Source organism: Mesorhizobium sp. M2D.F.Ca.ET.226.01.1.1 (assembly GCF_004022705.2).
Lineage (GTDB): Bacteria > Pseudomonadota > Alphaproteobacteria > Rhizobiales > Rhizobiaceae > Mesorhizobium.
The window spans coordinates 161896-212551 of the sequence record NZ_RZOY02000010.1 but is presented as its reverse complement, the minus strand read 5'-3'; the positions used below and the strand labels follow the sequence as shown (position 1 = coordinate 212551).

Here is a 50656-nt window from a genome sequence, read left to right as displayed (position 1 = left end):
TGAAGCGCTTTACCGGCGAGGGCGACGCGCCTTCGAACACCGCCGCCATCCTTTATCGAGCCTTGCCCGCCCTGAAGCAGGCGCGCGAGGCCGAGGACATGAGGATCGTCGACTGGGTGGGCGGCATGGGCGACAAGGCGATTGCCGGCCGCTTCTCCTACATGACCGTCGACATGCGCACCGTCTCGCAGCGGCTTTCGCCCGCCCTCAGCCATTTCTTCAACCACCAGACCCATCATCGCGGCCAGGCGCATATGGTGCTGACGGTGCTTGGCCGGCCTTCGGTGCCGCTCGACCTGATGCTGTTCCAGCGCTCCGAGGAAGGCCGCGCCTACGCCTGAGGCGTGTTGGGCGGAAGAAGCCCTCGGCGCCATTTTTAATCCGGTGGTACCCGGTCAAGTAATATATCGAACGACCCTGTTCATAAGGCGATCGAATCGTAGCCAAGGGTGTATTTAAGCACACTTACAAATTTAGGAAAAGTCTAATACATTTTAGCAGACAGAAAAAAGCAATCGAAAACTACAACTTTATTCATTCGCAAGCGCAGAGGAAACCACGCGAAACTTCGCGCGTAACTCATCCGTGTATTCCGCGCTGGCACGCAGGCAATGCTTGCATGCAGAAGTGCTTAATATGCTGTCTTTGAAAAGGAGAGTGTCATGCGCAATATCGCTAAGAAAGTCGCCGCGACCCTTACCTTTGGCACGATTGTCGCCATCTTGGCCGTGCCTGCGAGCGCAGCGGGTTTGGGCGTCGGAGCAGGTGCATCCGTCGGCGGGTCCGGCGGCGCTAACGCCGGCGTCGGTGCATCTGTCGGCGGGTCTGGTGGCGTCAACGCTGGCGTCGGCGCGTCTGCAGGCGGTGATAGTGGCATCAATGCCGGTCTCGACGCCTCGGTTGGCGGGACGAACGGCGTGAACACCGGCGCGGCCGCGTCGGTCGGCGGCTCGAATGGGGTCGACGCAAACGCCACCGTGTCGATCGGCGGCTCCAGTGGCGTCAACGCGAATCTCGGCGCCAATGTCGGCGACGGCGTCAGCGCCAGCGCGGATGCGAATGTCGGCGACAGCGCCAAAGCGACCCTTGGCCTGGGGATCGACGACGAAGCCGGGGTCGGCGTGGGAAGGTTCTCTACACTGAGCACGCCGAACACAGTAGGAATCCCGGGGACTCCCGCCGTGAAGAATGCGGTGGCTCAGATGTCCGGCACCAAATTGACCCGGATGAAGAAGCGCTGTGCCGACGTGCTCTCCAGCGAAGCAACCTATGATGCCGATCTGAGGGCGCTCTGCCTGATGATTTCGCGTCGCTGATGCATGCCGCAAGGCAACGTCTCGGCGGTCGGACCAGCTGTGAGGTTCCGCGGCATTCTCCTACGATGTCGCCGGCTGGGCCGGCGGCACGCCGACGAGAGCCCCCGGCCAGTCGGGAAGCCCATCGCAGCCGTGGTGGGCCTTCTGGTTGGCTGCCCCGGGAGGCAGCGATGAAGGAGAATTAACCAAGTTCTCTGACTGGTATGTATATTAGCAGTTCGTTTGCCTTCCCGACGGCAAGATGTCCCTGACGTCACGGGAGCAATGGCATGCGCATCGATTTGTCCCCGACAAGTTGGGGCAGGGTCGTGGTGGTTACCGCCGCGGGCACCGCCTTTTTCATTGCCGCCGCTTTCTTCGTCGATTCCTTCAATTTCCCCTCGCTGTCGCCGCAGGCGCTGCTTTGGGCGCAGCTCACGGATCTTTTCCTGCCACTGATCCTTGGTGGCTCCTTCCTGTTCTTCCTGATGTGGAAGATGCGTCAGCTGGCGATCGCGCAGAAGGAACTCAGCGTCATCGCCGCGACCGACAGCCTGACGGCGGTTTTCAATCGTGGCGCCTTCTCGATGCTGGTCGAGGCCTATCTCGAGCAGGCACGCGGCCAGGCCGTCGCCGATGCCGGCGCGCTGCTGATCGTCGACGCCGATCACTTCAAGTCGATCAACGACCGTCTCGGCCACGACTGCGGCGACCAGGCGCTCCGTTTGATCGCAGCCACGATCAAGGGACAACTGCACGGCGCCGACATAGTGGGGCGCATCGGCGGCGAGGAATTCGCGGTCTTCCTGCCCGGCGCCGATGCCGCGCGCTCCTTCCTGGTCGCCGAATCCATCCGGCGCCGCATCCGCGAGGCCGAATTCGCACCTGGTGGCCGGCCATGCCCGCTTTCGGTGAGCATCGGCGGCATCGCCTTCAGCGGGCCGACGACCTACCACGACATGTTCCAGGTCGCCGACCGCCATCTTTACAAGGCCAAGTCCAACGGCCGCGATCAGGTGAGCTTCGAAAGCCCGCGCAGCGTGCTTGCCGGCGACGCCGCCGGCACCATGCATTAACCGCGCCTCGCAGCGCGGCTTGAACACACGCCGCCGCGCGGTCAACGATGGCTGCGGTTGAGCAGCGGCCGGTGCTGGCGGATGAGTTGGCGCTCGACGTCGAGACAGCGCCGGATCAGGCCCGCCGCCGTCGGCGTCGGTTCCGGCTGATGCACCACCGCCGTCAGCGTGCCATGCTCGGGGAGCAGGTTGAGCCACTTCAACGCTTCCCATTTAGGCGTCGCGCCGCCGCGGCCGGCAAGGCTGCGGTTGATATAGCCGGGATAGGAAAGCAGGCGCTTGCCGGCCGAGGCGCCGCAGGTGCCGATCCTGACCGGCTTGCCCCCGGCGGTGATCCAGGCATAGACGGCTTCGCCGAGTTCGCACACTTTCGGGTCGGTTATCGTCACCCGGATTGACGATTTGTCCCGGCTGAGCCGCATTTCGGCCGCCGGCTTGAAACGCTCGCGATCGAGAAACATCCGCCCTCCTTGCCGCGGGTCCGCAACTGGCATGGTGAACGCGGATGTTCCGTGCGCTGTTTCACGCAGCAGTCAAAAAGTTTCACGGCATTTCGGGGCAAGCAGCCGCGATGCATGCCAGGGGCATCAACGGTCCGTTCATCCTTTGGCGGCTAGTGTCAGCGGCTGACCTCAGCCGATCCGCGAGCGACCGTGTTCGATCTTATCGACTTCAAGGCGGTGCTGGTCATCGCGCTCATCTTCATTCCGCTGGAGCAGCTCCTGCCGCTGCATGCCGAACAGCCGGCGACGCGCCGGCATTGGCTGAACGACGTTTTCTACCTGCTTTTCAACGGCATCGTCATCAAGATCGGCATGTTGCTGGTGATCGGCGCGGCTATGTTCGTGGTGCGGCGCTTCGTTCCCGAGGCGCTCACCGCCTCTGTGCAGTCGCAGCCCTTGTGGCTGCAGGCGATCGCGGCTCTGCTCGTCGCCGACATCGGCTTTTACCTTGCCCATCGCGCTTTCCACGCGGTGCCGTTCCTGTGGCGCTTTCACGCCATCCACCATTCGATCGAGGAGATGGACTGGCTGGCTGCCCATCGCGTTCATCCGGTGGACCAGATCCTGACCAAGTCGGCTTCGTTCCTGCCGCTGTTCGCGCTGGGTTTTTCCGGCGAGGCGGTTCTCATCTACGTGCTGATCTATCACTGGCAGTCGGTGTTCATCCACTCGAACACGCGCATCAGGTTCGGACCGCTGAGATGGCTGATTGCCTCGCCGCAGTTCCATCACTGGCACCACGCCAACGAACGCCAGGCCTTTGACAAGAACTTCGCCGCCCAGCTGCCCATTCTCGACCTGATCGGCGGCACCTTGTTCATGCCGCAGCGCATGCCGGAAAAATACGGTGTCGACGAGCCGGTGCCCCAGCTCTACCACCAGCAGCTCGTCTATCCGTTCGTTGCAGCGGCCGAGCCGTCCGCGCCGATCGCTGAAGCCGCGCCGGCAGCCGCCAAGCCGGAATGACGGCACGAAAGGGCCCGCCCTCGAAGGCGGACTTTGCAGGCAGGGTATTCTTTGCCGTAAGCTCAGGCGGCAAAGCCGCCATAGCCGCGCGCCACGGGCTTGACCGAGATGACCGGCTGGTCCGAAGGCCAAAGCACGCCCGCCGTCACCGCGAAGGTGATCAGCGCATCGCGCGCGGCTTCGGCCGAAATCTCTCCACTCCGCGCTGCCTCGCAGGCCTTCACCGCGGCGCCATAGCTGACACGGCGCCGCGACGGCGGGAATTCGGTCAGATAATCATGCATCTCGAACAACGAATTGATCATGCGCTTGTGGCCGGCGCCGACACTGAGGGCGACCGGCGTGAAGAACATCCTGTCGTACATTCGGACCTCGTCGATTGGCTGCGGAGCGGCGGGGCTGCCACCTCCGGATGCGGGGTAGGACGCGACACAACGCGGCTTGCGGCGAGAGGTTCCGCTCACGTCGATTTTTCTCCGGCCGGGGCGAGATGCTACCGGCCGCGGATACAAATCGGCTCTCCGCCTGACAGTCGATCGGAACGGACAGGCTGCCTATTTCCACATGCCGCGCATGCGGGCGCCGAGATCGACCTTGACGCCCGGCCGCTGGCGCGGGTCGTCCTTGAGCGCCGCGCTCGCCCATGACGACTGCTCGAAAGCCGAAAGCATCGAGGCCGGAATGAAGCGGGTGCGCGAGGCATAGACGTGGCGATCGCCGCGCGCCGGCTGGTTGTGCGGATAAAAGCGCTGCGGCACGACGAGATGCAGGCTGTCCTTGGCCCTGGTCATCGCCACATAGAGCAGCCGGCGCTCCTCCTCGATGTCCTCCTTGGTGCCGACGCCGAGATCGGCAGGGATGCAGCCATCGACGGTGTTGAGCACGAAGACGTTCTTCCACTCCTGGCCCTTGGCCGAATGGATGGTCGACAGGATGAGGTAATCCTCGTCGCGATGCGGCGGCCCGGCCTGGTCGCTGGTGGCGTCGGGCGGATCGAGCGTCAGCTCGGTCAGGAAACGCTCGCGCGAGGGATAGGTCGAGGCGATCTGTTCGAGCTGGATAAGATCGGCCCGGCGCGTGATCGCATCCTCGTGGATGCGCTCCAGATGCGGCTCGTACCAGAGCCTGATGCGTTCGAGGTCCGCTGGCCATTTGGCGCCGGCGCGTAAGCCGCTATAGATGTCGAGGAACACAGGCCAGTCCTGCGCCGCGCGCTGCGGCGGCCGGAAGCGGGCGAGACCCAACGTCTCATCCAGCGATGTCGCCATGGCGTCGACGATCTGCGAGGCGGCGGACGGTCCGATGCCCGGCATCAGCTGCAGCACGCGGAAACCGGCGACGCGATCGCGCGGGTTCTCGGCAAAGCGCAGCATCGCCAGCATGTCCTTCACATGCGCGGCGTCGAGGAATTTCAACCCACCGAATTTGACGAAGGGGATGTTGCGGCGCGTCAGCTCCACCTCCAGCGGCCCGCTGTGGCTCGAGGTGCGAAACAGCACCGCCTGCGCCTTCAGCGCCGTGCCAGCCTCGCGCTCGGCGAGGATCGTCTGGCAGACATAATTGGCCTGCTCGGCCTCGTCGCGCACGCTGACCAGTTGCGGCCTGTGCAAGGACCGGCGCTCGGTCCAAAGGTTCTTGGTGAAGCGCTCGCTGGCCTCGCCGATCACCTTGTTGGCGGCGGCCAGGATCGTCTCGGTCGAGCGGTAGTTGCGCTCCAGCATGACGATCTCGGCGCCTTGCGCGAACTGCTTTGGGAAGTCGAGGATGTTGCGCACTTCCGCGGCGCGGAAGGAATAGATCGACTGCGCGTCGTCGCCCACCACAGTCAGCCCGGCGCCGTCCGGCTTCAGCGCCGTCAGGATCGAGGCCTGCAGCCGGTTGGTGTCCTGGTATTCGTCGACCAGCACGTGGTCGAAGCGGCTGCCGAGATGCGCCGCGATCTCAGGCTCCGCCGCCATCTGCGCCCAGTAGAGCAACAGGTCGTCGTAATCGAGCACGTTCTGCGCCTGCTTGGCATCCACGTAAGCCGCGAACAGCTCCTTAAGCTGGTCCGCCCATGCCGCGCACCAGGGAAAGGCCGAGCCCAGCACTTCGCCGAGCGGCGCCTGGGCGTTCACCGCGCGCGAATAGATCTGCAGACAGGTGCCCTTGGTCGGGAAGCGGCTTTCGGTTTTTGAGAATCCCAGCTCATGCCGGGCAAGATTCATCAGGTCGGCCGAATCCTCGCGGTCATGGATGGTGAAGGCCGGGTCGAGGCCGATCTGCTCGGCATAGTCGCGCAACAGCCTTGCGCCGATGCCGTGAAACGTGCCGGCCCAGGCGAGCGCATCGGCGATGATTGCCGCGTCGCGTCCCAGCACTTCGCCGGCGATGCGCTCGACGCGCTTCGCCATTTCGGCGGCCGCGCGGCGCGAGAAGGTCATCAGCAGGATGCGGCGCGGATCGGCGCCCTTGACGATGAGATGGGCAACGCGATGCGCCAGCGTGTTGGTCTTGCCGGAACCGGCGCCGGCGATCACCAGCAGGGGGGTGGCTACCTTGCCGTCGCCATGCACCACCGCCAGCCGCTGCTCGTCATTCAGCCGGGCAAGATAGGCGGGCGTCTCGAAGGACGAATCACGGGCGGCGATGTTCATCGCCCATCAAGCATCGTTTCCGCTTTGTTCGCAATAATTTCCTCGCCCCGCGAAAGCGGGGAGATGTGGCCGCGAAGCGACCGGAGAGGGGACTGCACCGGCGCACCAGATACCTGGTCTGGCAACGCGGTTGGTGCCTTGCCTAAGTCGCTTCAGTTTCGGGTCGGCCGCGCCGGCGGGCTGATGCCGGCATTGGCGAGGCGGCGCATGAGTACGTCGATCCATTCGCCCTGCTGAAACTGCAAAGCTTCCCAGTGCGGCCACCCTGGCGCGGCTTCGATCAGGTGCAAAATGGTCCAGTTCAGGCCATATGCGGTATCGCCGTCGGCCGGCAGCAAAGATACAAGCTCGCGCACGTCGTCCTCCGATAGCGGCAACACCACGGAAGACAGGAGCCTTTCGATTGCTTCGAACTGCCGCGGATCGAGTTGTTCCACCAAACTCGGCGCGATGGCGCGTATCGCCCTGATTGCATCTTGCGTCATACCGGCAGTTAGGCACGGAGCAGCGAACCGAGGCAACTACCGCTTCGGCTCCACTCCCATCGCGGCCGACTGCCGCCGCAGCGCGCGCCTTTCGTCGCCCGGCATATCCACCGGCGACACATCGCCAGGCACCTCGTCGATGATCCTCATGGCGACGCGATAGGCCGTGTAGGCGAACAAAACTGTAAGCAGCAGGCGTATCATGATCGTTTCCTCGTACTGTTCGGTGGTTTCAACCGAACGCAGGCCCGTTGGTTCCCAGTGCATGCAACCGACACGCCACGCAACCAAACCGCCTGCGCCTCGTTGCCCTTCAAGAGGAAGGGGCGAACGAGAGGAGGTCGTCATGATGAAGCTTCCTGTACTGCTGGCTCTTGCGGCAGGGCTCTCGCTCGCCGCCTGCGACAACAACATACCGCCGACCAAGGCGCCCGGCGATGAAGTCAATAAGAACCCGCAGGTCGACAAGAACCCGGTGCCGAAATCGAGCACCGGCGGCGATCAGCAAGGAATGGCACCGAAGCAGTAAGACAAGGTAAGTTCGGTCAGCGGGCATGTTGGGCTGAAACGAAGAAGGCCGGCGCTGCTTGGGAGGAAGCTCGGTAGCGCCGGCCAAGCGGGAAAATCAGGCCCGCCGCAAGAAGAAACATAGCTGAGTCTTGCCGTTGGGTCAGCGGGATGGCTCGTGAAGTCTCTGGATTTCTGCCAAATGGCACCCAGAATTGCTGCTATTGTGTGAAATCTACAACAATGATCCTGGGGCGAGACAGGGTATCGTCATGGCCGGCTCACTTGTTAACGGCCGTCCATGACCCTGCGTATTACGCCATTGCCGCGCGCCTCACCGGCACGTTCTCGATCTCGATGTCGAGCTGGCGCTGCGTCAGCGCCGCCTCGGCCATGATCCACTGCTTGAACAGCTCCACCTTGCGCGCGCCGAGTGCATTGACGGGGCTGACGAAATACCATCCGGCGGTGTTGGGGTGGTGGACAGCAAAGGGGGCCACCAGCCGTTCGGCGCGGATGTCGCTGGCCATATAGGCGCGGTTGGCGACGGCAAAGCCCATGCCGGCATTGGCGGCTTCGTAGGCCATCATGCAACTATCGAAATAGACGCTCCTCGTCTCGCCAAGCACGAAGCTCGCCCCGGCAAAGCCCAGCCAGGACTGCCAGTTCTGGGTGCAGGTGTCGGAGTGCAGCAGCGTGAAGTAGCGCAGGTCGTCCGGCGTCACCCTCGACAGCGGCTTGTCGCCCAGCACGTCGTAAAACAGCTTGCGGCTGCACACCGGCGTCAGGTCTTCCTTAAACAGCAGTTCCGAGGTGAGGCCGGGGAAATTGCCGTCGCCATATCGGATCTCGAGATCGTATTCCGAGGTCGAGAATTCATGCGTGGCGTAGGAGGTCGATACCCGCATCTCGATATCGGGATATTGCCGCTGGAAGGACGACATCCTGGGAAACAGCCAGCGCGCCGCGAAGGTCGGCAAAACGCAGATCCGAAGCACATGCGCCTGCGACTGGCCGGTTGCTTCCATACTGGCAGCCACGATCCGCTCCAACGCCTCGCGCACGCGCGCCACGTAGGTCTCGCCCTCCGGCGTCAGCGACACCGCATTGCCGCCGCGCTCGAAGATCTTGAAGCGCAACTGATCCTCCAGGCTCTTCACCCGCTGGCTGACGGCGGAAGCGGTGATAAACTGCTCTTCGCCGGCACGTGTGAAATTCCTGTGCCTCGCGGCGCTCTCCACGATTTTCAGCGAGTTGAGGTTGACCTGACTGAGCAGACGCACGGGGTTTCGACCTTAAGCTGGGCTTAGGCTACCACCAGCATTCCTAAATTTACAGGGGTAAGCGTTTAAATGACTGTTAACCAAGTGTTGCCCCCACCTTGGAGAAGATAGAATGAACGCCCATACAATTCCCGAACTGCGTTGCGCAATGAGTCGCGAGGCCATCATTGGTCATGAGACCGCCTGGAAAGTGTCGACCTTCGGCGTCGCCCAGTATCGCCACGGTTACGACCCAGCTCTGCTTGCCGCCATCGAGGAAGCTGCTCTGAAACTGAAGGCCAGCCATGCCGTGCACAAGCATCTCGACCTCACCTTCATTACCGGCGCCGACCGCTATATTCCGGAGATCAAGGAGCTTTTGCACGACAAGCTGCGCCTGGAAGCGCTGTCGGACATGATGGGAACCAAGCTTGAGCCCTATCCGCTGTCGATCGTCGGCTCGACCGTCACCTTCATGAACCCCAGGGACGGCGCGGTCGAATGGCATTGCGATGGCGTTCCGGTGACCGAGCTCATCCCGCTGTCGATCAGCGACCCGCTCATCGGCGGCCATCTGGAAATCTATTGCGACGATTCCGAGACCGGCCGCTCGATCCTGGAATCCGGCCGCGACCTGCCGCGCAACAAGATCATGCGCATCGACCACAAGATGAACTACGCCACGCTCGGCCAGTTCCTCGGCGTGCTCCACCGCACCGCGCCGATCCAGCTCGGCGAGCGCGTCACGCTGGTGCTCAACCAGCGCTCGGCGACCAAGCCGTATGTCGACGACAACCGCATGTTCTACCTCGCCGCCGACAATGATCATGACCGCGCCTGGGTGAATGAGCTGGCCGAGGATGTGTGGACCAACCAGCTGCCCGCCTATCGTCGCCATGCCGAGGAGCATCCTGTGCCGCAACCGGCGACTGAGGCGGTTTCCGGCGGGGCGAGGGAGTCGTGGTAATGAGCCACGATCCGGCCGAGCAGCCTTCAGCGCCGCTGAGCCTCGCGCCGGAAAGTCGAAGCCGTTCCAGCGCCGCCCTTGGGGCGGCGCTGACCTTCGCCCTCGGCGCCGTGGCGCTGTGGGCGACCAACGCCCTGGTCGGCAAGACGCTGCTGGCCAGTTATCCGGTGTCGCAAGTGCAGTTCCTGCAATTTTGCGGCGCCGCCCTGGTTTTCGCGCTGATCCGGCTGACGAGCACTTCTCCTTACCCCCTTGCGGGGGAACGTGGATCGGCGCGCAGCGCCGGGAATGCCACGCTCGCCGCCTTTGCCGTGGGCTTCCTCGGCCTGGTCGGCACCATGGTGCTGCAATATATCGGCTTCGCCTCGATGCCGGTCATCGAAGCAAACCTCGTCGCCTATACTTGGCCGCTGATGACCGCCGCCGCGGTTATCCTGCTTGGCCGGCCGCGCCGGCCGCTGCTGCTCGGGCTGGTCGCGGCTGTCGGCTTCGTCGGCGTGGCGCTGGTCATCTCCGGCGGCCGCGCGCAGCCCTGGTTGGAAGGCGGCAGCCTCGTCGGCTACCTTGCCGCGTTCGGCTCGGCGCTCTGCATGGCCTTCTACTCGTTCGCCGTCGGCCGCCTTGCCATATCGCCGGATCGCCTGCTTTTGCCCTCGGCGCTGATCGGCGTGGCGCTCACCTTTGCCTGGTGCCTGCATGATGGCGTCGTGCGCCCGACCGGCGCGCACCTTCTACTCGGGCTCTATCTTGGCGCCGGCCCGATGGGGCTCGGCTACTATTTCTGGTCGCGCGCGGCAAAGCTCGATCACGGCGGCCGGATAGCGGTCGTCGCCTATCTGACGCCGATCGCTTCCACATTTCTGCTGACTCTGTCCGGCGAAAGCCTGTCGATGACGGCGGTTGCCGGCGCCGTTCTCGTCATTGGCAGCTGTCTTGCGGTCGGCATCGAAGGTATGGAGACCAGGGACGATGTACAAAATGGTCGTTGACGAAGACGAACGCCGCGCCAGGCAGGAGGCGCACTGGCTGGTCAGGGAGTTTGGCGCGGAGGCGCCGCTCTATGCGGCCATGAAGGCGGAAAAGGCCATCGAGCAGAAGGATTTCGGCCGCTGCGCGCGCTGGAAGCGCGTGCTGGAAATCCTGGCCGACAAGCCGCCGGCGGATATCAGGCGCGGCGTCGCCGCCAAATGAGCGATTTGCCATAGGGCCGCCGAATCGCGCATGGTCGATTATCGGTCGACGGATCATTGTTGCCGCACCGGAACTTGGCCTGAACTTCGATTTTTCAGCAACTTCCGCGATAACTCGAAGTGCTATACCGCCTTTTACGCGTCCAGGCGCACCGACTGTGCTATAAAGTGTTTGTTATAGCTATTAGAATTCCTAACTTGCGCGTTTCCACGCTGCGTAGAAACATCCCCCTGTATTGAGTCTGGTAGCTTTACTGACTATGGACGGTCCGTTGGGGGACAGGTCCAATTCGATACACCGACCAAAGTCTTAAAAAACAGCTGGCGATTTGAGGGCCAGCAGAAGGTGAAAAAAAATTGTCCAACATCGACGACAAGACTGCAATCGAGCTGACCGCCGACATTGTCTCGGCCTATGTCGGCAACAATCCGCTCCCGGCCTCCGGCCTGCCTGATCTGATCGCCAGCGTCAGCGCATCGGTGCGCAAGCTCGCCGGCGGCAGCGCGGTCAAGGAGGCGGTGGCGCTGACGCCGGCCGTCAATCCAAAGCGTTCGGTCTTCCCGGATCACATCATCTGCCTGGAGGACGGAAAGAAGTTCAAGTCGTTGAAACGCCACCTTGCGACAGACCATGGTCTGACGCCGGACGAATACCGCGCCAAATGGGGCCTGGCCCCCGACTATCCGATGGTTGCGCCGAGCTATTCGGCAACCCGCTCGGCGCTGGCAAAATCGTCCGGCCTCGGCCGCAAGCCGGCCGCCGGCGACGCAGGCAAGGGCAAGCGCAAGGCCAAGGCCTGAGGCATGCTGCCAACGACGGATGACGTCGCGCCAACACCATGGCGCGACCATCAGGCTGCCCTCGGCGCGTTGCGCCGGGGAGTGGCCGCCCAGTCCTCGGTGGACGCGGCTGGCGGCGTCAGGGCGCGGCGTATCCTGTTTTCGCGGGGCAAGCCGTCCGGCGATCTGCTTGCCGCGCTCAACGCGCTCGACCGGTTCGAGCGCGCTATCGTCGAATGCGATGCTCCACGGGCCATAGAGACGCACAGGCTGAACTGCCTGGTCATGCTGGACCGCCTTACGGCAAACGGTCAGTCGCGCGGCTGAGGCTGCTTGGTCGGCGGGGCGCGCCTTGGATCCTGTGCATCCGCCAGGCTCTCCGCCTCGACCGCTGTCATTTCAAGAAGATAGACAAGCATCTGGTAGTGCGTTCGCGAGAGCATTTTCGCGAGCTTGCGCGTGATCTCCGCGACATATCTCAGCGTGCGTGGATGGTTGGCCGCTCCGCCCATCGTGAGCTCCTGACATGCCATGGGCCAAGTTGCTTGGACCAAATTATCGTTGGCGCCTACTCACGACTCACGGCGCACTGCAAGCTCGCAGGTTTATGACAAAAACTGAAATCAATTTTTGATAAGCATCATGCTTGCCACAGAAGATTTTGCTGTCCTTTTTTGGTGGTATCGTCACTGGCCGCATCAATATTGAGCACAAGGCAAACTTGCGGTTGTCTTGCGGCACCGGGTTGATCTTCGACGCGGAAATGTTGATCGCTGAAGGTCTACGACGGGCGATCCGCGCGCTCAATCCTTGTAGGCGGAGCAGAAGGCCGGCGGATTGTCGTTGCCGATCATGTTGCAGCCGCGCTTGATCTCCTCGACCATCATGCTGCATGCATTCTGCCCGTTGCAGGGCGGATTGGTCGCCGGCGACACCTGGACGCATTGCGAGACATACTGGTCCGACTTTGCCTTGCCGGCGGATTGCACGCATGGCCTCGTGTCGTTCTGCTTTGCCTGAGCCGGGGCAGAGACCGCGGGCGCGGTCTTGGCCGTCGCAGGCGCGGACCCAGCGGTCGCGGCGCCGCCGGTTTGCGGTACGCAGGAGAGGTCGCCTTCCGGACATTGCAGCTGGTGCTGCAACTGCGCCAGCCGTGCCTTGGTCAACTCCGCCTTGCAGGCCTCTACCAGGCTCGAATGCACCGAGCCGTCGGCATAGGGCTGGGCGCGGAACGCGCATTCCTTGTCGCGGAACGGAATCCAGGCGCGCTGCGCTTCGCGCAGGCGCCCGAGGTCGGCGGCAGCGAGCCGTCCCGCCAGCGCCTTGTAGACGGCGTTGAGCGCCGCGTCGGCCGCGGCAGCGTCCGTGGGCGTGCAGGTGGCAAGGTCGGTTTGCGTCTTGGCCGTCGCGCAGTCGACGGCTGCCGCATGGGCGGCGGGCGTGGCCAAAAGCAGGGCGAGGCCGGCAGCGCAGAGCAATCGTTTCATCGAAAGCACCTCATGATGTCTGCAAGCCCGCCGCTCATGCCAGCATAGGTTGAGACGATAGCCGCGATCAACGTCAAACCGGTGAGGTGGCAAACACAGCGTTCCCGGGCGACGATTGGCGAAGGCGCAAAGGGGGTAGATGCTCGGTCCGCAATTGCGGAAGACGGGCAGGGCAGGGTGGCTACCCGCGAGACCGTTCCGCCGGAAGTTTTGCAGTATCGATTTGGATCAGCAGGTGTTCCGGCGCGCGCGTCTCCATCCTGCTGGCCGCACGTGGAGAAGTTGGCTGCGCCTGCTCCCCAGTTGCGAGCGGTTCGGCAAGAGCGACAGCATCGCCCTCGAACAGAACCACCTGCGTTGCCAGCGCGGTTGTCGTGGCGACCTGGAAGAAGATGAAAGCGAGGGCGAGATAGCGGATCACGGGCTCCAAAACGCTCCGGTGGTCAACTGGTTCCAGTCCGTCGGGCCTTTTTTGCCGTATAGTCCTGTCGCGCATCAAGCCCATCCAGGGCTGGCTCTTGCGAAGCGCCGATGTCCCGTGCAAAAGCCCGCTCATGCTTATCATCAACGACCTTACGCTGCGCATGGCGGGGCGGCTGCTTCTCGATCATGCCTCGCTGACCCTGCCGGCCGGCACGAAGGCGGGTCTCGTCGGCCGCAACGGCACCGGCAAGACCACGCTGTTCAAGGCGATCACCGGCGATTTCCCGTCGGAGACCGGCTCGATCAGCCTGCCGAAGAACACCCGCATCGGCCAGGTGGCGCAGGAAGCGCCGGGCACCGAGGAGCCGTTGATCGAGATCGTGCTGAAGGCCGATATCGAGCGGCAGGCGCTGCTCGAGGAGGAAAAGACCGCCACCGACGCGCACCGCATCGCCGAGATCCACACGCGGCTGGCCGACATCGACGCGCATTCGGCCGAATCCCGCGCCGCTACCATCCTGGCCGGCCTTGGCTTCGATGATGCCGCGCAGCGGCGGCCGGCCTCGTCCTTTTCCGGCGGCTGGCGCATGCGCGTGGCTTTGGCCGCCGTGCTGTTCTCCGAGCCGGACCTTCTGCTGCTCGACGAGCCGACCAACTATCTCGACCTCGAAGGCACGCTCTGGCTGGAGAACTACGTCTCCAAATATCCGCACACCGTTCTCTTGATCTCGCACGACCGCGACCTGCTCAACCGTGCTGTCAACTCGATCGTCCATCTCGACCAGAAGAAGCTCACCTTCTGGCGCGGCGGCTACGACCAGTTCGAACGCCAGCTCACCGAACAGCGCGAGCTGCAGGAAAAGAGCCGCGTCAAGCAGGAAGCGCAGCGCAAGCATATGGAATCCTTCGTCGAGCGTTTTCGCGCCAAGGCTTCCAAGGCCAGGCAAGCGCAGTCGCGCCTGAAGGCGCTGGAGAAGCTGAAGCCGATCGCCGCGGTGGTCAACGACACGGTGCGGCCGTTCTCCTTCCCCGAGCCGGTGAAGACGGTGGCCTCGCCGATCGTGGCGCTGAACGGCGTCAATGTCGGCTACACCGAGGGCAGCCCGATCCTGAAGAAGATGACGCTGCGCATCGATGCCGACGACCGCATCGCGCTGCTCGGCGCCAATGGCAACGGCAAGTCGACCTTCGCCAAATTGCTCGCCGGCAGGCTGAAGGCCGAAACCGGGTCGGTGACGGTTGCGCCCGGTCTGAAGGTGGCGATCTTCGCTCAGCACCAGCTCGACGATCTGCGCCCCGAGGAAAGCGCCTATGAGCATGTGCGCCGGCTGATGCCGGATGCGCCGGAAGCCAAGGTGCGCGCCCGCGTCGCCCAGTTCGGCCTGTCGACCGAGAAGATGAACACCGCCGCCAAGGATCTGTCGGGCGGCGAAAAGGCGCGGCTGCTGATGGGCCTGTCCGCCTTCGAGGGCCCGAACCTCTTCATTCTCGACGAACCGACCAACCACCTCGACATCGACAGCCGTGAATCGCTGATCCATGCGCTGAACGATTTTCCCGGCGCGGTGATCCTGATCTCGCACGACCGGCATCTTTTGGAGGCGACGGCCGACCGGCTGTGGCTGGTCAAGGACGGCGCGGTCAATCCCTATGACGGCGATCTCGAGGATTACAAAACCCTGGTCACCGGCGTCTCGTCCAACCGGCGCGAGCAGAAGGAAGCCGACAAGTCGTCGAAGGCCGACCGCCGCCGCGAGGCCGCCCAGCGCCGCGCCGCACTGGAACCGCTGGCGAAGGAAATCCGCGCCACGGAGGCGTTGATGGACCGCATCCGCAAGCGCATCGACTTGATCGAGGACGAGCTCGCCAACCCGGCGATCTACGAGAAGGATCCCTCCACCGCGACACGTCTGGCCAAGGAGCGTTCGCAGCTTGCCCACACGCTGGCGCAAAACGAGGACAAGTGGCTGACGATGTCGGCGGAGTATGAAGAAGGGATCGCGGAGTAGCGCGGCTTTCCCTTCTCCCACAAGGGAAGAAGGGGAAGCACTATCTGGCCCTACACCTCTCCCGCAAAACCCGCTACACAGCCCGCATGAACCAGCACGCCAAGCTTCGGATCGGTCATTCGGCCTGTCCTCACGATTGCCCTTCCACCTGCGCGCTCGAGGTCGAGCTGCTCGACAACAACCGCATCGGCCGGGTGCACGGCGCCAAGGCGAACAGCTACACGTCGGGCGTCGTCTGCGCCAAAGTCGCTCGCTATGCCGACCGGGTGCATCATCCCGACCGGTTGCTGAAGCCGCTGGTGCGCGCGGGCGCCAAGGGCGAGGGCGCGTGGAAGGAAGCGAGCTGGGAAGCGGCGCTCGACCTCGTGGCGGAAAAATTCATCGCGGCGGAAGAGAAATACGGCTCGGAGACGGTCTGGCCCTATTTCTATGCCGGCACGATGGGGTTGGTGCAGCGCGACGGCATCGAGCGGCTGCGGCATGCGAAAAAATACTCGGGCTTCTTCGGTTCGATCTGCACCAATCTTGCCTGGACCGGCTGGATGATGGGGGCCGGCGCGCTGCGTGGCCCCGATCCGCGCGAGATGGCGAAGGCCGACTGCGTGGTGATCTGGGGCACCAATGCGGTGGTCACGCAGGTCAACGTCATGACCCATGCGATGCGGGCGAGGAAAGAGCGCGGCGCGAAAATCGTCGTGATCGACATCTACGACAACGCGACGATGAAACAGGCCGATCTCGGTCTGGTCTTGAAGCCCGGCACCGACGGCGCGCTCGCCTGCGCGGTCATGCATGTCCTGTTCCGCGACGGGCTCGCCGATCGCGTCTATCTCGAGAAATACACCGACGATCCGCGCGGGCTGGAAGAGCATTTGCGGACGCGCACGCCCGAATGGGCCGCGGTCATCACGGGGCTCTCCGTCGCCGAGATCGAGGCTTTCGCGCAGATCGTCGGCACGACCAAGAAAACCTACTTCCGCCTCGGTTATGGTTTTGCGCGCCAGCGCAACGGCTCGATCAACATGCATGCCGCCTCCTGCATCGCCGCCGTCACAGGCGCCTGGCAGTATGAGGGCGGCGGCGCCTTCCATTCCAATTCCGGCATCTTCAAGCTGAACCAGGATGTGCTGGAAGGCACTGCGATGCGCGACCCGAACATCCGCTATCTCGACCATTCGCGCATCGGCCCAGTGCTGACCGGTGCTGCGGACGCGCTCTATGGCGGCCCGCCGGTGACGGCGATGCTTATCCAGAACACCAATCCGGCCAATGTCGCGCCGGAGCAGCGCCTGGTGAAGCAGGGCTTTCTGCGAGAGGACCTGTTCACCTGCGTGCACGAGCAGTTCATGACCGATACGGCCAGGCTCGCCGATGTCGTGCTGCCGGCGACGATGTTCCTGGAGCATGACGACATCTACAAGGGCGGCGGCAACCAGCACATCACGCTCGGCCCCAAGCTGATCGAGCCGCCTGAAGGGCCGCGCACCAACCACTATGTCAATGAGGAACTCGGCAAGCGGTTGGGAGTCGGCGACCGTCCGGGCTTCGGCCTGACCGAGCGCGAGCATATCGACATCATCCTCGGCAAACGCGGCCTCGGCAGCTTCGACAGTTTGAAGGCTGAGAAGTGGGTCGACCTGCAGCCCGACTTCGACGACGCGCATTTCATCAGCGGCTTCGGCCATGCCGACAAGAAGTTCCACTTCCGGCCCAATTGGACAGGGCAGTCGGCGCCCAACCGGCCGCCGAAAAGCATGGGCCTGTTCGGCCCGGTCGAGCGGCTGCCGGAATTCCCCGACCATGTCGAGCTGATCGAGGTCGCGGATGACGAGCATCCGTTCCGGCTGGCGACCTCGCCGGCGCGCAATTTCCTCAATTCGAGTTTTGCCGAAACGCCGGTGTCGAAGGCGAAGGAGGGCAGGCCCGAGCTGCTCATCCACCGCGAAGATGCCGAAGCGCTCGGCATCGAGGATGGCGGCCGTGTCGAAGTCGGCAACCGCCGCGGGGACCTGGTGCTGCATGCCAGGTTTTTCGACGGCGTGAAGCGGGGCGTGGTGATCGCCGAAGGCATCTGGCCGAACAGCGCGCATGAACGCGGCGAGGGCATCAACGTGCTGACCGGCGCCGATGCGCCGGCGCCCTATGGCGGCGCCGCCGTCCACGACAACAAGGTGTGGCTCAGGGCGCTTTGACTCGGGTCTTGCGCGGAACCACTCGATGAGGACTTGCAGGTCACCAAGTGGGATCCCGGCCTTCGAGATCATCGTCTGGGGCGACCTGCGGTTGACGACCAAGACCAGCGTAGGGGTCCACGTAAGCCATCTTGAGTGCATCGCACGCCAAACCGGATATGGCTTTGAGCGATGCGCCGATTGCGAGCCTCGGAAAGCTTAGCCGTGGCAGCTTGAGGCGTCGGCTCCTGGTCGTGGCTGTGGTGAGGATGTCGGCCATGATGTCCTCCTGTGACGGCGACAAATGGCACCACGTCCCACCCAGGTCCTTGGCTTAAACCTGAAGAGTCCTGAACGGCTCTGAAATTGCTTGAAGCGAAGAAACCCGAACGGCCCTGAAGTTCGCCTTCAGGGTGATCTTGGATTATCTTGCCGGCGAGGGATGAGTTCTTGGCCGATGGACCTGCAGTTTGGGAACTATCGTTTGAGGCGAGCCGAACGGCAGCTGCTCGGGCCGCAAGGGCCGGCGGAACTTTCAGCGCGTTCCTTCGACATCCTCGCGATGTTGCTCGACAGGCCCGACGAGGTGGTCGGCAAGGCCGAACTTTTAGATGCGATCTGGGCCGGCGTGGTGGTGGAGGAGAACACGCTGCAGGTCCACGTTTCGGCGCTGCGAAAGCTGCTGCCTGACGAGATGATCGCAACTGTGCATGGTCGTGGCTACAAATATGCGGGCCCAAGGCCCTTCGCGGTTACGGCGGATGCTGCGGCATCGTCCAGACCATCCATCGCCATACTTCCCTTCGACAACATGAGCGGGGACCCGGAGCAAGACTATTTCAGCGACGGGATCACCGAAGACATCATCGCCGAGCTCGGCAAGTATAAGGAGTTTCTGGTCATCGCGCGGAACTCTTCCTTCCAGTTCCGCGGCAAGACGCATGACCCGGCGGACGTGGCAAGCAAGCTTGGCATCCAATATGTCGTCGAAGGCAGCGTGCGCAAGATCGGCAACCGGGTGCGGGTCACCGTGCAACTGACCGATGCATTGTCGACGGCTCATATCTGGGGCGAACACTACGACCGGGAACTCGACGACATTTTCGCCATCCAGGACGAAATCACCCGGATGATCGCGGCGCGTCTGGCGCGGCAGGCCAGAACCGCGATTGCGTCGCGCGCCAGGGCCCGCCCGACCAACAACATGTCGGCCTATGAGTCTTACCTGCGGGCGCTGCAACTGGCGGCCGTCTATGACACGGTGCTTGAAGCGGAACCCTTTCTGCGCCAGGCGGTAAAGCTCGATCCGCAGTTTGCCGCCGCCCACGCCATGCTGAGCTTCGTGGAGTCCATCAAGTATTATTGGGACTACAACAATCCCGGTCATTTGCATTCAGGGCTGGAGATCGCAAAAACGGCATTGGGCCTTGATCCCGACGAAGCCTATGGGCATCTCGCCACCGGCTTCGCTCATTTGTACTTGCGCCAATTCAGGCAAGCTGAAGTCAGCCTTGACCGGGCGCTCGCGCTCAATCCGAACGATCCGTTCATTCTCAGCATCCGCGCTATTTTCCTCAATCACACGGACAGGCCGGAGCAAGGGCTCGATGAAATAGCTGAAGCCCAGCGCCGCGACCCATACGCCGTGGGATGGTACGATGATTTCCGTGGCGTGCTGCTGACGACGGCCGGGCGATATCGCGAGGCGGCTGCCTGCTACGCGAAAATGGCAACCGTGACACCGTGGTCGCTCATTCGTCTTATCATCTGCCATTCCGAGCTCGGCGAGATCAGGCAGGCGCAAGACGCCCTGGCAAAGGTCAAGGCGCATTATCGCGGAATGAGCCTCGACCAGATCATCGATACGGAAGTGGACTTCTACCAGGACGCCGCCGTATGTAGCCGCTACCGCGCGATCCTCGATCGTGTCGACAAGGCGCAATAGGTCCGTCACGCCCGCATCCCGCTGCCCTAGCTATTTCGCGGCCTGTGCGTCGAGTGCTTTGATCTCGTCGGCGGCGGCCTTGCGCGTCGCGGCGTCGGCGCCGGAAGCGCCCTTGTCCTTGGCGAAGGCGATCAGCGCCGTGCGCGTGGCCTCGTCGCATCCATCTTCCCCCACGCCGCCGATGCCGGCTTTCTTGGCCGCGGCGAGCACGGAATCGCAGGCGTCCGGCGCGAAGGCGAACTGGCCCATGATGGCGCCGAGCGTCAGCGGGTCCTGCAGGCGCGGATCGTCGCGGATCGCCTGGATGGTGGCGCTGCCCACCGCCTTGGATTTCCGGTCCTGCGCAATCTGCGTCAGGTCGAAGATGAACTCGAATTCCGGCTTGTCGACGCCGGCCGGTTTCGACACCAGGATGTCCAGCGCATAGCGCGTGACCTCCTCCGGGGTGACGACCGTGCGCACGACCTTTGCCTGATGGTAGTTGCTCACTACCGCCCAGCGCGAGGGAAGGTCGCCGTAGCGTGCGAGCATGTCGTACTGTTTGACGACGGCAAGCCTTTGTTTATCGGTCTTGGCGGCCTGCGCCTGAGTCGAAACCCGGCCGCGGACCCGGTCGAGGATTTCGCTCGTCAGCAGCCCCGCGGCCGGCGCGGCCTGCTGCGTCGCCGTGGTTTGGGCGGGAGCATCGTCGAGCGGGCCTTTCGCGTCGACCCAGGCGGCCAGCGCCTTGCGCACGTCCGGGCCGAAATAGCCCTTCGGCTCGCCGGCATAAAAACCTTCGCGCTTCAGCGTCGTCTCGATCGCGGCGCGGATTTCGTCGGGCAGCGCCTTGCCGATCCCGACCAGGTTCCCGTCGTCGAGCCCGGCCGGCGCCTCGCGAAAAGCATCCATTACCGCGGCCGCGATCGCCGCTGCGCCTGCGCTGTTGGCAGGTCCTGAAAAGAGGCCGCTAAGCTCGATGCTGGCATCGTTGCCGAACACGCCGACGCCCATCCTGCCGATGCCATCATTGTAAAGCGCGATGCGGTCGGTGATGCCTTCGCGCAGCGTCATCAGATGGTCGAAACTGTCAAAGGTGAAGGCGTTCGCAAGCTTGTCCTTGGCCTTGAGCGAACCGAGCCGCGCCGCCTCGCGCCAGGCATGCAGCCGCTCGCGCGGGTTCTTGTCGATGCCGACACCGTCGGCATAGGCATCGCCGAGCAGCACCATGGCCTCGACGCTGCCGAGATTGGCGGCGTTGATCAGCATCGCCGTCGCCTTCTGGTCGTCCTGCGGATAGACCACGCCTTTGCGCAGAAGCTTGGCGTGCAGCAGATAGGCCTGCTGCTCCTTCTTGGCTTCGCCCTCGTCGATCAGCGCTTTCAGTTGATCGTCGCTCAGCCCGTCGTCGCGGCGCGACGGGCGATAGCTGGTCGAATCGAGATTGGCATATTGCGTCGAGGCGTAGAGCCAGAGCGCGTCGCGGTCGCCCGCATCCGCTAGCGGCTTCAGCATGGCGCGCGCCAAATCCTCGTTCTTGAACTGCTGATCGTCCGACAGCTGCAGCCGCGCCAGCGCCAGCGCAGCACCGGGTTCGCCGGCCTCGGCGGCGTCGCTCAGGCGCTCGACCAGTTGGTCCGGATTGTCGATTTGAAAGCCGTCATAATCGGGAAGCAGCTTGGCCAGCCTGATGCTGGCGTCGAGGTTCCACGGGGCGTTGAGCAGCTGGATAGCCTCACGCGGCTGGCGACCGACAACCTTGCCGTCGAGCAGCAGGCCGGCGAGCATCGGTGCGGCGCCGGCAACATTCTTGGTGGCGGCGCGCAGCATGGCAATCGCGCGCTTGCCGTCCGCAGCGCCGCCTTCGCCCTTGGCCAGCATGTCGGCCAGCATCGGCACGGCATACTGATCGTTGGCGACGCGCGCCTCCAGCAATTGCCTGGCCTTTGCCGCGTTCTGCTGCGTGCCGCGTCCTAGCCGCAGCGCCTTGATATAGGCGAGCACCGATGGTTCGGGCCCCGTGGTCCCGGCCTTGGAATCCGCATCCACGGCTTGAAATGCCTTTTGCTGCTCCTTGGCGGCGAAACCGTCATTCTCCAGCACTGTCCGCGCGATCAGCAGCGGCATGGCGGCGCGGAACTGGCTGTCCCATTCGCCCGGCGATTGGCCTTGGGCCGGCGCGTCGATGACGCGTTGCGCGGTCTCGACCACCTTGTGCGCGTCGCGGCGCAGCAGCGGCCCATCGATATACTGACGGAGCAGCGTCTCGAGCGCCGCGAGATGACCGGCAGCGCCTGCCTTCTGCAAGGCATTGAGCGCGATATCGCGCGAGACCGGCGGCGGACCGGTATCCGCGCTGTCGTGGCGATGGACCGAATAGACCTCGTAGAGCAGATAGTTCGCCTCGGGACTGCCGCCATCGGCGATGAGCTTGATCTGCGGGATGAGAAAGGCCAGCCCCGCCTGGTTGAGCGCGACCTGGACCCGCAGCCACTCAAGCGCCAGCCGCTTTTCCTGCGGCGCGCCGAGCATCGCCGCCTGGCATTTGTCGGCCAGGACTTTGAGCTTGCTCAGGTCGAAGTCCTGCGGAAAGAGCGCGCTATACTGGACCGGCGGCGCCTTGGCTTCGGGATCGAGCGGCACCGAGGCGCCCTTGTCGCAAACGCTGATCGCCTCACCGAGCGCCGCCTTCTTCGCCGCGTCGAGCTCGGCCTTCTTGGCCGCATCGTTGGGTTTGTCGGAAGAAGCCTGTGCAGCGAGGGCTGCGCCGGCAAGCGGCGCCAAAGGAATGCAGGAAAGGACAGCGAGGAAGAAAGGAACCAGGACATGCACTGGCCGCGGCATGGGCGCCCCCCTCGGACGTGGGTCCGGGTGCAGCCGGACGCTCACGCTAAACTAGCACGTCACGTCAACGATGATGAGTGTGGCGTTTCACATTCGCCTGCAGTTCGCCTTCGTCTGGACGCTGATGTCGTGGCGCCGTAGCCGCTGAATCAATTTGGCAGGGCGGCGTGCTAGAGGTTTGTTCCGACTCGCCTTTCGACAGGAAACGCCATGACGCAACCGCTCAAGATAGCCATCGCCGGCGCGCTCGGCCGCATGGGTCGGCAAATGGCCGAAACCGTCGCGGCCGACCAGCGGCTGGAACTCGTTGCCCGCTTCCATCGGCCGGGCAGCACGGGGGAGGGGCTGGTCGAGCGCGACGATGCGCTGGCGCTTGCCGACGTGGTCATCGATTTCACCACGCCCGCGGCGTCCGCAGAACTGGCGACGGCCTGCGCCGCACGCGGCGGCCCGGCGCTGGTCATCGGCTCGACCGGTTTCAGCGCATCGGAGCTGGCCGCAATCGCCGAGGCGGCAAAGACAGTCGCCGTCGTGCGCTCCGGCAGCTATTCGCTCGGGCTCAACATGCTGACCGGACTGGTCGAGCAGGCAGCGAGGGCGCTTGGGTCCGATAACTGCGACATCGAGATTCTTGAAGCGCATCATCGCTTCAAGGTCGACGCGCCGTCGGGCACGGCGCTGATGCTGGGCGAGGCGGCCGCGCTCGGACGTGGCGTTGAGCTGGACGACGTTGCGAAGCGCGCCCGCGATGGTCTGATCGGTCCGCGCCCTGCCGGCGAGATCGGCTTCGGGGTGCTGCGCGGCGGCAGCATCGTCGGCGAGCACAGCGTCAGCTTCCTTGGCGAGGGCGAGGGGCTCACGCTCACGCATACGGCCGGCGACCGCTCGATGTTCGCGCGCGGCGCCATTGCGGCGGCACTCTGGGTCGCCGGCCGGCCGCCGGGTGAATACGACATGCGTGACGTGCTGGGCCTTTTACGGTCGCTAAAAAGGCTGAAAGCCAGCTGAAAGCTTGGCCATGCGATGACGGTATTCGCGGCATTCGCCGTGACCGGCCCGGGAGGGGTCGGCAAGGAGGAGATGCGGCGCAGCCCGGATGGCGCGCCGCCCAGGTGGAGGAAGTTACGTGACCGGTTTTATCTCTAAGCACGCTCTTCGTTCGGCGACGCTGACGCTTGCCATGCTTGCCGCGGGCGCGACGACGGCGTCTGCGGCCGACAAGATTTCGATCATGGTGGGCGGCTACGAAAAGCAGATCTACCTGCCGGCCAAGCTCGCCGAGGCGCTCGGCTACTTCAAGGATGAAGGCCTCGACGTCGAGTTGCTCAACGAGCCGGCCGGCGTCGACGCGGAGAATGAGATGCTGGCGGGCGCGGTGCAGGGCGTGGTCGGTTTCTACGACCACTGCATCGACCTGCAGGCCAAGGGCAAATTCGTCGAATCCGTCGTCCAGTTCAGCCAGGCGCCCGGCGAGGTCGAGCTGGTCTCGTCCAAGCATCCCGAAATCAAGTCGCCGGCCGACTTCAAGGGCATGAGCCTCGGCGTCACCGGCCTCGGCTCCTCGACCAACTTCCTGACGGAATATCTCGCGGTCAAGAACGGCTTGAAGCTCGGCGATTTCACCTCGGTTCCGGTCGGTGCCGGCAACACCTTCATCGCCGCCATGCAGCAGGACAAGATCCAGGCCGGCATGACGACCGAACCGACGATCACCCGCCTGCTCAAGACCGGCGAAGCCAAGGTCTTGATCGACATGCGCACAATGGACGGCACCAAGGCGGCGCTCGGCGGCACCTATCCGGCCGCCTCGCTCTACATGCAGACCGAATGGGTCGACGCCCACAAGGAAACCGTTCAGAAGCTCGCCAATGCCTTTGTAAAGACGCTGAAATTCATCAACACGCACAGCGGCGCCGAGATCGCCGAAAAGATGCCGAAGGACTATTATGTCGGCGACAAGGAAGGCTACGTGAAGGCGCTCGATGCCGGCAAGGGCATGTTCACGGCCGATGGTGTGATGCCCCAAGGCGGCCCGGAAACGGTGCTGACCGTGCTCTCCGCCTTCAAGAAGGAACTGCAGGGCAAGCAGATCGACCTGTCGAAAACCTACACCACGGAATTCGTCAAGAACGTGAAGTAGCCGTCAGGACGGCGCGAGGTTCCAACCTCGCGCCATCATGCCCGCCTTGTTTCCACGTCCGGCGATCTCCCGCGCGGGGATCGCCCGCTATTGGAGTCTAATCAACCATGGCTGTCGAAAAGACCGCTCCGGCGATCGAGCTGATCAATGTCAGCCGCCGCTTCCTTTCCCCCACCGGCAAATCGCTGACGGCTATCCGCGATTTCACCATGACGGTCGAACGCGGCGAATTCGTCGCTGTCGTCGGCCCGACCGGCTGCGGCAAGTCGACGACGCTCAACCTCGTCACCGGGCTCGCCAGTCCGAGCGCCGGCGAGGTCCGTGTCATGGGCGCGCCCGTCAAGGGAATCGACCCACGCATCGGCTTCGTGTTCCAGACCGACGCGCTGTTTCCGTGGCGCACGGTGATCGAGAATGTCATGGCCGGGCCGCTGTTTCGCGGCAAGCCCAAGGCGCAGGCCCAGGCTTCCGCCCGCGACTGGCTGGCGCGCGTCGGCCTGGCCCGCTTCGAACAGCACTATCCGCACCAGCTTTCCGGCGGCATGCGCAAGCGCGTGGCGCTGGCCCAGACCTTCATCAACGGCCCTGAAATCCTCTTGATGGACGAACCGTTCTCGGCGCTCGACGTGCAGACGCGTGTGCTTATGCATGAGGAGCTGTTGCGCCTCTGGTCCGAGGCCAAGGCTTCCGTCGTCTTCGTCACCCACGACCTCGAGGAAGCCATCGCGCTGGCCGACAAGGTCTATGTGCTCACCGCCGGGCCGGCGACGGTGAAATCCGTCTACACGATCGACCTGCCGCGCCCGCGCGTCGTCGCCGACATCCGCTACGAGCAGCGCTTCATCGACTATTCCCGCACCATCTGGGCCAATCTCAAGGAAGAGGTCGAGACCAGCTACGCCCGCGCGGCTGCGTGAGGAGAACCGACATGACAGATGCCACCGTCAACATCCCGACCGCCGCCTTCAGGCCCGGAACTTCGGACGCCGAGATCGAGGCGGCAGCCGCCAAAGCCGCCGCGCATCGCCGCCACACCGTCACGTTCTGGCGGTTGGGCATCCTCGTCGTCTTCCTCGCCCTGTGGGAAATTGCCGGCCGCATGGCCTGGATCGATCCCTTCTTCTACGCCATGCCGAGCACGATCGCCGGCCGGCTTTATGAGTGGATCACGGAGGGCACCTCGGAAGGCCCGCTCTGGTACCACCTCTATGTCACCATGGAGGAATCGGTGCTGGGCTTCGTCACCGGCTCGGTCGCCGGCATCATCATCGGCGTCGCGCTCGGCCGCAACCGCATGGCCGCCGATATCTTCTCGATCTACATCAAGGTGATCAACTCGATCCCGCGCGTGGTGCTCGCGCCGATCTTCATCATGATCCTCGGCCTCGGCCTCGCCTCCAAGGTGGCGCTGGCCTTCGTCATGGTGTTCTTCGTCGTCTTCCACAACGCCTTCCAGGGCGTGCGCGAGGCCGACCGTGCTATGATCGCCAATGCCCGTATCCTCGGCGCCTCTGACTGGCAGCTGACCCGCTCAGTAATCGTGCCCTCGGCGATGAGCTGGATCTTCGCCAGCCTGCATGTCAGCTTCGGCTTTGCCATCATCGGCGCCATCGTTGGCGAGTTCGTTGGTTCCCGCTACGGCATCGGGCTCTTGATCAACATCGCCAAGGGTTCGTTCGACGCGGCCGGCATGTATGCCGCGATCGTCATCGTCATGGTGGTGGCGCTGGGCGCCGAGTACCTGATGACGATGGTCGAGAGCCGGCTAGCAAAGTGGCGTCCTCAGCCGCTGCATGAGACGCAATGAACCGCCTTAATTGCCCGCCAGCGGCAGCCGCACCTCGACCTTGAGCCCGCCCGCGGCGGCGTCGCCGAGTGTGACGCTGCCGCCGGCATTCTCGACCACCTCGTGGACGATGGCGAGCCCGAGCCCGCTGCCTTCCTCAGCCGAGCCGGCTATGCGGTAGAAGCGCTCGAAGACGTGCTCCCGCTCTTCCACGGGAATGCCGGGCCCGGCATCCGACACGGTCAGCAGCGCCCCGTCGCCACTGGCGGCGAGCTTGACGGTGACGCTGCCGCCGGCCGGTGTGTAGCGCAGCGCGTTGTCGACAAGATTGACGATCATCTCCCGCAACATCGTCCCGTCGCCGATGACAGGCACGGGGCCGGTTTCCTCGAGGCCGAGGTCGATGTTGCGTTCGATCGCCTTCGGCGCCTGTGCCTCCAGCACCTGGCGGGCAGCCTCGGTGAGGTCGATGCGATCGGCGCGCGGACGCCGGCTGCCGGGTTCGGCGCGCGAGAGCGTGAGCAGCTGTTCGGCCAATCGCGCCAGTTTGCCGGAACTCGCCTGCAACGCCACAAGCGCTTCCTGCCGCTGGTCGGCGACGGTTTCGCGCAAGGCGTAGCTCGCCTGTGTCGACAGCAGCGCCAGCGGCGTGCGCAACTGGTGCGCGGCATTGGCGATGAAGCGGCGCTGCGCCGCCATCTGCGCCCGCACGCGCGCCATATAAGCATTGAGCGCCTCGATCAGCGGCCTGATCTCGCTCTGCGCGCCAGGCACCTCGATCGGGTCGAGGTCGCTGCGGCCCGGCGAGCGAACCGCATCGCGAAGGCGGATCAGCGGAGCCAGCCCGCGGCGCAGGCCAAGCAGCACGAAAACGCCGGCGATCGCCACCAGCGCCAGTTGCTGGCCAAAGGCGCTCAACCACAGACGTCTCACCATCGCGTCGTGACCGCCGAGCGTCACACCGACCGTGACCGTGATCGGCGAATCCGACCCGGCACCAATGACCGTATGGCTGAGCGTCGCCAGCCGCAGGCGGTGATCGCGAAAGCGGGTCTCGATGCTGCCGCGCTGTGTCGCCTTCGGCAGGTCGGGATAGCCCGTCAGCAGGCGTCCGCCCGCGGTCTCGACATGGTAGTAGACACTGTCGCGATCGCCGGTATCGAACATTTCGATCGCCGCCGGCGGAATGGTGGCATCGAGCACGCCGTCTTTCACCGAAACTTGCTCGGCTATGGCGCGCGCCGATGCCATCAGCGTCCGATCGGCAACCAGATCGGCAGTCGCCAGCGCATTGCCATGGCTGGTCCACAGATTGATGGCGGCGAGCCCGGCCAGCGGTAGCACCACCCAGGCCAGCAATTGGATCCGAAGGCTGCCGATCCGAAGGTTTCCGATTGTCATGGCGCCGGATCGTCGTGGCGCAAGAGGTAGCCGAGGCCGCGCAAGGTGGCGATCTGGACGCGCGATCCCTCGAGCTTCTTGCGCAGGCGGTGCACATAGATCTCGATGGCGCTGGGGTCGGCGTCGGTCTCGAAGTCGTAGATCGCGGCCGAGAGCGCGGCCTTGCTCACCGTGCGCCCGGCCTTGACCACCAGCTGTTCCAGCACCGCGTGCTCGCGCGGCGTCAGCGACAGCGCCGACCCGGCAAGCGAGAACAGCCGGGTGTTGGTGTCGAAGACGAGATCGCCGCAGGAAATGACCGGCGCTGTCCGGTCGTTGGCGCGGCGCAGCTGCACGCGGATGCGCGCCTCCAGCTCCTCGATCTGGAAGGGTTTGGCCAGATAGTCGTCGGCGCCTTCGTTGAGCCCCTTGACCCGGCCGTCGAGGCTGGCATTGGCGGTGAGCACGATCACCGGCACCGGGTTGCCGCGCGACCGCAGTCTTTTCAGCACCTCTATGCCGCTCATGCGGGGGAGGGCGAGGTCGAGGATGATCAGAGCATGATCGCCGGCGGCCAAAGCGTGCTCGACATCCTCGCCGTCATGCACGACGTCGACGACGTAGCTCGCCTGGCGCAGCGTCTTGCTCAGCCAATCGGCCAGTTCGCGATTGTCCTCGACAAGCAGCAGCCGCATCGTTCGTCGCTGTTTCCTCCCAACGGCGCCGCCTTCGCCGAGAGCGGCAGGCGGCGTCCGAATTGGTTCCCCGAGGCAACCGATAGTATCGATCGGCCCGCAAGGCAAACGTGGTTTGCCGGCGGCCGCCAGCGTAGTCACGGCGCCTGCGGGGCCATTTGCCCGGTCATACAAGTGATGAAACCGAACCGTTCGGTTCAATTAATGTTGATGGTTCGTGCAACCAGGGTGAACACTGGCAGGTCTGGCCTAGGTGGCTTCTTGACGTCGCTCGCCGTAACTAATTGATATCAAACGATAAGAATTCGGCCCCTTAGCCTTTCACACAATTTCAAGATCGAACCGAACGGTTCAGTTCACAACTTTTCGTGATTGGAACTGGCAGCAGGGCAGACCCATCTCGGGGTGGTCCGAGCGACGCGAATTTCCATCAAGGCACGCCACCAGACGGACATGACTTTGAAAATCCGGAGTACTTAAAATGACCAAGATTGCTCTTACCGCCGCTGCCCTCCTCGTCGCTACCAGCGGCGCTTTTGCCAGCAGCGACCATTACGGTTCCGACAACGTCAATCAGCCGGCCGTGACCGCTCCCGCAGGCAAGGTCGACAACAGCATCACCGGCTCGATCCGCACGTTCGAGCAGCGTGACCTTCACATCAAGCCGGCTCAGAACCAGCCGGAATCGGGCCAGGGCATCTGGGGCCGCTAATCCGGCCCCTCCAGACCAACTTCCACCCGACATCTTTGAATAACTCAAATGACCAAGATCGCTCTTACCGCCGCCGCCCTTCTGGTTGCTACCGGTGCCGCTTTCGCCGGCTCGGACAACTACGGTTCGGCCAATGCCAACCAGCCGGCCGCTTCGGTCGACACCTCGTTCACCGCTTCGGTCAAGAAGTCTGATGCGAATGTCCAGAAGCCGCTGACCCAGGGCGCGGACCGCGACCTCTTCGGCAGCCATTGATCGGTTCCGATCTCGATAGACCTCAAAGCGGCGGGCTTGTCCCGCCGCTCTGTTCTTGTGGAGCCGGCTATCCGTTGGCCCGAGCTATTCCGTGCGTTCGACCAAGTAATTTTGCGAGAGCCCGATCGGGGAAAGCGGTCGCGGAAGCCGAAATCCTAGTCGGGAATAAATCCGGGCTGTTCCGGGTCTTGTCGGCAGCGGGGCCATCCTCCCAAGGCGCCGCCGATGAAACGACAGGACAAGGAACATTGAGATGACCAGGACCGCATTCGTCGCGGCTGCCATGCTCGCCGCTGCCATGGGCAGCGCCTCTGCCGGCAGCGACCATTACGGCGCCGACGGCGCCAACCAGCCGGCCGCCGGCGCCGATCACATGGTGACCAGCTCGATCCGCGAGCGCGGCACGGCGCATCAAGCTTCGGTGACGGCCGCAACCAGCCGGACCGTCGCCGACATCATTGCCCGGCATAACGACGACGGCCTGTGGGGCCGCTGACGCCGCTTCGATCCCCAAGAACCTCCACCCCTTTAACGACAGGAACTTTTGCAATGACCAGGATCGCCCTCACCACCGCAGCCATGCTTCTCGTCATGCGTTCTGCCTTCGCCGGCAGCGACCATTATGGCGCGGACAATGTCAACCAGCCGACCGCCTGCGTCGACCGCGGGCTCACCGCCTCGGTGCGCAAGCACGAGTCCGCCAAGCCAGCCAATGTCGACACCTCGAAGACCACCGGAGCGGCGCCGTCGCAGGCCTGGCCTGATCCGGGCCAGGGCATCTGGGGCAATTGAAGCGCCAAGTCTCCCCCCACGAGGAGGTGTATGGACTGTGGGGGGAGATTGGCAGCTTCGGCGTCTACTCCAAATCCTTCGGCCTGACGAAATGCGTCAGCCGCGCGCCGCCGAAGTCGAGATTCGACCAGTCGTCCTTTACTGTGAACCGCGCGAGCGCCGCTGTTGGAAACTTCGCCTCGATCTTCTTGAACATGCTCTCATCCGACCCGGCGCCGGCCAGCCTAAGCGCAAAATTCTGCAGGCCGGGATTGTGGCCGATCACGAGCAGGTTGGTCGCCTTGGCCCGCCGCACGCACGCCAGGATGGTGGCCGGGGCCGCCTCGTAGAGCTCTTCCGCGAATTGCGCGGACACATGCTTCGGCAGTTCCTGAGCGACCAGCCGCCAGGTATCGCGGGTGCGCAGCGCCGGCGAGACCAGCGCGAGCTCTGGCAGCCAGCCGCGCCGCGAAAGCTCGCGCCCGATCAGCGGCGCCGTCTTCAGCCCGCGCGGGGCGAGCGGCCGGTCGAAATCGTCAAGCTTGGGATCGTCCCAGCTCGACTTGGCGTGGCGCAGGATGAGCAGCTGTCTCACGGGCATTGATCAGGACCACGGAATCTCGGCGTTGAAATCCTTGCCATATTGGCCGCCATATTTCACGCCTGTCGCGGCGTCGAAGGCTGCTACCAGCACACCGAAGACAAACAGGCCAACACGCTGTTCGCCACTGTCCCACTCGATGGCGACATCTGCTTCGGTGATCGCCCATTGGCCCGATCTGACATAGATTGCACCAAGAACCGAGCCAGTCGGGTCGCCTTCCAATCGGTGCAGGTAAAAATACGCAGTGGCACTTCGCGGTCCGCCGCTCTCTTCATACTCGAAGACACCCGCGAGGTCCCCCTTAGTTCGGACAGCACTATCGAAGATATCCAAGATCAGCGATCTCCGATTGGCGCCCGCTCGCCTACGGCGTGATCCGCGCTAGCTGTTCGAGGTCTCGCTCCTCGCGCAGCGGGTCGGGCGCCATCACCACCGAGGTGGCGTTCTCCGCATCGTCGGCGAAATGCGCAAGCACGGTGTGGCCCTTTTCCATGCGCGCCTTGCCCTCGGCGACGAGGCCCAGCGCCAGTGGATAGAGCCGGTGCTCGGCCCTCAGCACCCGCGCGGCAAGCGTGTCTTCAGTGTCGCCGACCATGACGGGCACGGCGGCCTGCGCGATGATCGGGCCGTCATCCATCTCGGGCGTGACGAAATGCACCGAGCACCCATGGATGCGCACGCCGGCGCGGATTGCCCGCGCATGCGTGTCCAGCCCCTTGAAGGCCGGCAGCAGGGCAGGGTGGATGTTGACCATGCGTCCCTGCCATTTCTCGACGAGGCCGCGGCCGAGGATCCGCATATAGCCGGCCAGCGCGACGATATCGGCGCCGAAGCCGGTGAGCGCGGCGTCGATCGCGGCATCATAGGCATCCTTGCTCGGATGGTCGGCGCGCTGGATGACCTTGGTGGCGATGCCGCGCGACTGCGCGATGCCGAGACCGGCGGCGTTGGCGCGGTCGGAGATCACCCCGACGATATCAGCCGGATAGCTGGGATCGGCGGCGGCCGCGATCAGCGCCGTCATGTTGGAGCCGCGCCCCGAGATCAGGACGACCGTGCGTTTCCTGCTCATAGGCCGATCGAGCCCCGATAGATCACCCCGGCGTCGCGGCGCGGCACGATCCGGCCGATCGGCGTCACGGTCTCGCCGGCCTCCTGCAGCACCGCCGCCACCTGCGCCGCCTGGCCGGAGGCTACGGCGAGGATCATGCCGATGCCGCAATTGAAGGTGCGCATCATTTCTTCCGGCGCCACGCCGCCGGTTTTTGCCAGCCACGAGAACACCGGCGGCACGTCGATCGCCTCGAGGTCGAGCTCGGCCGAAAAATCCTTCGGCAGCACGCGCGGAATGTTTTCCGGGAAACCGCCGCCGGTGATGTGGGCCAGCGCCTTGATGCCGTGCGTGTTGCGGATGGCTTTGAGGATCGACTTCACATAGATGCGCGTCGGTTCGAGCAGCGCCTCGGCAAGGCTGAGCTCGTCGTTGAACGGCGCCGGATCGCTCCAGGCAAGGCCGCTCGCCGCCACGATGCGGCGCACCAGCGAAAAACCGTTGGAGTGCAGGCCCGACGAGGAAAGGCCGAGCAGCACGTCGCCTTCGACGATGTCGTCGGTGGGCAGCAACTGGCCGCGCTCGGCCGCGCCCACGGCAAAGCCGGCAAGGTCGTAGTCCTTGTCGTGATACATGCCGGGCATTTCGGCGGTCTCGCCGCCGATCAGCGCGCAGCCTGCCTGCCGGCAGCCTTGCGCGATACCGCCGACGATCGAAGCGCCCTGATCCGGATCGAGCTTGCCGGTGGCGAAATAGTCGAGGAAGAACAGCGGCTCGGCGCCCTGCACGACAATGTCGTTGACGCACATGGCGACGAGGTCGATGCCGATCGTGTCGTGCTTGCCCGCATCGATGGCGATCTTGAGCTTGGTACCGACGCCGTCATTGGCCGCCACCAGCACCGGATCGGTGAAGCCGGCGGCCTTCAGGTCGAACAGCCCGCCGAAACCGCCGATCTCGCCATCCGCGCCCGGCCGGCGCGTCGCGCGCACCAGCGGCTTGATCTTCTCGACCATGAGATTGCCGGCATCGATGTCGACGCCCGCCTCGGCATAGGTGAGCCCATTCTTGCGCTTGGCCTGGTCGCCCTTGCTCATATCCGGCTCGTCCCTGTTTCCATTGCGGGCTCTTCGCATGAATGGTTTCGGGGAGCAAGGATGACGCGCGGGTGAGGGAGTTTGTTCCCGAGGAAAAGCAGAGGGAGATTGGCAGCTTCGCCGCCCCGCTACTTGCGCCCACCTCCCATCTCCCTCATCTTTTCCCAACAAAAGACACGGCGGGACATCACGTGACCCTTCCCAACATGATCACGATCATGCGGCTGCTGCTCGTGCCCGCCGTGGTGCTGGCCATGCTGCAGTCGCTTTGGCCCTGGGCTTTCGCCGGCTTCCTCGTGGCCGGCATCTCCGACGGCATCGACGGCTTCATCGCGCGCCGCTGGAACCAGTCGTCCCAGCTTGGCGCCTATCTCGATCCGATCGCCGACAAGCTTTTGCTGGTCTCGGTCTTCGTCGTCATGGGCTTTGCCGGCGAACTGCCATTGTGGCTGGTAGTGACCATGGTCTCGCGTGACGGACTGATCGTCTGCGCCGTGCTGTTGTCGAGCGTTATGAACAATCCGGTCGAGGTGAAGCCGCTCTTCGTCTCCAAGGCCAACACCGCCGCGCAGATCGTGCTGGCGGCGCTGGTGCTGGGGGAACTCGCCTTCTCGGTGCATCTCGGTCCTCTGCGGACCGGGATCATATTGCTGACCGGGGTCTTGACCGTGGCTTCGGCCGCGGCCTATCTCGTGGCTTGGCTAAGGCATATGAGCGGCTATGGCGAAGGCTCCCGGACGAGCAACTCCCAGACCGGCGACACCAAGTCGGGCATCGGCAAGTCGAGCGGCTCCGGCGCCGACGCCTGATGGCGCGGTGATCGCGGCCGACGACGGCTCGGGCGGGCTCCGCCGCCAGGTCTTCTTCTGGCTGGCCACGGCCGTCCTGCTGGCGCTGTTCCTCTATATCTTCTCCGGCATTCTCCTGCCCTTCGTCGCCGGCATGGTGCTCGCCTATTTCCTCGATCCGGTCGCCGACTGGCTGCAGCGGCTCGGTCTCTCGCGCCTGATGGCGACGGTGGTGATCCTGATCGCCTTCATCGTCGTGGTGGTGCTGGCCTTCGTCATCCTGGTGCCGGTGCTGGCGACCCAGATGGCCGACTTCGCCCGCAAGCTGCCGGAATATCTCACCCGCCTGCAGTCGCTGATCACCAGCTTCGACCCGAAATGGCTGGAGCAGCGTTTTGGCGTCAACGCCGCCGGCCTGCGCGACGGGCTGAACTCGCTCTTGACCTCCGGCTTCAGCCTGCTCACCACCGTCTTCACCTCGATCTGGAGCTCGGGCGTAGCGCTGGTTTCGGTGATCAGCCTGTTCGTCGTCACCCCGGTCGTCGCCTTCTACATGCTGCTCGACTGGGACCGCATGGTGGCCGAGGTCGACAGCTGGGTGCCGCGCGACCATGTCGAGACGGTGCGCGCGCTTGCCCGCGACATCAACACCGCCACCGCCGGCTTCGTGCGCGGGCAGGGCACGCTATGCCTGGTGCTCGGCGCCATGTACGCCACCGGGCTGACGCTGACCGGATTGAATTTCGCCATCCTCATCGGCTTCTTCGCCGGGCTGATCTCGTTCATCCCCTATGTCGGCTCGCTGACCGGGCTGGTGCTCGCCGTCGGCGTCGCCTTCGTTCAGTTCTGGCCGGACTGGACCATGGTGTTGCTGGTCGCCTGCGTGTTCTTCGTCGGCCAGTTCATCGAGGGCAACATCCTGCAGCCCCGCCTGGTCGGCAAGAGCGTCGGCCTGCATCCGGTGTGGCTGATGTTCGCGCTGTTTGCCTTCGGCGCGCTGTTCGGCTTCGTCGGCCTGTTGATTGCCGTGCCGGCCTCGGCGGCGATCGCCGTCCTGGTGCGCTTCGCGATCGCCCGCTATCTCGAATCGCCGCTTTACAAGGGCCACGCCACCCGGCCCGTGCCGGCGTTGCCGGCCGATCGCGGCGGCGGCCATCGCTCGACGCGGGGCTGAAATGGCTGCCCAGCCAGCAGATACGCCGCGCCAGCTGCCGCTCGATCTCGGCCACGGCACCGGCTATTCGCGCGACGAGCTCGTCGTTTCTGGCACCAATTCGCAAGCGGCATCGCTGATCGACCGCTGGCCCGACTGGCCGTCGCCGGTCGTGGTGCTGGCCGGGCCGCCCGGCTCCGGCAAGACGCATCTTGCCCGGATCTGGCAGGATCGCACGCACGCCGTCGCCATCGGTCCCGCCCGTATCGACGAGCACATTGCGGGGCTCGGCGTCAGGCCGGCGCTTATCGACGATATCGACAAGACGGCGATCGACGAGCCGGGCCTGTTCCACCTGATCAATGCCGTGCGCGGCGCCGGCTCGACGCTGCTGTTGACGGCTCGGCGTTTCCCCTCGGCCTGGCGCGTCGCGCTGCCAGACCTCGTCTCGCGCCTGAAGGCGGCAGCGACCGTCGAGATCCACGAACCGGACGATCTCCTGCTTGCCGGCGTCATCACAAAGCTCTTCGCCGACCGCCAGGTCGAGGTCGAACCGCATGTGGTGCAATATCTGGTGCGCCGCATCGAGCGCTCGCTCGGCACCGCCATGCGCGTCGTCGAGCGCCTCGACCGCGCGGCGCTCGAGCGCAAGACGCCGATCACCCGCGCTCTGGCTGCCGAGACCGTCAGCGCCATGGATGAAGGGCAGGGCGAGTTCGATATCTAGGCATTTCCCTTCTCCACTTGTGGGAGAAGGCAAAAAACTATGCCAATAGCCGGGCCAGATGCCAGGCCAGCAGATAGACTCCCGTATGCGCCGCGACGTAGCAGGCGGCGACAAGGACGAAGACCATCCGGCCGGCGGACCTTGACCGGGCAACGCCGTTCTGCCTCTTGCTCGGCCGGTTGTTCCAGACCCACAGGGCAGCGCACAGAATTGCCCACACGACCATGACCGGAACGGTAAAGCCGTAGTAGGCCACCGGGCCAATCAGCGACAGCAGCGCCTCGAGAACAGGCATCGAAAATCCCCTTTGTGCGAAGTCTAGACCGGCGACAAAGTTGGAAGCGAGGGGATTATTGGCGCCCTGCCAGGCGTTTACGTGATCAGACGCGGAGCATGCGGCGGGGCTGTCCCATTCCGGTACAGACTTTCCGGCATCGTTCTTGCAACGCCGACAATGCCGGTTGATCCCGGCCCCGGTCGCGTTCCAGATCGGGTTGTAGGCTCGCCGGGCTCGAGGGTGTTGGGGTTCTCGCCCGGCGGGTTTACCGTTCCAGCGGCTGAATGGGCTAGGTTCGCGTGCTCTTGAGCCGGCTCCGCGGCCGGCGCGATCGCCGCCGCCACCTGGGTTCCACCTGCGGGGGACAACGATCATCCTGCCGTCTATCCGCGACGGCGATGATGTCGGTGTTGGTGCGCTAATTGTCCCTGTCCAGGATCGCGACAACCACGGCTGCCACGATACGAGCCACCTGGCCCAGATGCCGGGGCGGAACCGGCGTGGTTCTTTCCGGGAAGGAAGCGATGGTCGGAGTGGCGTGATTCGAACACGCGACCCCCTGATCCCAAATCAGGTGCGCTACCAGGCTGCGCTACACTCCGACGTCCCGCGGCGTATAGGGGGCGGGCGCCCGGAAGGCAACACAAAAACGGAAGTCATCCGATGCGAGCCGATGCCGCCGTGTCGAGCAGCGCCGGCCTCGGCTTCGTTGACAAGCAACGGCGCCTGGCTGCCCCGGCTCAGCGCCGTTGGCCGGCGACCATCCTGGCGATCGCCGCGGCCTGGATTCTTGCATTGGCGAAGCAGCCGCGAATGCTCGGTCGCATGCCGGTGAACCAGAGCCCGGGCAGCTTCGGGTCGTTCGCCGCGCCATTGAACAGCGGCACGCCCTTGGCGTCGAGCACGCCGAGCTTGCCCAGCATCGTTTCCAGTCCGGTACGGTAGCCGGTGGCGGCAATGACGATGTCGGGCGCAATGCGCTGGCCATTGTCGAGCACGACGTCGTCACGCCCGAATTCGCGCAGCTGCGGCACGACGATGATGCGCCCGGCCTTGATGGCGTCGACCGCGCCGTCGTCGGCGGCGATCGCCGTATAGTCGGAGCCGAGACGGCTGGCGCCGCCCGCCGGGGCAGGGGGCAGGTCGTATTTCGTAAGATCGCCAAACACCAGGCGCTGTGTCGCCGCCATGGCCGCGTCCGCGAGCCATGTGGGCAGGCTGGCCATGAGCGGCGATATGCGGTGCACCGCTATCTTGCCGATGCGCTTGGGCAGCAGCGAAGGGCCGTTGCGCGCCGAAAGCCATATCTGGCCTGTCTCGACACCGGAAAGATGGTTGAGCGCATCGAAGCCGGAATTGCCGGCACCGACCACCAGCACCTTCTTGCCGGCATAGTCGCTTGCCCTGCCGAACTCGGCCGAGTGGATGATCTTGCCCGAAAAATCCTCCATGCCGTTCCAGGCCGGGATGAAGGGTTGCCGGTCGCGCCCGGTGGCGATCACCACATATCGCGCTGCCTTCGGGCCCTTGCTTGTCCGCAGCAGCCAATGGTCGCCTCGAAATTCGATCTCGTCGACCGCGACGCCAAAGGCGATCGGCAGCCTGTGCGTCTCGGCAAAGTCGTTGAGGTGGCGGATGACGGTGCTGCGATGCGGGAAGGCCGGCGTCCCTGCCGGAAAAGAGACGCCCGGCAACGAAGAGAGGTCGCGATGCGTGTTGAGGTGCAGATTGTCGTGGCGGCGATGCCAGGGCTCGGCCAGCCGTTGCTCGCGTTCCAGGATTTGTGTCGTCACACCGGCCTTGGCCAGCGCATGCGCGGCAGCCAGCCCCGCGGCGCCCGCGCCGATGACAATCGCACCGTCCAGTATCGCTGGCTCGCCGACCCCCGACGGCAAGACTTTCGCTTCCGCGTCCATTCGTGTCTTTATCGTCGCCATCATGCCTTCAAGTGGCACGACCATGTATCTGACATATGCCGCTCACCGGCCAAAAGGAATAGGCGGCTGTTGCAAAAGCCTCCGGCATTGTGTCGCGCACCCTGCCGGCTAATGAACCGGGTCGGCGTGGCGGTGCACCAGCTTGAACGCGCCATCCTCCAGCCGGAACACTTCCGTCACCCGCAAGGTCATCTCGGTTGTTTCGCCGTTCTTGCCAATGCGCGCTTTGGCATGCTGCAATCCGCTCCAGAAGGCCAGATCGCCGCTTGCCGATGCCTGCAGCACCTCGAGGTCGGTGCTGCCGCCCTTGCGGAAGCTCGCCGCGTCGCGTTCGTAGCGGCCGGCCACCGCCTCGGCGCCTTCGAGATGATCGCCGCGCGGCGAAAAGAACGTCGCCGGCCCCGCATGGGTGACGATCGCCTTCAGCGAAGCCGCATCACCGTTGACATAGTCCTCGGCGATCTTCTCGCGCTGCTTCATGAAAGCATCGAAAGAGGAGCCACCCGGATGCACCGTCCGGATCCAGGTTTCCAGGCTGGCCATGAATTTTTCTAGGAAGGCGGCTGTGTCGCTATTGGTCACGGCACCCTTTTCGTCCAGCAATTCCGCGACATTGCCGATATAGGCCTCCGGCTGCTGCATCACCGGCATGTCGAGGAAGGCAAAGGTCTGCCTCAGCGCGTGGTTGGCGCCGAATGCGCCGAGCTGATACGGCGTGACGCTGACCACTCCGGCGGGCAGGCCCTTGAACACGCTCTTGCCCGATGGCCGCGAGCCGACATCGAGCGCGTTTTTCAGGCAGCCAGGGATCGAGCGGTTGTATTCCGGGGTGACGAACAGCACCGCGTCGCATTCGCGTATCGCCGCGCGGAAGGCCGACCACGCCGCCGGCGGATGGTCGCCGTCCAGATCCTCGTTGTAGAGCGGCAACTCGCCGATCTCGATGAAGCGGCAGCGCAACGAATCCGGCGCCCGGGCCGCCAGCGCCTTGGCGATCTTGCGGCTGAAGGATTGGGCGCGCAGGCTGCCGACAAGCACGGCAAGCTGCAGGACGGCGTGTTCGGGTGCATTGGTCATGGCGAAACGTCCGGTTTGATGGTGGCTTACCGCGCGATGCCGGCCCGCCCAGTAGATCAGCCGACGTTTCGATAATGTCGCCGGCGCGGCGAGGTTCCCTGCGCCATGGCGGGCTGGGCGCCGCCTGTGGCCTTGCCGCCGCGGCCATTGCACAGTAATGACGGGTTGGCGCGACATTTCAGGCTCCTTGTGTGGGCTCGGAGATGGCGCCGCAAAAGAGTGCCCGGATTTTCGGGCGGCGAATGAGGTGGTCATGTCCGCGCGCATTTTCAGTCCAGCCAAAACCGCGATGCAGTCCGGCAAGGCCAAGACCGGACATTGGGTGCTGGAGTTCGACCCGGCCCAGCGCAAGAAGATCGACCCGCTGATGGGCTACACAACGTCCAGCGACATGCTGAGCCAGGTGAAGCTCACCTTCGAGACGAAGGAAGAGGCGGTGGCTTACGCCGAGAAGGAAAAGATCGCCTATCGCGTCGAGGAGCCGAAGGAAGCCAAGCGCCGGCAGATTTCCTATTCGGACAATTTCCGCTATGACCGCAGGACGCCCTGGACGCACTGACTCCCGAGTCTTGCATCACGCGGCATGACAGACCAGCCGGCTTGGCCGGCCGACGGTCCCGTAGCTCAGCTGGATAGAGCACCGGCCTTCTAAGCCGATGGTCGCAGGTTCGAATCCTGCCGGGATCGCCATTTGTGCCCCGGGGCTATTCCTGCTCGAAGAATTCCAGCATGTTGCGAAAGCAAATGCGCTCGCTTTGGGCGCGTCACGCTGGGGCGGTCGAATGAATCTTGAGGAAGTCTGGCGCATCCGCGAGGAAGACGTCTACCCGGCCCTTTTCGGTGGAGACAGCCGAGGCATTTTCGTGCTGTCGTCCGAACTGTTCCAGCGGAGATTTGGTGTCGCGGAAGTCGACCCCAGATGGCTCTTCTATGGCGTTTTCGAACATGCACCGACGCCGCAGCGGCCCTATTGGCTCTACGTGACGTCTGGTCACTCGAATCCGTGGGAGCAAGAGGAAGACGCCTACGATCCCGAAGGCGAATCCGGAGCGGGGGTCGAATTCATCCTGGCTTCCACGGAGCAGGGCGATTGGGCAATCCGCTGCCTGCAGAACTTGCTGGCCTTCGACCTTCTCCTCGGTGCCGGCCATTTCGGTGGTCGCGGACCTTTGGGCGAAGGGGATAGAATCCCTCTGCGCTCGCCGATAAACGGCGTCGAAGGCTGCGAAGTCCGAAACGTGGTCGTCGTACGCACTCCCTTGCTTCCATCCGGCTTCACCTTGCCGTCGGGCCGCGTCGAGTTTTTCACTTTTGTTGGAATGACCGACAGGGAATTGGATTTCGCCAAGGAAAGCGGCAACGAGGCACTCCTCACCAAGCTTAGCTCGAACGGCTTCTTTCCAGTGACCGATCCGCGACGGCAGTCCGTCATTTAGCCGGGCAGGGTGGCAACGCCAGCGGCGGTGTACTTTTTTTGCTTACAAAATCTAGACCGAACACTGCGGCCCGGATCGGCAAGCTGGTTGGCAATGGCCCCGGCATCTGGCTTCGCATGCAGGCCGCCTATGACACCTGGCACGCGGAATGGGAGGTGGATGTGAGCACCATACCGACCCTGCATGCGGCCGAGTCTGGAACAAATCACCGGCCTTCTGAGCCGGTGGTCGCAGGTTCGAATGCCGCCGGGGCCGCCGGCCTTCGACATCACTGGCCGCTGCTGAAACTCTGGGAGACGTTGATCCCGTCGGCCTCGATGGTCAGTGTTTCGTCTAACTCCGAATCCTTTGATTCGACGGAGCGTGTAAAGCCAACGAGACGGGCTCCGGGGTCGCCCGGGCGCGACGGCTTCTCATTCAGATTGTTGATGAAATTAAAGGAGTTGGTCGCAATCCAAAACTGTTTGTCCGGCCGGACATTTCCCCACATGTTTATGTTCTTGACGTGTTTGCTGACTTTATATTGGTTGGTTTCCGCATAGTACCAGAAGACGGACAAATGGAGTGCGCTATCGAATTGATCGCAGCCTCCATTTGGGGCCAGCACGAGCCAACCTCGGGAGATGTAGGACTCATCATAGCCGGGCTGGGCGTAGGCCATGGCAAAGTAAACGGTCTGAGAAAACTTGTTGCAGATTTTGATGGTGGCCTCGGCTCGTCCAGCGCAAATTGCCAAGAGGAAAACCAGCAGTACCGATTTCGCAAAGGTAGACATCACTGCCCCCCAACGTGACCGACCTGTTTGAATAAAATCCTGCCGTGTTTGCCGCGAGTCAAGTTGCCGAAAGTGGGAGAATGCGGCGGCGACGGGTGAGGTTTGCCGATGGCGATCTGGATTTGGCAAGGCAAACCGAAACGCGACGCTCGTTTTGCAAGGCAGAAGTGCGTTCAACTGCATACAAGATCAGGCTGATTCTGCCTCCGATCTAAACCTTCGCCAGCAACTCCATCACAAACTCCACAAACCCCCGCACCTTGGCGGTTCGGTATTGCCGCGAGGGGTAGATCGCGTAGAGGGGGAAGAGTTCGTCCGACCAGTCCGGAAACAGGTCGATCAGCCGCCCGTCGCGGACGTGCTCGCGCGTGGCGAATTCCAGAACCTGCGCGATGCCGGCGCCGGACAGGCAGGCGCTGAGCATGGTCGGCGCGTCGGAGGTCATCAGCCTGGTCTGGACGCTGACCGGCAGCACGTCGTTGCCGCGGCGTAATTCCCACTCATAGGCGCGGCCATGCGCGGCGTCCCAGAAGTCGATGGCGTCGTGGTCAGGCAGGTCGGAAGGATGCCGCGGACGGCCCCGGCGCTCGATATAGGCGGGCGCCGCGACGGTGAGTATGCGCGTCTCGAACAGTTTGCGCGCGGTGAATGAGCCGGCCGGCGGATCGCCGAAGCGCAAGGCAAGGTCGCACCCGTCCGCCACCAGGTCGCCCACCGCGTCGCGCATGATGAGCTCGAGGCGAAGCTCGGGATAGAGTGCCAGGAACCGGCCGGCATGCCCGGCCAGCACCAGTTGCGAGAAGAACGGGTCGACATTGACGCGCAAGCGGCCGCGAACCACCGACGCCGCGCCGGTGGCCTCGACCGCCGCTTCCTCGATGCCGTCGAGATGAGGGCCGACCCGCTCGTGGAAGCGCCGCCCTTCGTCCGTCAGATGCATGGTGCGGGTCGTGCGGTCGAGCAGCCGCACCCCGATGCGGGCCTCCAGCCGCTGGATGGCGCGGCCGACGCCCGACGCGGTCATGCCGAGCGAGTCCGCCGCCCGTGCCATCGAGCCGGCTTCGACCACCGCCATCAGCACCGTTACGCCGGACAGCAATCTTCCGTCATAAGGCATCCGCCATTCCCAACCTGAAGTCAGGATTATGATGACATATCGGCGCTGGGATCAGCAAGCAAAGGGTGTGAAAAGACCGGCCAGCGATCGCCGGCCCGCCGCAGCCGCCGGCCCGGTCAACACCACAAACGAAGGAAAGATCATGTTTGCCGTTACTACCATCACCGGCCGCGTCGGCGGTGTCCTTGCCGATACACTGCTGGCAACCGGCCACAAGGTTCGCGCCGTCGTTCGCGACGAAGCCAAAGGTACGCCGTGGCTGGCCAAAGGCTGCGAGGTCGCTGTCGCCGATCTCGCCGATTCCGGACCGCTTGCCGCGGCGCTTTCGGGCGTTGAAGGCGCATTCCTGCTGTTGCCGCCGGTCTATGATGCCGAGCCCGGCTTCCCGGAGGTGCTGCCGAGGATCGCCGTCATCCGAGAGGCGCTGCACAGGGCGCTGCCGCCCAAGGTCGTCGTGCTGTCGACGATCGGCGCCGATGCCGCGCAACCCAATCTGCTCAACGTGCTGCGCCTGCTGGAAGAGGCGCTCGCCGACCTGCCTGTGGCCGTGACGTTCCTGCGCGCTGCCTGGTTCATGGAAAATGCAGGGTGGGACCTCGCCTCGGCGCGCGACCGGGGCGTCATCGACAGCTACCTTCAGCCGCTCGATCGCAAGCTGGCGATGATCGCGACAGCCGATGTCGGCCGGACGGCTGCCGAACTTCTGCTGGAAGATTGGAGCGGCCACCGGGTAATCGAGCTGGAAGCGCAACACAGGGTGTCGCCGGACCAGGTCGCCGCCGCCTTCGCCAAGGCGCTCGGCCGCGAGGTCGAGGCGCGCCTCGTCCCGCGCGAGCGCTGGGAAGCGATCTTCCGCGAACAGGGCATGCGCCATCCCGAAATGCGCATGCGCATGCTCGACGGCTTCAACGAAGGCTGGATCGACTTTCGCGATCCGGACGCGCAAAGGCGCAAGGGGAGGATTGGGATAGGACGAGGCGATTGCGAAGATCGTCGGCGCGGCCAGGCGGTAGGTCTGGACTTGTTGGCGAGAAGCCCGAAGTCCGGTCAGAAATCGCTCACCGTCTGACCGGCCGGGCCGCCCAGATAAGTATTCCAGACATAATTGCGAAGCATTTCCCGATGTTCGGTCGACCGGTGATGGTAACCCGGTCTTTCGGGGTATGACACGCCGGCGAGATGAAAGAAGGCGCCGTCGATGAACTCGTGGTGGCCAACCGCGCCGGCCATCGTCATCGGCCGCTGCTCCAGCGTCGCGACGGCGACATCCGCCTCGTCGAGTTTTGAATAAAGGACCGCCCAGTTTGCGCCGCCCGTGTCGAGGCCGAGGTCTAAACGGGGATCGAAATTCAGTTTGCAGCCGGCCACCGCGGAGAACCGGTAGAAGCAGTAGCCTGCCCACAAGTTCCAGTGCCGGTCGCCCGGCCTGGCCTTGTAGATGTGGTTCTCGGTGCCGTAGGCCCTGCGTCCATACACCGTTTTGCCGGACAGCCTGGACCGGATGTCAAACGGCGCGACCGGGAAGCAGTCATGGTCGATGAAGCCGAAAAGCTCCGGCTTCAAGTGGCGCACGATGTTGTGGAACGCCCATGTGATCGCCGTTCCGTGCGATCTCGACAGGTGCTTTTCAACCCGCATAGGTAGCGCAAGATAAGGCACGCCGCGCATCTTGCAGATGCGGGCAATGGCTTCTCTCGCCTCGACCTTGGTTGAATTGTCGACGACGACCAGCGTCATCCCGGGCGGCCGCATTTCCCAGGCCTTCGTCAAAGCGTCGATCACCCAGGGCACGTTGAAGGCGATCGTGATGCACGGACGCGACACTCCGGCATCCTGCAACTGTTTTGCAAATAGGAGCCCGGACGCGCCACCTCGGTATTCGAAGATCTTATAGGCGACCTGGTTTCTGAGCGCCTTTACCCGGATGACCAATCGGTTTTTGCTTAGTCTGTCGGCTATTGGTTTGAATGCCATGCTGCCTCTCATAAGCGACTGGGGCAATCGGCGGGCCTTTGCATCCCCTTTGCTCGAAGCCGCCAAAAAATCAAGCAGCTCGAATTTCGCTGGTCGGCGGCGGCAGGCGCCAACCGCAGGCTTGTCTTCAACGCGCGGGTTTTACGAAGATCGGCCAGGGGGACGAGCATCGGTCCTCCAGCCTAGGCTCAAATCGACCCTCTGGGTCCGCCAGAAGGTTCCGTTTCGGCAATGGGCGAAGAGCCGCGACAACTCCCCGCGAATTTTCGTGGCCACGCTTTTGGGGCGATGCGGTGCCGTTTGGATGAGCGTCGGCGTCGTGTTTCGTCCCGAAAGGAACTGATGCTGGGCGCAAAGGGCCGGCGTTACCTGGTAGGTCGTATTGCGGGCGCACATCATTGAATTCGGGCTGAACAATGCGAGATCGACCGGCTCCTTGAGGTGCTTTGTCCGCTGAAGCAGCTTTTGAGCTGCCGTCTTCGAAATGACATAGCCGGCCGTACCGAGATGTTCACCAACCAGTCGCCCAATCGAGTGGCCGTTTCCGATGGAAGCAAGGCGCGCCAGTCTGACCTGACCGAAAAACGTCTCGAGCTTGACGATATCGGCATCTGGCGGCACCCAATTGTCGTTGGACAGAAACGGTCCGGCATCGCGCCTGAAAACAACATCGTCCTCAAAGATGGCGCTATACTGATCGGTACCATCGGCAATGATCTGCCAGCATTTGCGGTGGCTGAGAAAGCAAGCGATCTCCGGTTTGGTAAGGTGGCGCGCGGTAGGGAAATTCAATGCTCCCGTGGACGCATCGACCGCCGCGATACGCTCAAAAGCAACACCGATCCCGGCGAACTCAGACGTTACCTGATCCAACCTGTCTGTTGATCGGTCAAGGTTGATTACGAGGCATTTCATGTGTCGCCCGTTCTTTCAAACCGCTTCACGAATTCCGCAGCAGGTAAGTCGAACGCGGCCCTTTCCTCCACAATCATCTCAATTGGCCAATCCCACCATCGGATTTTGCGCATCGCTGCTATGACTTCCTCCGAGAACCGATACTTGACGAATCTCGCCGGATTGCCTGCGACGATGGCGTAAGGGGGTACGTCCTTGCTTACCACGCTGCCAGCGGCAACTACAGCGCCGTCGCCAATCGTCACGCCTGAAAGAATCGTTGCCCTCGTGCCAATCCAAACGTCGTTTCCAACAATGATAGGTCCCTTGGTTCGCAGGTACTCATAAACTGTCTTGGTCTTCAGAATCTGATCCTGGAGTCCGAAATTGGATGCCGTTTCGGTCGGGTGGTTCGCCTGGCATACGAAGAGTACCTCGGGTGCGATTGCACAAAAGGCTCCAATTTGCACTGGCGATCGTTCGGTGCAATGAAGGAAGGAACTGGCGGTGAGATTGCTATGTGAATGTCGGCCGACCTTCGCGGCTTCCGGCAGCTTGTGCCGGTCCCCAAGCAAACCCTTATCGCGTAGCCACTTCGTCAACCTCGACATTCGTTGTCACTAACCGACTGCTGCCTGTATTCCAAGGGCTCTTGCGGCTAGCAGCTCACGCGTCAATCGACGGCCCGCGATCCGGGTAGAATTCTGCGCCCGGTGTGGAGCCTCTTGGCCCAGCTTGTTAGTCTTACTTATCTGAGGCTAAGTCGCGGGAGGGCCGGGAAGGGTTGCGATGTCGAAATTTTCCAAGTGGCTGAGGGAAGTCCGCTCTAAATTGCCGGAGCATGTGACGGTCGGCCGTCACACCTACGGTGTGAAATGGCGCAAGATCATGTTTCCCTCCAAGGATGCTCCGCTGCGGGTCGGGGCCTTCTGCTCGATTGCCGGCCGGGTGCTTTTCATTTGCTCCGGCCAGCATCCGACCGCGAGCGCAACCACGTTTCCGATTTACAGCCGGTTGCTGAAGCAGCCGGAACCGATCGCGGAAGACAGCAAGCCGGCGGGCATCACTGTGGGCAATGACGTCTGGATCGGCAATGGCGCGATGATCCTGCCGGGGGTGGAGATCGGCGATGGCGCGGTCGTCGGCGCCGGCGCCGTCGTCACCAAGAACGTGCCGCCCTACGCGATCGTCGGCGGGTCTCCGGCCCGGCTGATCAGATATCGATTCTCCGAGGAGACCATTTCGAAGCTGCTGGCGATCCAGTGGTGGCGTTGGGACGATGAAAAGGTCAAGAAGGAGGCAGCCTTGCTCAGCGGCCCGATCGAGGCTTTCGTCGAGAAGCATTTTGTGGCAGGCACCGCGGCGAAATAGGGGGTCGCGGTGGCGAATGGCTAAGTGTTTCTTCCTGGCAGCGGATGCTGAGTATTTTCCATATGCCTGCTTGGCGGCGCGTCGCATCGTTGACGTCTCCGCGCGGGTCGACGGCTATCTGCTCTACACCGGCGCGAGCGAACCGGATCTCGAAGCCGGCCGCCATCTATTGAAAGGCAAGGTCGAGCTGGTCGACGTCGCGGACTTCATGACGAATTACGGCTTCCGCTTCGGAACATACAGTATCGCTGCCTATACTCGCCTTTTCGCCGATCAGCTTCCGGTTTTCGCGCAGTATGACCGCATCGCCTATACCGACTGCGACGTTCTCTTCAACAGGGATATCAACGACCTGGCTGGGCAAACGCTGCATGCTCCGATGCTGGCGGCGCATGATGATTATATGTACTTTCGGCCGTCCTATCGACAAAAGCTCGGGCTGAAGCCGGGCGCGCCCTATTTCAATTCCGGCGTCGTTGTCTTCGACATGAACGCCGTCCGGGCGGATGGGCTGCTGGAACGCACGCGCAAGACCGCCATTCAGGGCAGCATGAACGATCAGAACGCCCTCAACGTCGTCTTCGAGCGCAAATGGCAGACAATGCACCCGAACTGGAACCTGCAGTCGCTGGGAACGATCCGCTTCTCGCAGGCCTGGGCCAGGCACTTTGCCGGCGGCAAGCCGTGGGGCAACCAGGTCGGGGTCGAGCTCGAAGCGCTGAAAATCTGGCGCGATCTGGCCAGGGACACGCCCTGGGGCAAGCCCTTCGAGCAGCGCATACCCTTCGAACGTGGGGTGACGAAGCGCCTGTTGCGCCGGTTCGACGCCCTTGCCGGTCTTTTCGGCAAGGATGTGCAGCGCCGCCGGGCTAGATATGACGGCAGGAAGATGCACCGGATCTACGCCGCCCAAGCAGATGAAGGCGCGATGGCGGTGCAGTTTCCGGAAGTGCTTGGCGGTTTCGCCTAACCGGGCCGTGCATGGCCGATCGGCCATGCCTGTGGATAGTAACCGGCCGTTTACCACGCTCCGGCGCTCGCATTGCGGTCCGGCGTCCGACTCGCCCAAATGAAAAGGCCTGAACAAACAGGCGCCCCGAAGCCCAGCGACCGGCGTTTTCAAGTTCCCCAACCGGGTGCGTTGTTGCCGCGCCCGAGAGTATGCGCCGGTCGTCGCTTCGGCTGCCGTCAGCGGGCGCAGTTTCCGTGGTGGCCAGCGGCATTTGGGCTCGTTTGAGCGCGCGCCGCATGCCTGCTCGTCGCGCTCGCCTTGTCTCGGCTCGGTCCGGTAGCCTATGCTCATCGTCGCCTCCTCGCTGGAGGCCCGCAACGAATAGATGGACGAGTCAAAAGTCAGGCGCCGCGCAGCGGCCTGCCGGCTCTATCGTCACACTCGTACGAAACGGCGTCACCGCCGCTTATCGCCACGCGCATCAGCGCCGCCTTGCCATCGTGCCGGCCGCGCTGTGATCGCCAATGTCGATTTCAGTCGAACGAAACAGGAGATATCGAATGTCGCTCGAACTCATCAACCCGGATGATCTGCCAAGGCCGGAGGTCTACACGCAGGTGGTCGTCGCGACGGGATCCAGGCTGGTGTTCGTCTCAGGCCAGCAGCCCGAAGACATAAGCGGCAAGCTCGTCGGGCATGGTGATTTTGCCGCGCAGGCGCGGCTGGCATTCGGCAATCTCGGCCGGGCGCTCCGTGCGGCGGGTGCACGGCCTGAGCAGGTTTGCAAGATCACGATCTACATCGTCGACTATGATCGCGACCAACACGTTCCGATCATCGAAGAAGCGCAGATTTCGCTGTTCGGAGATCACAAGCCCGCGAATGTGATTGTCGGCGTGGCGATAATGTCCCCAGGCTACCTCATAGAGGTCGACGCGATAGCGGTGATTTGACAAGGCTCTTCAGAGCCAGCCTCGCGGCCCGCGTCTCATCAGACACGAGCCGCTCACACGGAAAGATATCAGGCGAGCAGGCCGGCGACCTTGGCCGCTTTGCGCAGCGTCTTGCGGGCCTCGACGGGGCTTCTCAGTCCGTCAAGCGCGTCGCGGCAGACGCGGCTTGCCGAGCGCCAGGCGCCGTCGCGCGCCTGTCCCGGCCAACGTTGGTCGAGGCACTCCATCGCTTCGAAGCAGCTTGACACCTTGCGCCGGCCGTTTGGCTGGAAATCGATCACGATCGGTTCGGAAAACCAGACATCGTTCATCACTTTCTCCGTTCTTATGATCGTCTTTTGGGCAAGCGAGCGGCGCCGGATGGCGCCAATGCAGGCCGAGGGCGATTGCCGACCCGCGCGTTAACCAACCACCGCGCATTAGGTTCCGAAGAATTTTAGGTGACGTCGCACTGCGTCCGGACTGGCCCACGGACACCGGCCGGACGCGCGATCCGGCGACTGAAAATCATGTGACCAAAGTCACTGACGCGCCCTCGCGGATGGCGCTATTGCAGGCGTAGGCTGATGAAACGCGGGAGACCTCTCATGCTTATCGTCATGCTTGCATCGACCATGACCGTCGCCACGCTGATGGCGACAGCTATCGGGCTCTACAAGGAGACTGAGCGTGGCCGTTTTCACGCGGAAGCGGATAAGGCTCGCTTTCGGCCGTCGCGCCGGCCCCTCGTCAATCTGCGCCACCGTTGAGGCCCGGCACCGCCAGGCATGCTGACGCCGCTTTCCCTTGCGCATGGAGCAATTCTGAAAGATCGCGACGCGCTTTAGGCAGATTTGTGGAATTAAAGCCCGCCTATTCCACCAGCACATGCGCCTCGCGCGCGGCGCTGATGAAGGCCTCCCTGGCATGGTCCGCCGCGACGTCGCCGCTGATCGCCCGGCGGCAGGCGCGCAATGCCGCGCCATGCAGGGCGCTGCCGGCATCGCGCCATTGGCCTGTCAGCAATTCGACCGCCTGCTCGGCGTTGGAGATATGCCGGATCGACCCGGAAACGCCGACGGCGACTTCGACCGGCCTGGAAAACCATCCTTGGATCATCGCTGAAACTCTCCCGAATTATCTCGGAACACGATATATTTTATCGTAGAGCCGCGTCCCGAAACGTCAACTTAGTGTGAAGCCGTCTCACAAAGGCGGCGCGCGCTGCTCATCGTCCCAGCGGTCTCCGCGAAAGCTCGATCAGCTCCGCCTCGTCGGTAATGCCCGCCATGTAATTGGCGATGATGCGCGAGGCGCGCGCTTCCTTCTGCTCGGCAGTCTCGCCCTCGACATTGCCGTTCTCATAGACACGGCCAAGCATGGCCGTCTCATCGGGGGTGAATGTGTTGCGCACAGCGGACATGGCTTACTCCTCTGGCTCGACCGCTCTTTTGCACGGCCAATATTAGCACGATTCAAGGTTGGGAGGTGAGTCGCGGCGAGGTCTCTTTGGCTGTCGCGGCGGCTGGCCTGCTTCTCACTCGACGTTTGGCCGCTGCTTTTTTGCGAGCCTCGTTATATTCTTGCTGAAAGAGCGCGGCGCTGATACGCATTAGCAGCACGGAATTTTTCCGAGTCTGCATTGACTTGGCTGGGAGAAGCGCCGCGCATTTTGTCCCTGACCAGCAACTCCGGCGTGGTGGCAACCGGGTTACGAAGGGGTTCTGGTCGAAAAGAAGCTGGGCAGGTCCCGTGTCCAAATCGGGGCAGGCCAATCAACGCTCTGGAACTCTGAAGCCATTGCCCCCATGGCCTTCGGAAGAGCATGAACATGGGGAAATCGATGGTTACCAAGAAACTTACCGCCAACGCAGAAAGCGCGGCAGCCTTTCTTGCGGTGATGGGCAACGAGAAGCGTCTGCTCATCATGAACTATCTGGCCGAGGGCGAGCTCTCCGTCGGCGTGCTCGCCGACAAGGTCGAGCTCAGCCAGTCGGCGCTGTCGCAACACCTCGCCAAACTGCGCAGGTTTGGCCTGGTCGAAACCCGCCGCGATCGTCAGATGGTCTATTATTCCTGCAAGTCTTCGGCAGCCCGCGACCTTCTGGCGCTGCTCGACGGGCTGCTGGCCATGGACAAGCCGCTTGCTGGACCGGCAAGGCAGGCTTTTGTCGAGAGGATGCGGCGGCCGCAGGCCGCTTGAACTGCCATGCTACGCACGGACGAGGCC

Annotated in this window: 60 protein-coding genes, 2 tRNA genes and 1 pseudogene (1 of these 63 cut by a window edge); 34 read left to right on the top strand and 29 right to left on the bottom strand. The window is 63.6% G+C overall.

The features are described 5' to 3' along the window. The 3 genes from EN869_RS23405 to EN869_RS23395 all read left to right on the top strand — a co-directional run. Positions 1 to 341 carry the 3' portion of a DinB family protein gene (locus EN869_RS23405; RefSeq protein ID WP_127228348.1) on the top strand. The gene continues 169 nt to the left of window position 1, outside the view, so 341 of the gene's 510 nt are visible here — the last part of the coding sequence; its start codon lies beyond the left edge, outside the window; its stop codon occupies positions 339 to 341. A 321-nt stretch (positions 342 to 662) separates the two neighbouring features. Beyond that, the gene (locus tag EN869_RS23400) at positions 663 to 1316 is read left to right on the top strand and encodes a hypothetical protein (protein WP_127228347.1); all 654 of its coding nucleotides are present in this window, start codon (positions 663 to 665) and stop codon (positions 1314 to 1316) included. A gap of 269 nt (positions 1317 to 1585) precedes the next feature. Next, positions 1586 to 2371 (top strand): GGDEF domain-containing protein, encoded by a 786-nt coding sequence (locus tag EN869_RS23395; protein ID WP_127228346.1) that lies wholly within the window; start codon positions 1586 to 1588, stop codon positions 2369 to 2371. Between the two features lie 41 nt (positions 2372 to 2412). On the opposite strand, the gene EN869_RS23390 is transcribed toward EN869_RS23395, so the two are convergent. After that, entirely contained in the window at positions 2413 to 2832 is a 420-nt protein-coding gene (locus EN869_RS23390; RefSeq protein WP_127228345.1) for a hypothetical protein, read from the bottom strand. A gap of 192 nt (positions 2833 to 3024) precedes the next feature. Between EN869_RS23390 and EN869_RS23385 the strand changes: the two genes are divergently transcribed. Beyond that, entirely contained in the window at positions 3025 to 3840 is an 816-nt protein-coding gene (locus tag EN869_RS23385) for a sterol desaturase family protein (RefSeq protein WP_127228344.1), read from the top strand. A 62-nt stretch (positions 3841 to 3902) separates the two neighbouring features. Here EN869_RS23385 and EN869_RS23380 read toward each other — a convergent pair whose 3' ends face one another. The 4 genes from EN869_RS23380 to EN869_RS23365 all read right to left on the bottom strand — a co-directional run bounded on the left by EN869_RS23380 (position 3903) and on the right by EN869_RS23365 (position 7309). Continuing rightward, the gene (locus EN869_RS23380; RefSeq protein ID WP_127228343.1) at positions 3903 to 4205 is read right to left on the bottom strand and encodes a DUF982 domain-containing protein; all 303 of its coding nucleotides are present in this window, start codon (positions 4203 to 4205) and stop codon (positions 3903 to 3905) included. A gap of 189 nt (positions 4206 to 4394) precedes the next feature. Then, the gene (locus EN869_RS23375) at positions 4395 to 6476 is read right to left on the bottom strand and encodes an ATP-dependent helicase (RefSeq protein ID WP_127228342.1); all 2082 of its coding nucleotides are present in this window, start codon (positions 6474 to 6476) and stop codon (positions 4395 to 4397) included. Between the two features lie 152 nt (positions 6477 to 6628). Further along, entirely contained in the window at positions 6629 to 6913 is a 285-nt protein-coding gene (locus EN869_RS23370; RefSeq protein ID WP_127228341.1) for a hypothetical protein, read from the bottom strand. Positions 6914 to 6997: 84 nt separating this feature from the next. Beyond that, positions 6998 to 7309, bottom strand: coding sequence for a hypothetical protein (locus tag EN869_RS23365; protein ID WP_127228340.1), 312 nt, complete (start codon positions 7307 to 7309; stop codon positions 6998 to 7000). Between EN869_RS23365 and EN869_RS23360 the strand changes: the two genes are divergently transcribed. Beyond that, positions 7308 to 7490: a hypothetical protein gene (locus EN869_RS23360; RefSeq protein WP_127228339.1), complete on the top strand. Its 183-nt coding sequence runs from the start codon at positions 7308 to 7310 to the stop codon at positions 7488 to 7490. The two genes, EN869_RS23365 and EN869_RS23360, sit on opposite strands and share 2 nt — an antisense overlap. Before the next feature lie 292 nt (positions 7491 to 7782). Here the strand turns inward: EN869_RS23360 and EN869_RS23355 are convergent, their stop codons facing one another. Beyond that, the gene (locus EN869_RS23355) at positions 7783 to 8751 is read right to left on the bottom strand and encodes a LysR substrate-binding domain-containing protein (RefSeq protein WP_127228338.1); all 969 of its coding nucleotides are present in this window, start codon (positions 8749 to 8751) and stop codon (positions 7783 to 7785) included. A 112-nt stretch (positions 8752 to 8863) separates the two neighbouring features. Here EN869_RS23355 and EN869_RS34550 point away from each other — a divergent pair, with 112 nt between their 5' ends. The 5 genes from EN869_RS34550 to EN869_RS23325 all read left to right on the top strand — a co-directional run bounded on the left by EN869_RS34550 (position 8864) and on the right by EN869_RS23325 (position 11994). Further along, entirely contained in the window at positions 8864 to 9697 is an 834-nt protein-coding gene (locus EN869_RS34550; protein ID WP_167507107.1) for a hypothetical protein, read from the top strand. Beyond that, positions 9697 to 10686, top strand: coding sequence for a DMT family transporter (locus EN869_RS23340; protein ID WP_127228337.1), 990 nt, complete (start codon positions 9697 to 9699; stop codon positions 10684 to 10686). Before EN869_RS34550 ends, EN869_RS23340 begins: the two co-directional genes overlap by 1 nt. Continuing rightward, complete coding sequence (locus EN869_RS23335; protein ID WP_127228336.1) at positions 10676 to 10888, top strand: hypothetical protein; 213 nt, start codon at positions 10676 to 10678, stop codon at positions 10886 to 10888. The genes EN869_RS23340 and EN869_RS23335 overlap by 11 nt, the downstream gene beginning before the upstream one ends. Positions 10889 to 11244: 356 nt before the next feature. Further along, positions 11245 to 11688 (top strand): MucR family transcriptional regulator, encoded by a 444-nt coding sequence (locus tag EN869_RS23330; RefSeq protein ID WP_127228335.1) that lies wholly within the window; start codon positions 11245 to 11247, stop codon positions 11686 to 11688. A gap of 3 nt (positions 11689 to 11691) precedes the next feature. Beyond that, complete coding sequence (locus tag EN869_RS23325; RefSeq protein WP_127228334.1) at positions 11692 to 11994, top strand: hypothetical protein; 303 nt, start codon at positions 11692 to 11694, stop codon at positions 11992 to 11994. Here EN869_RS23325 and EN869_RS23320 read toward each other — a convergent pair. The 3 genes from EN869_RS23320 to EN869_RS23310 form a co-directional block, all read right to left on the bottom strand. Beyond that, positions 11979 to 12179, bottom strand: a complete 201-nt coding sequence (locus EN869_RS23320; RefSeq protein WP_127228333.1) for a hypothetical protein — start codon at positions 12177 to 12179, stop codon at positions 11979 to 11981. The genes EN869_RS23325 and EN869_RS23320 overlap by 16 nt on opposite strands. Positions 12180 to 12470: 291 nt before the next feature. After that, a complete protein-coding gene (locus tag EN869_RS23315) occupies positions 12471 to 13154 on the bottom strand; it encodes a lysozyme inhibitor LprI family protein (RefSeq protein ID WP_127228332.1) in 684 nt (227 codons plus the stop codon). A gap of 181 nt (positions 13155 to 13335) precedes the next feature. After that, positions 13336 to 13710, bottom strand: a complete 375-nt coding sequence (locus EN869_RS23310; RefSeq protein WP_127228331.1) for a hypothetical protein — start codon at positions 13708 to 13710, stop codon at positions 13336 to 13338. On the opposite strand from EN869_RS23310, the gene EN869_RS23305 reads away from it, so the two are divergent. After that, a complete protein-coding gene (locus EN869_RS23305) occupies positions 13709 to 15586 on the top strand; it encodes an ABC-F family ATP-binding cassette domain-containing protein (RefSeq protein ID WP_127228330.1) in 1878 nt (625 codons plus the stop codon). The two genes, EN869_RS23310 and EN869_RS23305, sit on opposite strands and share 2 nt — an antisense overlap. A gap of 86 nt (positions 15587 to 15672) precedes the next feature. Beyond that, positions 15673 to 17778, top strand: coding sequence for a molybdopterin oxidoreductase family protein (locus tag EN869_RS23300; RefSeq protein WP_127228329.1), 2106 nt, complete (start codon positions 15673 to 15675; stop codon positions 17776 to 17778). A 40-nt stretch (positions 17779 to 17818) separates the two neighbouring features. Here the strand turns inward: EN869_RS23300 and EN869_RS23295 are convergent, their stop codons facing one another. Then, positions 17819 to 18037, bottom strand: a complete 219-nt coding sequence (locus tag EN869_RS23295; RefSeq protein WP_127228328.1) for a hypothetical protein — start codon at positions 18035 to 18037, stop codon at positions 17819 to 17821. Between the two features lie 177 nt (positions 18038 to 18214). Between EN869_RS23295 and EN869_RS23290 the strand changes: the two genes are divergently transcribed. Then, on the top strand, positions 18215 to 19702 hold the full coding sequence (locus EN869_RS23290) for a winged helix-turn-helix domain-containing protein (protein ID WP_127228327.1): 1488 nt from the start codon (positions 18215 to 18217) through the stop codon (positions 19700 to 19702). Between the two features lie 30 nt (positions 19703 to 19732). On the opposite strand, the gene EN869_RS34545 is transcribed toward EN869_RS23290, so the two are convergent. Beyond that, on the bottom strand, positions 19733 to 22525 hold the full coding sequence (locus EN869_RS34545; protein ID WP_167498722.1) for a sel1 repeat family protein: 2793 nt from the start codon (positions 22523 to 22525) through the stop codon (positions 19733 to 19735). Positions 22526 to 22735: 210 nt separating this feature from the next. Here EN869_RS34545 and dapB point away from each other — a divergent pair, with 210 nt between their 5' ends. From dapB to EN869_RS23265, 4 genes are all read left to right on the top strand, one after another. Continuing rightward, positions 22736 to 23533, top strand: a complete 798-nt coding sequence (gene dapB, locus EN869_RS23280) for a 4-hydroxy-tetrahydrodipicolinate reductase (RefSeq protein WP_127228326.1) — start codon at positions 22736 to 22738, stop codon at positions 23531 to 23533. Between the two features lie 172 nt (positions 23534 to 23705). Beyond that, entirely contained in the window at positions 23706 to 24665 is a 960-nt protein-coding gene (locus EN869_RS23275; protein WP_127228459.1) for an ABC transporter substrate-binding protein, read from the top strand. Positions 24666 to 24772: 107 nt separating this feature from the next. Beyond that, on the top strand, positions 24773 to 25582 hold the full coding sequence (locus tag EN869_RS23270) for an ABC transporter ATP-binding protein (RefSeq protein WP_127228325.1): 810 nt from the start codon (positions 24773 to 24775) through the stop codon (positions 25580 to 25582). Positions 25583 to 25593: 11 nt separating this feature from the next. Then, positions 25594 to 26472 (top strand): ABC transporter permease, encoded by an 879-nt coding sequence (locus EN869_RS23265; RefSeq protein ID WP_127228324.1) that lies wholly within the window; start codon positions 25594 to 25596, stop codon positions 26470 to 26472. A 6-nt stretch (positions 26473 to 26478) separates the two neighbouring features. Here EN869_RS23265 and EN869_RS23260 read toward each other — a convergent pair whose 3' ends face one another. Both EN869_RS23260 and EN869_RS23255 read right to left on the bottom strand, forming a co-directional pair. Further along, positions 26479 to 27852, bottom strand: coding sequence for a sensor histidine kinase (locus tag EN869_RS23260; RefSeq protein ID WP_127228323.1), 1374 nt, complete (start codon positions 27850 to 27852; stop codon positions 26479 to 26481). Then, complete coding sequence (locus EN869_RS23255) at positions 27849 to 28526, bottom strand: response regulator (protein WP_127228322.1); 678 nt, start codon at positions 28524 to 28526, stop codon at positions 27849 to 27851. The genes EN869_RS23260 and EN869_RS23255 overlap by 4 nt, the downstream gene beginning before the upstream one ends. 481 nt (positions 28527 to 29007) lie before the next feature. Between EN869_RS23255 and EN869_RS23250 the strand changes: the two genes are divergently transcribed. The 4 genes from EN869_RS23250 (at position 29008) to EN869_RS23235 (ending at position 30285) form a co-directional block, all read left to right on the top strand. Next, on the top strand, positions 29008 to 29238 hold the full coding sequence (locus EN869_RS23250; RefSeq protein WP_127228321.1) for a DUF680 domain-containing protein: 231 nt from the start codon (positions 29008 to 29010) through the stop codon (positions 29236 to 29238). 48 nt (positions 29239 to 29286) lie between these two features. Continuing rightward, positions 29287 to 29493 carry a DUF680 domain-containing protein gene (locus EN869_RS23245; RefSeq protein WP_127228320.1) on the top strand — a complete coding sequence of 69 codons (207 nt, stop codon included), beginning with the start codon at positions 29287 to 29289 and terminating at the stop codon, positions 29491 to 29493. A 253-nt stretch (positions 29494 to 29746) separates the two neighbouring features. Beyond that, entirely contained in the window at positions 29747 to 29989 is a 243-nt protein-coding gene (locus EN869_RS23240) for a DUF680 domain-containing protein (protein WP_127228319.1), read from the top strand. 53 nt (positions 29990 to 30042) lie between these two features. Then, the gene (locus EN869_RS23235; RefSeq protein WP_127228318.1) at positions 30043 to 30285 is read left to right on the top strand and encodes a DUF680 domain-containing protein; all 243 of its coding nucleotides are present in this window, start codon (positions 30043 to 30045) and stop codon (positions 30283 to 30285) included. A gap of 64 nt (positions 30286 to 30349) precedes the next feature. On the opposite strand, the gene EN869_RS23230 is transcribed toward EN869_RS23235, so the two are convergent. The 4 genes from EN869_RS23230 to purM are packed head-to-tail and all read right to left on the bottom strand — an operon-like array spanning position 30350 to position 33016. Next, complete coding sequence (locus tag EN869_RS23230) at positions 30350 to 30865, bottom strand: histidine phosphatase family protein (RefSeq protein WP_127228317.1); 516 nt, start codon at positions 30863 to 30865, stop codon at positions 30350 to 30352. Between the two features lie 3 nt (positions 30866 to 30868). After that, positions 30869 to 31201 (bottom strand): hypothetical protein, encoded by a 333-nt coding sequence (locus tag EN869_RS23225; RefSeq protein WP_127228316.1) that lies wholly within the window; start codon positions 31199 to 31201, stop codon positions 30869 to 30871. A 31-nt stretch (positions 31202 to 31232) separates the two neighbouring features. After that, a complete protein-coding gene (gene purN, locus EN869_RS23220) occupies positions 31233 to 31940 on the bottom strand; it encodes a phosphoribosylglycinamide formyltransferase (protein WP_127228315.1) in 708 nt (235 codons plus the stop codon). After that, positions 31937 to 33016 (bottom strand): phosphoribosylformylglycinamidine cyclo-ligase, encoded by a 1080-nt coding sequence (gene purM / locus EN869_RS23215; RefSeq protein WP_127228314.1) that lies wholly within the window; start codon positions 33014 to 33016, stop codon positions 31937 to 31939. The genes purN and purM overlap by 4 nt, the downstream gene beginning before the upstream one ends. A 191-nt stretch (positions 33017 to 33207) precedes the next feature. On the opposite strand from purM, the gene EN869_RS23210 reads away from it, so the two are divergent. From EN869_RS23210 to hdaA, 3 genes are read left to right on the top strand one after another with little or no spacing between them, the layout of a single operon-like run. Next, positions 33208 to 33825 (top strand): CDP-alcohol phosphatidyltransferase family protein, encoded by a 618-nt coding sequence (locus EN869_RS23210; RefSeq protein ID WP_127228313.1) that lies wholly within the window; start codon positions 33208 to 33210, stop codon positions 33823 to 33825. 7 nt (positions 33826 to 33832) lie between these two features. Beyond that, on the top strand, positions 33833 to 34978 hold the full coding sequence (locus tag EN869_RS23205; protein ID WP_245489598.1) for an AI-2E family transporter: 1146 nt from the start codon (positions 33833 to 33835) through the stop codon (positions 34976 to 34978). 1 nt (position 34979) lies between these two features. Then, positions 34980 to 35684 (top strand): DnaA regulatory inactivator HdaA, encoded by a 705-nt coding sequence (hdaA, locus tag EN869_RS23200; protein WP_127228312.1) that lies wholly within the window; start codon positions 34980 to 34982, stop codon positions 35682 to 35684. A gap of 37 nt (positions 35685 to 35721) precedes the next feature. Here the strand turns inward: hdaA and EN869_RS23195 are convergent, their stop codons facing one another. The 4 genes from EN869_RS23195 to EN869_RS35560 form a co-directional block, all read right to left on the bottom strand. After that, on the bottom strand, positions 35722 to 35979 hold the full coding sequence (locus EN869_RS23195) for a hypothetical protein (protein WP_127228311.1): 258 nt from the start codon (positions 35977 to 35979) through the stop codon (positions 35722 to 35724). Between the two features lie 507 nt (positions 35980 to 36486). Then, positions 36487 to 36563, bottom strand: a tRNA-Pro gene (locus tag EN869_RS23190). A 138-nt stretch (positions 36564 to 36701) separates the two neighbouring features. Further along, positions 36702 to 37877: an NAD(P)/FAD-dependent oxidoreductase gene (locus tag EN869_RS23185; protein WP_127228457.1), complete on the bottom strand. Its 1176-nt coding sequence runs from the start codon at positions 37875 to 37877 to the stop codon at positions 36702 to 36704. 129 nt (positions 37878 to 38006) lie between these two features. After that, positions 38007 to 38975, bottom strand: a complete 969-nt coding sequence (locus EN869_RS35560; RefSeq protein ID WP_127395070.1) for an NAD(P)H-dependent oxidoreductase — start codon at positions 38973 to 38975, stop codon at positions 38007 to 38009. Between the two features lie 253 nt (positions 38976 to 39228). On the opposite strand from EN869_RS35560, the gene EN869_RS23175 reads away from it, so the two are divergent. From EN869_RS23175 to EN869_RS35165, 4 genes and pseudogenes are all read left to right on the top strand, one after another. Next, a complete protein-coding gene (locus EN869_RS23175) occupies positions 39229 to 39534 on the top strand; it encodes an ETC complex I subunit (protein ID WP_127228310.1) in 306 nt (101 codons plus the stop codon). Positions 39535 to 39588: 54 nt separating this feature from the next. Then, a tRNA-Arg gene (locus EN869_RS23170) sits at positions 39589 to 39665 on the top strand. Next, positions 39632 to 40411 (top strand): suppressor of fused domain protein, encoded by a 780-nt coding sequence (locus EN869_RS23165; RefSeq protein ID WP_127228309.1) that lies wholly within the window; start codon positions 39632 to 39634, stop codon positions 40409 to 40411. The genes EN869_RS23170 and EN869_RS23165 overlap by 34 nt, the downstream gene beginning before the upstream one ends. 62 nt (positions 40412 to 40473) lie before the next feature. Beyond that, a pseudogene (locus EN869_RS35165) lies at positions 40474 to 40602 on the top strand (addiction module antidote protein, HigA family); the annotation flags it as partial. Between the two features lie 77 nt (positions 40603 to 40679). On the opposite strand, the gene EN869_RS23155 reads toward EN869_RS35165, so the two are convergent. Together EN869_RS23155 and EN869_RS23150 are read right to left on the bottom strand one after the other, a co-directional pair. Next, positions 40680 to 41186 (bottom strand): DUF1036 domain-containing protein, encoded by a 507-nt coding sequence (locus tag EN869_RS23155; protein WP_167507106.1) that lies wholly within the window; start codon positions 41184 to 41186, stop codon positions 40680 to 40682. 211 nt (positions 41187 to 41397) lie between these two features. Then, positions 41398 to 42303 carry a LysR family transcriptional regulator gene (locus EN869_RS23150; protein WP_127228307.1) on the bottom strand — a complete coding sequence of 302 codons (906 nt, stop codon included), beginning with the start codon at positions 42301 to 42303 and terminating at the stop codon, positions 41398 to 41400. Between the two features lie 142 nt (positions 42304 to 42445). Between EN869_RS23150 and EN869_RS23145 the strand changes: the two genes are divergently transcribed. Then, positions 42446 to 43372, top strand: a complete 927-nt coding sequence (locus tag EN869_RS23145; protein WP_127228306.1) for an NmrA family NAD(P)-binding protein — start codon at positions 42446 to 42448, stop codon at positions 43370 to 43372. Here the strand turns inward: EN869_RS23145 and EN869_RS23140 are convergent. The 3 genes from EN869_RS23140 to EN869_RS35555 form a co-directional block, all read right to left on the bottom strand. Beyond that, positions 43351 to 44277 (bottom strand): hypothetical protein, encoded by a 927-nt coding sequence (locus tag EN869_RS23140; RefSeq protein WP_245519973.1) that lies wholly within the window; start codon positions 44275 to 44277, stop codon positions 43351 to 43353. The genes EN869_RS23145 and EN869_RS23140 overlap by 22 nt on opposite strands. 141 nt (positions 44278 to 44418) lie before the next feature. Beyond that, the gene (locus EN869_RS23135; protein WP_127228305.1) at positions 44419 to 45192 is read right to left on the bottom strand and encodes a glycosyltransferase family 25 protein; all 774 of its coding nucleotides are present in this window, start codon (positions 45190 to 45192) and stop codon (positions 44419 to 44421) included. Continuing rightward, positions 45189 to 45773: a CatB-related O-acetyltransferase gene (locus tag EN869_RS35555; protein WP_281015799.1), complete on the bottom strand. Its 585-nt coding sequence runs from the start codon at positions 45771 to 45773 to the stop codon at positions 45189 to 45191. The genes EN869_RS23135 and EN869_RS35555 overlap by 4 nt, the downstream gene beginning before the upstream one ends. A 187-nt stretch (positions 45774 to 45960) precedes the next feature. On the opposite strand from EN869_RS35555, the gene EN869_RS35550 reads away from it, so the two are divergent. The 3 genes from EN869_RS35550 to EN869_RS23115 all read left to right on the top strand — a co-directional run bounded on the left by EN869_RS35550 (position 45961) and on the right by EN869_RS23115 (position 48447). After that, on the top strand, positions 45961 to 46542 hold the full coding sequence (locus EN869_RS35550; RefSeq protein ID WP_145966639.1) for a CatB-related O-acetyltransferase: 582 nt from the start codon (positions 45961 to 45963) through the stop codon (positions 46540 to 46542). Between the two features lie 16 nt (positions 46543 to 46558). Further along, entirely contained in the window at positions 46559 to 47512 is a 954-nt protein-coding gene (locus EN869_RS23120; protein ID WP_167507104.1) for a glycosyltransferase, read from the top strand. 542 nt (positions 47513 to 48054) lie between these two features. Then, complete coding sequence (locus EN869_RS23115) at positions 48055 to 48447, top strand: RidA family protein (protein WP_127228302.1); 393 nt, start codon at positions 48055 to 48057, stop codon at positions 48445 to 48447. A 68-nt stretch (positions 48448 to 48515) separates the two neighbouring features. Here EN869_RS23115 and EN869_RS23110 read toward each other — a convergent pair whose 3' ends face one another. Then, a complete protein-coding gene (locus EN869_RS23110) occupies positions 48516 to 48758 on the bottom strand; it encodes a DUF982 domain-containing protein (RefSeq protein ID WP_127228301.1) in 243 nt (80 codons plus the stop codon). Between the two features lie 276 nt (positions 48759 to 49034). Here EN869_RS23110 and EN869_RS34535 point away from each other — a divergent pair, with 276 nt between their 5' ends. Next, a complete protein-coding gene (locus tag EN869_RS34535) occupies positions 49035 to 49196 on the top strand; it encodes a hypothetical protein (protein WP_167507103.1) in 162 nt (53 codons plus the stop codon). A gap of 103 nt (positions 49197 to 49299) precedes the next feature. On the opposite strand, the gene EN869_RS23105 is transcribed toward EN869_RS34535, so the two are convergent. Further along, the gene (locus tag EN869_RS23105; protein ID WP_127228300.1) at positions 49300 to 49545 is read right to left on the bottom strand and encodes a DUF982 domain-containing protein; all 246 of its coding nucleotides are present in this window, start codon (positions 49543 to 49545) and stop codon (positions 49300 to 49302) included. A gap of 109 nt (positions 49546 to 49654) precedes the next feature. After that, the gene (locus EN869_RS23100; protein WP_127228299.1) at positions 49655 to 49849 is read right to left on the bottom strand and encodes a hypothetical protein; all 195 of its coding nucleotides are present in this window, start codon (positions 49847 to 49849) and stop codon (positions 49655 to 49657) included. A gap of 420 nt (positions 49850 to 50269) precedes the next feature. On the opposite strand from EN869_RS23100, the gene EN869_RS23095 reads away from it, so the two are divergent. Continuing rightward, positions 50270 to 50629 carry a metalloregulator ArsR/SmtB family transcription factor gene (locus EN869_RS23095; protein ID WP_127228298.1) on the top strand — a complete coding sequence of 120 codons (360 nt, stop codon included), beginning with the start codon at positions 50270 to 50272 and terminating at the stop codon, positions 50627 to 50629. Positions 50630 to 50656: the final 27 nt, after the last annotated feature.

What these genes read in the sequence shown, in the direction of transcription:
- EN869_RS23400 (WP_127228347.1), top strand. Translation starts at nt 663, where the DNA reads ATGCGCAATATCGCTAAGAAAGTCGCCGCGACCCTTACCTTTGGCACG.
- EN869_RS23395 (WP_127228346.1), top strand. Translation starts at nt 1,586, where the DNA reads ATGCGCATCGATTTGTCCCCGACAAGTTGGGGCAGGGTCGTGGTGGTT.
- EN869_RS23390 (WP_127228345.1), bottom strand. Translation starts at nt 2,832, where the DNA reads ATGTTTCTCGATCGCGAGCGTTTCAAGCCGGCGGCCGAAATGCGGCTC.
- EN869_RS23380 (WP_127228343.1), bottom strand. Translation starts at nt 4,205, where the DNA reads ATGTACGACAGGATGTTCTTCACGCCGGTCGCCCTCAGTGTCGGCGCC.
- EN869_RS23375 (WP_127228342.1), bottom strand. Translation starts at nt 6,476, where the DNA reads ATGAACATCGCCGCCCGTGATTCGTCCTTCGAGACGCCCGCCTATCTT.
- EN869_RS23360 (WP_127228339.1), top strand. Translation starts at nt 7,308, where the DNA reads ATGATGAAGCTTCCTGTACTGCTGGCTCTTGCGGCAGGGCTCTCGCTC.
- EN869_RS23365 (WP_127228340.1), bottom strand. Translation starts at nt 7,309, where the DNA reads ATGACGACCTCCTCTCGTTCGCCCCTTCCTCTTGAAGGGCAACGAGGC.
- EN869_RS34550 (WP_167507107.1), top strand. Translation starts at nt 8,864, where the DNA reads ATGAACGCCCATACAATTCCCGAACTGCGTTGCGCAATGAGTCGCGAG.
- EN869_RS23340 (WP_127228337.1), top strand. Translation starts at nt 9,697, where the DNA reads ATGAGCCACGATCCGGCCGAGCAGCCTTCAGCGCCGCTGAGCCTCGCG.
- EN869_RS23335 (WP_127228336.1), top strand. Translation starts at nt 10,676, where the DNA reads ATGGTCGTTGACGAAGACGAACGCCGCGCCAGGCAGGAGGCGCACTGG.
- EN869_RS23325 (WP_127228334.1), top strand. Translation starts at nt 11,692, where the DNA reads ATGCTGCCAACGACGGATGACGTCGCGCCAACACCATGGCGCGACCAT.
- EN869_RS23320 (WP_127228333.1), bottom strand. Translation starts at nt 12,179, where the DNA reads ATGGGCGGAGCGGCCAACCATCCACGCACGCTGAGATATGTCGCGGAG.
- EN869_RS23315 (WP_127228332.1), bottom strand. Translation starts at nt 13,154, where the DNA reads ATGAAACGATTGCTCTGCGCTGCCGGCCTCGCCCTGCTTTTGGCCACG.
- EN869_RS23305 (WP_127228330.1), top strand. Translation starts at nt 13,709, where the DNA reads ATGCTTATCATCAACGACCTTACGCTGCGCATGGCGGGGCGGCTGCTT.
- EN869_RS23310 (WP_127228331.1), bottom strand. Translation starts at nt 13,710, where the DNA reads ATGAGCGGGCTTTTGCACGGGACATCGGCGCTTCGCAAGAGCCAGCCC.
- EN869_RS23300 (WP_127228329.1), top strand. Translation starts at nt 15,673, where the DNA reads ATGAACCAGCACGCCAAGCTTCGGATCGGTCATTCGGCCTGTCCTCAC.
- EN869_RS23295 (WP_127228328.1), bottom strand. Translation starts at nt 18,037, where the DNA reads ATGGCCGACATCCTCACCACAGCCACGACCAGGAGCCGACGCCTCAAG.
- EN869_RS23290 (WP_127228327.1), top strand. Translation starts at nt 18,215, where the DNA reads ATGGACCTGCAGTTTGGGAACTATCGTTTGAGGCGAGCCGAACGGCAG.
- EN869_RS34545 (WP_167498722.1), bottom strand. Translation starts at nt 22,525, where the DNA reads ATGCCGCGGCCAGTGCATGTCCTGGTTCCTTTCTTCCTCGCTGTCCTT.
- dapB (WP_127228326.1), top strand. Translation starts at nt 22,736, where the DNA reads ATGACGCAACCGCTCAAGATAGCCATCGCCGGCGCGCTCGGCCGCATG.
- EN869_RS23275 (WP_127228459.1), top strand. Translation starts at nt 23,706, where the DNA reads ATGCTTGCCGCGGGCGCGACGACGGCGTCTGCGGCCGACAAGATTTCG.
- EN869_RS23270 (WP_127228325.1), top strand. Translation starts at nt 24,773, where the DNA reads ATGGCTGTCGAAAAGACCGCTCCGGCGATCGAGCTGATCAATGTCAGC.
- EN869_RS23265 (WP_127228324.1), top strand. Translation starts at nt 25,594, where the DNA reads ATGACAGATGCCACCGTCAACATCCCGACCGCCGCCTTCAGGCCCGGA.
- EN869_RS23260 (WP_127228323.1), bottom strand. Translation starts at nt 27,852, where the DNA reads ATGACAATCGGAAACCTTCGGATCGGCAGCCTTCGGATCCAATTGCTG.
- EN869_RS23255 (WP_127228322.1), bottom strand. Translation starts at nt 28,526, where the DNA reads ATGCGGCTGCTGCTTGTCGAGGACAATCGCGAACTGGCCGATTGGCTG.
- EN869_RS23250 (WP_127228321.1), top strand. Translation starts at nt 29,008, where the DNA reads ATGACCAAGATTGCTCTTACCGCCGCTGCCCTCCTCGTCGCTACCAGC.
- EN869_RS23245 (WP_127228320.1), top strand. Translation starts at nt 29,287, where the DNA reads ATGACCAAGATCGCTCTTACCGCCGCCGCCCTTCTGGTTGCTACCGGT.
- EN869_RS23240 (WP_127228319.1), top strand. Translation starts at nt 29,747, where the DNA reads ATGACCAGGACCGCATTCGTCGCGGCTGCCATGCTCGCCGCTGCCATG.
- EN869_RS23235 (WP_127228318.1), top strand. Translation starts at nt 30,043, where the DNA reads ATGACCAGGATCGCCCTCACCACCGCAGCCATGCTTCTCGTCATGCGT.
- EN869_RS23230 (WP_127228317.1), bottom strand. Translation starts at nt 30,865, where the DNA reads ATGCCCGTGAGACAGCTGCTCATCCTGCGCCACGCCAAGTCGAGCTGG.
- purN (WP_127228315.1), bottom strand. Translation starts at nt 31,940, where the DNA reads ATGAGCAGGAAACGCACGGTCGTCCTGATCTCGGGGCGCGGCTCCAAC.
- purM (WP_127228314.1), bottom strand. Translation starts at nt 33,016, where the DNA reads ATGAGCAAGGGCGACCAGGCCAAGCGCAAGAATGGGCTCACCTATGCC.
- hdaA (WP_127228312.1), top strand. Translation starts at nt 34,980, where the DNA reads ATGGCTGCCCAGCCAGCAGATACGCCGCGCCAGCTGCCGCTCGATCTC.
- EN869_RS23195 (WP_127228311.1), bottom strand. Translation starts at nt 35,979, where the DNA reads ATGCCTGTTCTCGAGGCGCTGCTGTCGCTGATTGGCCCGGTGGCCTAC.
- EN869_RS23185 (WP_127228457.1), bottom strand. Translation starts at nt 37,877, where the DNA reads ATGGACGCGGAAGCGAAAGTCTTGCCGTCGGGGGTCGGCGAGCCAGCG.
- EN869_RS35560 (WP_127395070.1), bottom strand. Translation starts at nt 38,975, where the DNA reads ATGACCAATGCACCCGAACACGCCGTCCTGCAGCTTGCCGTGCTTGTC.
- EN869_RS23175 (WP_127228310.1), top strand. Translation starts at nt 39,229, where the DNA reads ATGTCCGCGCGCATTTTCAGTCCAGCCAAAACCGCGATGCAGTCCGGC.
- EN869_RS23165 (WP_127228309.1), top strand. Translation starts at nt 39,632, where the DNA reads ATGGTCGCAGGTTCGAATCCTGCCGGGATCGCCATTTGTGCCCCGGGG.
- EN869_RS23155 (WP_167507106.1), bottom strand. Translation starts at nt 41,186, where the DNA reads ATGTCTACCTTTGCGAAATCGGTACTGCTGGTTTTCCTCTTGGCAATT.
- EN869_RS23150 (WP_127228307.1), bottom strand. Translation starts at nt 42,303, where the DNA reads ATGCCTTATGACGGAAGATTGCTGTCCGGCGTAACGGTGCTGATGGCG.
- EN869_RS23145 (WP_127228306.1), top strand. Translation starts at nt 42,446, where the DNA reads ATGTTTGCCGTTACTACCATCACCGGCCGCGTCGGCGGTGTCCTTGCC.
- EN869_RS23140 (WP_245519973.1), bottom strand. Translation starts at nt 44,277, where the DNA reads ATGGCATTCAAACCAATAGCCGACAGACTAAGCAAAAACCGATTGGTC.
- EN869_RS23135 (WP_127228305.1), bottom strand. Translation starts at nt 45,192, where the DNA reads ATGAAATGCCTCGTAATCAACCTTGACCGATCAACAGACAGGTTGGAT.
- EN869_RS35550 (WP_145966639.1), top strand. Translation starts at nt 45,961, where the DNA reads ATGTCGAAATTTTCCAAGTGGCTGAGGGAAGTCCGCTCTAAATTGCCG.
- EN869_RS23120 (WP_167507104.1), top strand. Translation starts at nt 46,559, where the DNA reads ATGGCTAAGTGTTTCTTCCTGGCAGCGGATGCTGAGTATTTTCCATAT.
- EN869_RS23115 (WP_127228302.1), top strand. Translation starts at nt 48,055, where the DNA reads ATGTCGCTCGAACTCATCAACCCGGATGATCTGCCAAGGCCGGAGGTC.
- EN869_RS23110 (WP_127228301.1), bottom strand. Translation starts at nt 48,758, where the DNA reads ATGAACGATGTCTGGTTTTCCGAACCGATCGTGATCGATTTCCAGCCA.
- EN869_RS34535 (WP_167507103.1), top strand. Translation starts at nt 49,035, where the DNA reads ATGCTTATCGTCATGCTTGCATCGACCATGACCGTCGCCACGCTGATG.
- EN869_RS23105 (WP_127228300.1), bottom strand. Translation starts at nt 49,545, where the DNA reads ATGATCCAAGGATGGTTTTCCAGGCCGGTCGAAGTCGCCGTCGGCGTT.
- EN869_RS23100 (WP_127228299.1), bottom strand. Translation starts at nt 49,849, where the DNA reads ATGTCCGCTGTGCGCAACACATTCACCCCCGATGAGACGGCCATGCTT.
- EN869_RS23095 (WP_127228298.1), top strand. Translation starts at nt 50,270, where the DNA reads ATGGTTACCAAGAAACTTACCGCCAACGCAGAAAGCGCGGCAGCCTTT.